Source organism: Synechococcus sp. RC10B2 (assembly GCF_047502635.1).
Genome location: NZ_JANSHO010000059.1, coordinates 6,639 through 63,571, shown reverse-complemented (window position 1 = coordinate 63,571; position 56,933 = coordinate 6,639). Strand labels below are relative to the sequence as shown.

Annotated in this window: 52 protein-coding genes and 1 CRISPR repeat array (1 of these 53 only partly in view); of the genes, 20 read left to right on the top strand and 32 right to left on the bottom strand. The window is 59.9% G+C overall.

Annotated elements, in window-relative coordinates; all coding sequences use genetic code 11:
• Positions 1-160, top strand: partial view of an Hsp20/alpha crystallin family protein gene (locus tag NW855_RS08140; protein WP_011430710.1) — the 3' portion only. It extends 314 nt beyond the left edge of the window; only the last 160 of its 474 coding nucleotides appear in the window; the start codon falls outside the window, past its left edge; it ends in the stop codon at positions 158-160.
• Between the two features lie 46 nt (positions 161-206).
• On the opposite strand, the gene NW855_RS08135 is transcribed toward NW855_RS08140, so the two are convergent.
• The 5 genes from NW855_RS08135 to NW855_RS08115 form a co-directional block, all read right to left on the bottom strand.
• The gene (locus NW855_RS08135) at positions 207-989 is read right to left on the bottom strand and encodes an S-adenosyl-l-methionine hydroxide adenosyltransferase family protein (protein WP_011430711.1); all 783 of its coding nucleotides are present in this window, start codon (positions 987-989) and stop codon (positions 207-209) included.
• Between the two features lie 64 nt (positions 990-1,053).
• Positions 1,054-1,809 (bottom strand): response regulator transcription factor, encoded by a 756-nt coding sequence (locus NW855_RS08130; protein WP_011430714.1) that lies wholly within the window; start codon positions 1,807-1,809, stop codon positions 1,054-1,056.
• A 147-nt stretch (positions 1,810-1,956) separates the two neighbouring features.
• Entirely contained in the window at positions 1,957-3,735 is a 1,779-nt protein-coding gene (locus tag NW855_RS08125) for an ABC transporter ATP-binding protein (RefSeq protein WP_011430715.1), read from the bottom strand.
• A 150-nt stretch (positions 3,736-3,885) separates the two neighbouring features.
• Positions 3,886-5,226: an FIST N-terminal domain-containing protein gene (locus tag NW855_RS08120; RefSeq protein WP_011430716.1), complete on the bottom strand. Its 1,341-nt coding sequence runs from the start codon at positions 5,224-5,226 to the stop codon at positions 3,886-3,888.
• A 93-nt stretch (positions 5,227-5,319) separates the two neighbouring features.
• A complete protein-coding gene (locus tag NW855_RS08115) occupies positions 5,320-6,963 on the bottom strand; it encodes a LysM peptidoglycan-binding domain-containing protein (protein WP_414402446.1) in 1,644 nt (547 codons plus the stop codon).
• Between the two features lie 348 nt (positions 6,964-7,311).
• Between NW855_RS08115 and cysS the strand changes: the two genes are divergently transcribed.
• On the top strand, positions 7,312-8,832 hold the full coding sequence (gene cysS, locus NW855_RS08110; RefSeq protein ID WP_011430718.1) for a cysteine--tRNA ligase: 1,521 nt from the start codon (positions 7,312-7,314) through the stop codon (positions 8,830-8,832).
• Between the two features lie 23 nt (positions 8,833-8,855).
• Here cysS and NW855_RS08105 read toward each other — a convergent pair whose 3' ends face one another.
• The 6 genes from NW855_RS08105 to NW855_RS08080 all read right to left on the bottom strand — a co-directional run bounded on the left by NW855_RS08105 (position 8,856) and on the right by NW855_RS08080 (position 15,303).
• Positions 8,856-10,385, bottom strand: coding sequence for a S10 family peptidase (locus tag NW855_RS08105; RefSeq protein ID WP_011430719.1), 1,530 nt, complete (start codon positions 10,383-10,385; stop codon positions 8,856-8,858).
• 84 nt (positions 10,386-10,469) lie between these two features.
• Complete coding sequence (locus NW855_RS08100; protein ID WP_011430720.1) at positions 10,470-11,063, bottom strand: hypothetical protein; 594 nt, start codon at positions 11,061-11,063, stop codon at positions 10,470-10,472.
• A 196-nt stretch (positions 11,064-11,259) separates the two neighbouring features.
• Positions 11,260-12,282, bottom strand: coding sequence for a thiamine-phosphate kinase (thiL, locus tag NW855_RS08095; RefSeq protein ID WP_011430721.1), 1,023 nt, complete (start codon positions 12,280-12,282; stop codon positions 11,260-11,262).
• Between the two features lie 83 nt (positions 12,283-12,365).
• Positions 12,366-13,970, bottom strand: coding sequence for a circadian clock protein KaiC (kaiC, locus tag NW855_RS08090; protein ID WP_011430722.1), 1,605 nt, complete (start codon positions 13,968-13,970; stop codon positions 12,366-12,368).
• Positions 13,971-13,995: 25 nt separating this feature from the next.
• Positions 13,996-14,298, bottom strand: coding sequence for a circadian clock protein KaiB (gene kaiB / locus NW855_RS08085; protein ID WP_011430723.1), 303 nt, complete (start codon positions 14,296-14,298; stop codon positions 13,996-13,998).
• A gap of 3 nt (positions 14,299-14,301) precedes the next feature.
• Positions 14,302-15,303: a circadian clock protein KaiA gene (locus NW855_RS08080; protein ID WP_240527350.1), complete on the bottom strand. Its 1,002-nt coding sequence runs from the start codon at positions 15,301-15,303 to the stop codon at positions 14,302-14,304.
• Positions 15,304-15,461: 158 nt separating this feature from the next.
• On the opposite strand from NW855_RS08080, the gene NW855_RS08075 reads away from it, so the two are divergent.
• The 7 genes from NW855_RS08075 (at position 15,462) to NW855_RS08045 (ending at position 21,568) form a co-directional block, all read left to right on the top strand.
• Positions 15,462-16,394, top strand: coding sequence for a nucleoside hydrolase (locus tag NW855_RS08075; RefSeq protein WP_011430725.1), 933 nt, complete (start codon positions 15,462-15,464; stop codon positions 16,392-16,394).
• Positions 16,395-16,417: 23 nt separating this feature from the next.
• Positions 16,418-16,990, top strand: coding sequence for a CDP-diacylglycerol--glycerol-3-phosphate 3-phosphatidyltransferase (pgsA, locus tag NW855_RS08070; RefSeq protein ID WP_099813062.1), 573 nt, complete (start codon positions 16,418-16,420; stop codon positions 16,988-16,990).
• A complete protein-coding gene (ruvC, locus tag NW855_RS08065; protein ID WP_414346959.1) occupies positions 16,944-17,525 on the top strand; it encodes a crossover junction endodeoxyribonuclease RuvC in 582 nt (193 codons plus the stop codon). Before pgsA ends, ruvC begins: the two co-directional genes overlap by 47 nt.
• A 66-nt stretch (positions 17,526-17,591) precedes the next feature.
• Positions 17,592-18,239 (top strand): LON peptidase substrate-binding domain-containing protein, encoded by a 648-nt coding sequence (locus NW855_RS08060; protein WP_011430728.1) that lies wholly within the window; start codon positions 17,592-17,594, stop codon positions 18,237-18,239.
• Positions 18,240-18,368: 129 nt separating this feature from the next.
• The gene (locus NW855_RS08055; protein WP_414402445.1) at positions 18,369-19,100 is read left to right on the top strand and encodes an alpha/beta hydrolase-fold protein; all 732 of its coding nucleotides are present in this window, start codon (positions 18,369-18,371) and stop codon (positions 19,098-19,100) included.
• Between the two features lie 45 nt (positions 19,101-19,145).
• Positions 19,146-20,204, top strand: a complete 1,059-nt coding sequence (locus NW855_RS08050) for an ATP-grasp domain-containing protein (protein ID WP_011430730.1) — start codon at positions 19,146-19,148, stop codon at positions 20,202-20,204.
• A gap of 176 nt (positions 20,205-20,380) precedes the next feature.
• Positions 20,381-21,568 (top strand): GNAT family N-acetyltransferase, encoded by a 1,188-nt coding sequence (locus NW855_RS08045; RefSeq protein ID WP_011430731.1) that lies wholly within the window; start codon positions 20,381-20,383, stop codon positions 21,566-21,568.
• 5 nt (positions 21,569-21,573) lie between these two features.
• Here the strand turns inward: NW855_RS08045 and NW855_RS08040 are convergent, their stop codons facing one another.
• Positions 21,574-22,248 (bottom strand): response regulator transcription factor, encoded by a 675-nt coding sequence (locus NW855_RS08040; protein WP_011430732.1) that lies wholly within the window; start codon positions 22,246-22,248, stop codon positions 21,574-21,576.
• Between the two features lie 160 nt (positions 22,249-22,408).
• Here NW855_RS08040 and NW855_RS08035 point away from each other — a divergent pair, with 160 nt between their 5' ends.
• Complete coding sequence (locus tag NW855_RS08035) at positions 22,409-23,155, top strand: rhomboid family intramembrane serine protease (protein WP_414402444.1); 747 nt, start codon at positions 22,409-22,411, stop codon at positions 23,153-23,155.
• Between the two features lie 50 nt (positions 23,156-23,205).
• The gene (locus NW855_RS08030; protein WP_099813059.1) at positions 23,206-23,847 is read left to right on the top strand and encodes a Uma2 family endonuclease; all 642 of its coding nucleotides are present in this window, start codon (positions 23,206-23,208) and stop codon (positions 23,845-23,847) included.
• 73 nt (positions 23,848-23,920) lie between these two features.
• On the opposite strand, the gene NW855_RS08025 is transcribed toward NW855_RS08030, so the two are convergent.
• A complete protein-coding gene (locus NW855_RS08025) occupies positions 23,921-25,528 on the bottom strand; it encodes an NAD(P)H-quinone oxidoreductase subunit 4 (RefSeq protein WP_414402443.1) in 1,608 nt (535 codons plus the stop codon).
• Between the two features lie 369 nt (positions 25,529-25,897).
• Between NW855_RS08025 and NW855_RS08020 the strand changes: the two genes are divergently transcribed.
• Positions 25,898-26,932, top strand: coding sequence for an adenosine deaminase (locus NW855_RS08020; RefSeq protein WP_011430736.1), 1,035 nt, complete (start codon positions 25,898-25,900; stop codon positions 26,930-26,932).
• Between the two features lie 76 nt (positions 26,933-27,008).
• On the opposite strand, the gene mnmH is transcribed toward NW855_RS08020, so the two are convergent.
• From mnmH to urtA, 6 genes are all read right to left on the bottom strand, one after another.
• Positions 27,009-28,058 (bottom strand): tRNA 2-selenouridine(34) synthase MnmH, encoded by a 1,050-nt coding sequence (gene mnmH / locus NW855_RS08015; protein WP_414508648.1) that lies wholly within the window; start codon positions 28,056-28,058, stop codon positions 27,009-27,011.
• Between the two features lie 219 nt (positions 28,059-28,277).
• A complete protein-coding gene (gene urtE / locus NW855_RS08010) occupies positions 28,278-29,042 on the bottom strand; it encodes an urea ABC transporter ATP-binding subunit UrtE (RefSeq protein ID WP_414331328.1) in 765 nt (254 codons plus the stop codon).
• 34 nt (positions 29,043-29,076) lie between these two features.
• Positions 29,077-29,844 (bottom strand): urea ABC transporter ATP-binding protein UrtD, encoded by a 768-nt coding sequence (urtD, locus tag NW855_RS08005; protein ID WP_414402912.1) that lies wholly within the window; start codon positions 29,842-29,844, stop codon positions 29,077-29,079.
• A 170-nt stretch (positions 29,845-30,014) separates the two neighbouring features.
• The gene (gene urtC, locus NW855_RS08000) at positions 30,015-31,223 is read right to left on the bottom strand and encodes an urea ABC transporter permease subunit UrtC (protein WP_414402911.1); all 1,209 of its coding nucleotides are present in this window, start codon (positions 31,221-31,223) and stop codon (positions 30,015-30,017) included.
• Between the two features lie 3 nt (positions 31,224-31,226).
• The gene (gene urtB, locus NW855_RS07995) at positions 31,227-32,384 is read right to left on the bottom strand and encodes an urea ABC transporter permease subunit UrtB (RefSeq protein WP_414402910.1); all 1,158 of its coding nucleotides are present in this window, start codon (positions 32,382-32,384) and stop codon (positions 31,227-31,229) included.
• Positions 32,385-32,488: 104 nt separating this feature from the next.
• A complete protein-coding gene (gene urtA / locus NW855_RS07990) occupies positions 32,489-33,763 on the bottom strand; it encodes an urea ABC transporter substrate-binding protein (protein WP_414402909.1) in 1,275 nt (424 codons plus the stop codon).
• Positions 33,764-34,159: 396 nt separating this feature from the next.
• On the opposite strand from urtA, the gene NW855_RS07985 reads away from it, so the two are divergent.
• The gene (locus NW855_RS07985) at positions 34,160-36,094 is read left to right on the top strand and encodes a S9 family peptidase (protein WP_414508647.1); all 1,935 of its coding nucleotides are present in this window, start codon (positions 34,160-34,162) and stop codon (positions 36,092-36,094) included.
• A 67-nt stretch (positions 36,095-36,161) separates the two neighbouring features.
• Entirely contained in the window at positions 36,162-38,288 is a 2,127-nt protein-coding gene (locus NW855_RS07980) for a transglycosylase SLT domain-containing protein (protein ID WP_099813053.1), read from the top strand.
• Between the two features lie 239 nt (positions 38,289-38,527).
• On the opposite strand, the gene NW855_RS07975 is transcribed toward NW855_RS07980, so the two are convergent.
• Positions 38,528-38,806, bottom strand: a complete 279-nt coding sequence (locus tag NW855_RS07975) for a DUF3082 domain-containing protein (protein ID WP_011430747.1) — start codon at positions 38,804-38,806, stop codon at positions 38,528-38,530.
• Positions 38,807-38,853: 47 nt separating this feature from the next.
• Here NW855_RS07975 and NW855_RS07970 point away from each other — a divergent pair, with 47 nt between their 5' ends.
• Positions 38,854-39,573, top strand: coding sequence for a J domain-containing protein (locus NW855_RS07970; protein ID WP_240527848.1), 720 nt, complete (start codon positions 38,854-38,856; stop codon positions 39,571-39,573).
• Here NW855_RS07970 and NW855_RS07965 read toward each other — a convergent pair.
• From NW855_RS07965 to NW855_RS07955, 3 genes are all read right to left on the bottom strand, one after another.
• Positions 39,570-40,427: an SDH family Clp fold serine proteinase gene (locus tag NW855_RS07965; protein WP_414508646.1), complete on the bottom strand. Its 858-nt coding sequence runs from the start codon at positions 40,425-40,427 to the stop codon at positions 39,570-39,572. The two genes, NW855_RS07970 and NW855_RS07965, sit on opposite strands and share 4 nt — an antisense overlap.
• 70 nt (positions 40,428-40,497) lie before the next feature.
• Positions 40,498-41,379 carry a hypothetical protein gene (locus NW855_RS07960; protein ID WP_099813051.1) on the bottom strand — a complete coding sequence of 294 codons (882 nt, stop codon included), beginning with the start codon at positions 41,377-41,379 and terminating at the stop codon, positions 40,498-40,500.
• A gap of 1 nt (position 41,380) precedes the next feature.
• On the bottom strand, positions 41,381-42,355 hold the full coding sequence (locus NW855_RS07955) for a fatty acid desaturase (protein ID WP_011430751.1): 975 nt from the start codon (positions 42,353-42,355) through the stop codon (positions 41,381-41,383).
• A 340-nt stretch (positions 42,356-42,695) separates the two neighbouring features.
• On the opposite strand from NW855_RS07955, the gene psaK reads away from it, so the two are divergent.
• Positions 42,696-42,941: a photosystem I reaction center subunit PsaK gene (gene psaK, locus NW855_RS07950; protein WP_011430752.1), complete on the top strand. Its 246-nt coding sequence runs from the start codon at positions 42,696-42,698 to the stop codon at positions 42,939-42,941.
• Positions 42,942-43,066: 125 nt separating this feature from the next.
• A complete protein-coding gene (locus tag NW855_RS07945) occupies positions 43,067-43,204 on the top strand; it encodes a photosystem II reaction center protein K (protein WP_011430753.1) in 138 nt (45 codons plus the stop codon).
• A gap of 164 nt (positions 43,205-43,368) precedes the next feature.
• Here NW855_RS07945 and NW855_RS07940 read toward each other — a convergent pair whose 3' ends face one another.
• A complete protein-coding gene (locus tag NW855_RS07940; protein ID WP_414508645.1) occupies positions 43,369-43,908 on the bottom strand; it encodes a DUF3611 family protein in 540 nt (179 codons plus the stop codon).
• 111 nt (positions 43,909-44,019) lie between these two features.
• Positions 44,020-44,433: a DUF4168 domain-containing protein gene (locus tag NW855_RS07935; protein ID WP_011430755.1), complete on the bottom strand. Its 414-nt coding sequence runs from the start codon at positions 44,431-44,433 to the stop codon at positions 44,020-44,022.
• 339 nt (positions 44,434-44,772) lie between these two features.
• Here NW855_RS07935 and bchI point away from each other — a divergent pair, with 339 nt between their 5' ends.
• Complete coding sequence (gene bchI / locus NW855_RS07930) at positions 44,773-45,831, top strand: magnesium chelatase ATPase subunit I (protein WP_011430756.1); 1,059 nt, start codon at positions 44,773-44,775, stop codon at positions 45,829-45,831.
• Between the two features lie 38 nt (positions 45,832-45,869).
• Here the strand turns inward: bchI and NW855_RS07925 are convergent, their stop codons facing one another.
• The 7 genes from NW855_RS07925 to ylqF form a co-directional block, all read right to left on the bottom strand.
• Entirely contained in the window at positions 45,870-46,475 is a 606-nt protein-coding gene (locus NW855_RS07925; protein WP_346426093.1) for a cofactor assembly of complex C subunit B, read from the bottom strand.
• 120 nt (positions 46,476-46,595) lie between these two features.
• Entirely contained in the window at positions 46,596-47,120 is a 525-nt protein-coding gene (locus NW855_RS07920; RefSeq protein WP_011430760.1) for a thermonuclease family protein, read from the bottom strand.
• A 143-nt stretch (positions 47,121-47,263) separates the two neighbouring features.
• Entirely contained in the window at positions 47,264-48,418 is a 1,155-nt protein-coding gene (locus NW855_RS07915) for a homocysteine biosynthesis protein (RefSeq protein ID WP_011430761.1), read from the bottom strand.
• A gap of 134 nt (positions 48,419-48,552) precedes the next feature.
• Positions 48,553-49,347, bottom strand: coding sequence for a 3',5'-cyclic-AMP phosphodiesterase (gene cpdA / locus NW855_RS07910; RefSeq protein ID WP_414402561.1), 795 nt, complete (start codon positions 49,345-49,347; stop codon positions 48,553-48,555).
• 217 nt (positions 49,348-49,564) lie between these two features.
• Positions 49,565-50,149 carry a photosystem II reaction center PsbP gene (gene psbP, locus NW855_RS07905; protein ID WP_071813523.1) on the bottom strand — a complete coding sequence of 195 codons (585 nt, stop codon included), beginning with the start codon at positions 50,147-50,149 and terminating at the stop codon, positions 49,565-49,567.
• A gap of 94 nt (positions 50,150-50,243) precedes the next feature.
• Entirely contained in the window at positions 50,244-52,526 is a 2,283-nt protein-coding gene (locus tag NW855_RS07900) for a RelA/SpoT family protein (protein WP_414402560.1), read from the bottom strand.
• Positions 52,527-52,724: 198 nt separating this feature from the next.
• On the bottom strand, positions 52,725-53,594 hold the full coding sequence (gene ylqF, locus NW855_RS07895; RefSeq protein WP_414402559.1) for a ribosome biogenesis GTPase YlqF: 870 nt from the start codon (positions 53,592-53,594) through the stop codon (positions 52,725-52,727).
• A 179-nt stretch (positions 53,595-53,773) separates the two neighbouring features.
• Here ylqF and NW855_RS07890 point away from each other — a divergent pair, with 179 nt between their 5' ends.
• A complete protein-coding gene (locus tag NW855_RS07890; protein WP_099883780.1) occupies positions 53,774-54,259 on the top strand; it encodes a 2Fe-2S iron-sulfur cluster-binding protein in 486 nt (161 codons plus the stop codon).
• Between the two features lie 6 nt (positions 54,260-54,265).
• Positions 54,266-55,687: an FGGY-family carbohydrate kinase gene (locus tag NW855_RS07885; RefSeq protein ID WP_414402558.1), complete on the top strand. Its 1,422-nt coding sequence runs from the start codon at positions 54,266-54,268 to the stop codon at positions 55,685-55,687.
• A 13-nt stretch (positions 55,688-55,700) separates the two neighbouring features.
• Positions 55,701-56,914: direct repeats of the CRISPR family, unit length 36 nt; unit sequence GTTTCCAATTTCTAGGGATCCCCCCGAAGGGGGAAC.
• Between the last annotated feature and the right edge of the window lie 19 nt (positions 56,915-56,933).

Below are 56,933 nucleotides of genomic sequence, written 5' to 3'. Positions count from 1 at the left end.
AAGCATTCAGCCGGAAAAAGTCTCGGCCATCTACCGGGATGGCATTCTCACCCTCACCCTGCCCAAGGCCGATGCCGTGCGGGCGGTCAAAGTTCAGATAGGAACCTCAACTTCCGCAGCTGAGCCGGAAACTTTAACGGTGGAAAGCCAGCCTGCCTAGTCTCCCTTCTCCCCAAGCGAGAGGGGGCAGGGGGGAGGGAGTTCGGCTAGCTATCCCACTGCACGCGCACCTCGTCCCCTACTTTGAAATCCAAGGTGCGGCTGGCGTTGCCCCGGTTTTGCGCGATCTCCACCCAGCCGGAGCTGCCCACCAGGGCAAGCAGCTCGCCCTCGCTTCCCTCGGCAAAGGTGGCGGCGGAGCGGATGGTGATCCCCTTGATCCAGGCCCTCCAGTTGCGGCCCTCTACCCAGTTGCCAGGGAGAGTGGTGATGCCGTTGCCGAAGCGGTCGATGGACTGGATCACGCCGCGGCCGCCGTCGGGTTCTGCCTGAGGTGGCGGCCAGTCCCAGCGAACCAGCTCGGCCACATCCAAGGGATCCCCCAACTCTGCCAAGGGGATCCCGTTGGCCAGGTGGGCGGCCACGGGGGCAAAAATATCCCGCCCGTGAAAGGTACGGCTGGGGGAGGGGGTGCGCCAATAGCGGGGTCGGTTGAGTTCCACAGCAGCTAGAGGTGGGGATTGCTCCAGAACGCCGCTGAAGAGGCCATTGTCAGGGCCGACCAAATAGCCTCCTTGGGTTTGGATGGCCACCGCCCTTCGGCTGCTCCCCACCCCTGGATCTACCACCGCTAGGTGAATGGTTTCAGAAGGTAAATGGGGATAGGCCGTCATCAAGGCAAAACGGGCCGCTGCCACGTCCTGAGGCGGGATTTCGTGGCTAAGGTCGATAAACTGAACCTGGGGCGCGATCCCCCAAATCACCCCCTTCAGAATGCCCACGTAGGGATCCTGAAGACCAAAATCAGTGAGTAGGCTAATGACCTTCATTGGCGAGCTAAGCAGCGCTTGCCAGCCCTCTGGGAACTTTTAGCTCTCCTACGGCAGGTGGTTTTTACGGGGAAGAGGAGTCTTTTGCCAGTTCCGGCTGCAGCGGCTGGGGATCGGCAATGTTGGGCAGCTCCAGACAGTAGCCCGCCCCGTAGACAGTTTTGATGTACTGGGGGTGGCGCGGATCCGGCTCCAGCTTGGTGCGCAGATGGCGGATGTGGACGCGAATGGTCTCGATGTCGTCGTCGGGCTCGTAGCCCCACACTTCCTGCAGGATTTCGCTGGGGGAGACTGTCTGGCCGTGCCGCTGCATCAGGCAGTGGAGCAGGTCAAACTCCAGGTGGGTGAGCTTAATGGTTTTGCCAAACCACACCGCCTCGAAGCGCTCTGGCACCAGGGTGAGGGGGCCATAGGTGAGGATCTCGCCGTGTTTGGCCGTCTGGGGAATGCGATCGGCACGTCGCAGCAGGGCCCGCACCCGCACCAGCAGCTCCTGCACCTCAAAGGGTTTGGTCAGGTAGTCGTCGGCGCCAGCGTTGAAGCCTTCAATCTTGTCTTGGGTTTGGCCGAGGGCGGTGAGCATCAGGATCGGGATCTCGCTGGTGCGCTCCTCCCGCCGCAAGCGCTGGCAAACCGTCAGGCCGTCCACCTGGGGCAGCATCAGGTCGAGAATGATGAGATCCGGAAGAACCTGCAGAGCCAGTGCTTGTCCGCGTACCCCATCGGTGGCCTTCACGACCTCATAGCCCGCCAACTCCAGATTGATACGCAGAATATCCAGAATTGAAGGGTCGTCCTCAATGATGAGTATGCGAGCCATAGCCGGTTGCAGCCCAAACTGCGGATAAAACGTTTTGTTAAATCAGCTAACAAGAGTCCAAAGCTTTACGACTCAAAGTTTACTTAATTCTAGCCTCATTGCAAATCTGGCCGGGAGGCGGGTGGGCGCCGCTCCAGGGGAGACCCTTCATCCGGCTTGGCGGGCACGCTTTTTCGGATCCCCTTTGGGAATGGCGGCGATGAGGCGGCGGGTATAGTCCTGCTGCGGGTTCCGGTAGATCTGAGCGGCAGGGCCAATTTCTTCGATGCGGCCTCGGTTCATGACCAGAATGCGGTCGCTCATGAACTTGACCACGCTCAGGTCGTGGGAGATGAACAGATAGGTCAGTCCCAGCTCCTCCTGCAGATCCTTGAGCAAGTTCAGCACCTGGGCCTGTACGGAGACATCCAGGGAAGACACTGCCTCGTCGCAGACGAGCAGGCGCGGCTCCGAAGCCAGGGCGCGGGCAATGCAAATCCGCTGCCGCTGCCCGCCGGAAAACTGGTGGGGCAGACGATCCAGCGCCTCGGGATCCAACCCGACTCGTTCAAACAGGCGTTGGGCTCGTGCTCGCCGCTCGGCGGCGTTTCTCCCCATCCCGTGCAGCACCATCGGCTCCATGACGCTGGCTCCCACACTCATGCGCGGATCCAAAGAGGCTGCCGGATCCTGAAAGATAAGCTGGATCTCGCGGCGCAAGCGGCGCAGGCGCCGAGGCGGCAGGCGGAGCCAGTCTTCTCCGTCGTAGATTACCTGGCCGGAACTGGCGCGGATTAGACGCAACAGGGTTCGCCCCAGGGTGGTTTTGCCGCAGCCGGACTCGCCCACCACCCCCAGGGTTTCGCCTGGATACAGGTCGAAGCTGATCCCGTCCACAGCTCGGATCTCGCCCACCTGGCGGCCCAATGGCCCGCGACGGACGGCATAGTGGGTGCGCAACTCCCGCACCTGCAACAGAGGGGGCTGGCTGCATATCTGGCGCAGCCGTTCTTCCTCTTCGGCGGCTGGGATCTCCAGTTGCTGCCACCGCTCCTCGAGGGATCCCCCCTTTTCCTGGAAATCCTGGACGGTGGGCAGCCGCCGCAACCGCCGCTCCAACGGTGGGCGACAGGCCAGCAGGCCGCGGGTGTAGGGGTGCTGGGGATCCCAAAAGATCTGTTTCACCGATCCTTGTTCCACGGCTTGGCCCCGGCACATCACCACCACCTGATCCGCCAATTCCGCCACCAAATTGAGGTCGTGGGTGATGAAGAGGATCGCCATCTGTCGCTGCTGCTGCAGATCCCGGAGCAGGCGCAAGATCTCGGCTTGCACCGTTACATCCAAGGCGGTAGTCGGCTCATCAGCAATCAACAGCTTGGGGTTAGAGGCGATGGCACAGGCGATGGCCGCCCGCTGGATCTGGCCGCCGGAGAGCTGATGGGGATAGCGCTCCAGCATCTGGGGAGAAAGCTGCACTTCCTCAAACAGGCGGATGGCTTGGGCGCGGAGCTCCGCTGGGGGGAGGGAGGTGTGGGCCCTCAGGGTTTCCCGCAACTGCTGGCCACAGGTGTAGAGGGGGTTGAGGGCGGTGCTCGGCTCTTGGAAGATCATGGCGATCTGGGAGCCGCGGTAGCGCCGCCGTTGCCGGGGATCCAGCCGCAGCCAGTCCACTGTTCCCTGGGGGCCCTGAAAGAGAATGGTGCCTTCCACCCGAGCGGAGCTGGGCAGCAAGTCCATCAGCGTCAGGGCGGTTATGGTCTTGCCGGATCCGGATTCCCCCACTAAGCCCAGGACTTGTCCGGCCCCCAGTTGAAAGGACAGCCCATCCACCACCGGGGATCCCAAGCATTCTGCCTGGCTGCCGGCAGTGCGGCTGGGCAAGAAAACCCGCAACCCCTGAACAGTCAGAAGGGCAGAAGTGACAACCGGAGCGACATCGGCCATGGCTGAGGGCGGCGATCGAGGGATTGGCAGGATTATAGACCACCGCTCCAGCTTCCCTTCTTTCCCCGCTGGGGCAGCTCCAGGACTTCGGCAGCGTCGCTGAGGGAGTCTGGGTCTCAGCTACAAACTCAGCTCAGGATTGCCAAAACCTTAGCGGGCGGGCCGGAAGATCCCAAAGCAGGAGGTGTAGCCGTGCAAAAAGGTGGATCCCCCCACCGGGCCGATCTCGCCGTTGCAAAAAAAGCCCCCCAGGGGTAGCTCTCCCAGCAATTCCCGAAACCGTTGCGAGTCAAAGTTGGGGGTACCGTACAGCCCCTTGCCTCGTCCCAGGCAGGAGAACATCAGCGCCCCACAGGGATCCGGCTTGGGTTGAGAGGAGCGTTCTGCGGGGTAGCTTTGCTGTAGGTTGCGCTCGGCACAATAGCGGCTGAGGGCCCACCGCAGATCTTCCGCCGAAGTCTGGGCATCGCGCAGATGAAACTGCACCGTCTGGCCGGGGCGCACCCGATCCCCGATGGCGATCGCCCCCACCCGTGGATCGATGCCCAGGATCACGCGAATGAGAAAATCTCCCGACGTCGGCTCGGATTTGAACTCGTCCATCAGCAGGCCGATGAAGAGAGCTTGGCGGGCCAAGCGTTGATCCGATGGGCTGAGCCGTTCGGCCAAATCCTGTAAGACCGCCAAAGGAGGACGCCCCTCCAAGCTGAGGATCACATTCCCCTCCGCTTCGGTGACGCGCAAGGGATCCCCAATCGGGCGACATCCCTGAGCCACCACCGCATCTAGCACCACGTTGCCGGAGAGGGCCAGCCCCACCGTGCCTTCCCGATACAGCTCCCGCCGGGGTGTGGGGGTACGCGCATCCAGCAAAAACAGAGCATTGCCGCGAGGGCCGCGGCCGCCACTGGCCAATCCCCCCACCTTGACCGCCCCCGGATAGGCAAAATCCAGCCCTTGCAACAGCTCAGAGATTCGAGAGGAAAATCCATCCGCCAAGAGCAGAAAATGGGGCTTGCTCTGCGGCAAAACTCCAACCAAGTCTATCCAGGCCGAAGGAGGTGCATCCAAGTCGGGCAATTGGTTTCCCCGCAAATAAAAAGGGTGCAAGGCCACATCCGGCAGCACCGCCAAAGACAGCGACAGGGCCGGCCCCTCCTCAATTTCATGCCCCCCACCCACGATCCCGCCGCCGGAGCAGCCGATCAAAACGTCCACCTCCAACAGCTCCGACAACAGGGGCAGCACGCGAATGTACTCGCTGGCAAAGGCCGCCGACACAAACAGGATCCCCAAGTTGGGCCGCAGCGGCTGAGAGGGGACGTACCCGGTGAGCAGCCCCGGCAGGCTGCCGGATCCCACCGCCTGCACCTGTCGCGTCAGGGCGCTCTTCAGTTGGGCTACCTGGAGCTTAGCCTTAGCTTCCTCCACCACCTGCCGCAGAGCCGCTTCCAGAGAAGGGAGCTGGGAGAGCGCGTTCACCCACTGCATCGGCGTGTTCCTACGGTCTGGAGTTTGCTTTTTTAGGCTAGCAATTTATGCCCGGGACTGGCTGTTCTGCGCAGCCTCTTGTTTGAAACGTGTTTAGGGCAGATAGGGCCGCGGATCCACAGGCGCGCCCCCGCCGGGGCGGACTTCAAAGTGCAAGTGTGGCCCTGTGCTGCGGCCCGTATTGCCCCGGCTCATGATTACCTGGCCCTGCTGCACATACTGGCCCTTGGACACATAGATCCGGTGACCGTGGGCGTAGCGGGTAACGATCCCGTTGGGATGGCGAATATCGACGCGATTGCCGTAGCCATCCCCGGCATTGCCGGCAAAAATGACCTCCCCCTCCTGAACGGCTACAATGGGGGATCCCACCGGGCCGGGAATATCGACCCCCGCATGGAAGCGACCGCGACGGTAGCCAAAGCCGGAGGTGATTTGCCCCGCAACCGGCCAGATGAAGCCACTGCTGCGGGCCGGAGGAAGAGCTGGAGGAGGAGCTGCCGGCGCTGGCCGAGCTTGGGATTGGCTCCGGGCTCGTCGCCCGGGGGCCGGCGGGGCGGGCTGCGTGCCAGGCGCCGGAATTGTCAGGCGTTGGCCAATGCGTAGCCAGTGGGGATTGCGCAAGTTGTTAGCCTGGATGATCGACCGCTGCGTCACCCCATAGCGAGCGGCAATCCGCTCGATGGTGTCGCCAGCTCCCACCGTGTGGACCAGCGAGCCACCGGCCAAGAGGGCCTGTCGTTCTTGCTGCATCTGCTGGGCCTGGCGTTGCTGCTCGGCCTGTAATCGAGCTTGTTCCTGGGCTTCCTCTTCCTGGCGGCGGCGTTCTTCTGCCTCGCGGCGGGCGAGCATCTCGTTCTCGCGCCGGATCAGCTCGCCCACATCGCCGGGGATGAGCAGTCGTTGGCCAATGCGCAGATACTCAGGCCGATCCAGGGGAGTTGCCTCGATGATCCGCTGCTGCGGAACCCGGTAGCGGTTGGCAATGTCTTCCAGTGTATCTCCCGGCTTGACGCTGTAGATCAATCCCGGCTGGCTGGGGATCAGCAGCTTCTGCCCTGGCCGCAGCGGCGTACTGGCTTGAATGCCGTTGGAGACAGTGATGGCGGCGGCATCGAGCTGGTACATCTGGGTCAGATGCCAGAGGGTTTCCCCCGGCTGCACCTCATGCTCGAGAATGCCTCGGGGCCCTTCCCCAGTCGGAATCTGGCCCGCCTCGAAGGCTTGCCGCAGTTGGGCTTTTTTTTGCTCGTAGTTCTGCTGCAGGGCGCCGGACAGCGTGTGCACCGAGGGCGGAATCGGCTCCGCTAGCCGGGATCCCCAAGGGTGACGAGAAAGCTGGCGTTGATGCAGCGTGGCCACCCCCGCCAAGCCCAGCATGAGCAAGAGGCCGGTGGCCCACCTCGGGTAGCCCCGTCGCGCCGGAGCCAAGGTCGAGGGATCTGGATTTTCTAGCTCGGCTGGCTCATCGGAGGGGGCCGGCCCTGACTCTTCCAGGGCATCGGCGTGGGGATCGGCCTCCAGCTTCAGGAGCCACACCAGGCCCGTTAAGCTGAGAGAAAGGGCTAAGCCAGCCCACCGGAGTCTTGACGGGGCAGACAGAAGTGCCGGCTCTCCCCCCTCGGCAGCCCGCTCCTGAGCGGTCGGGATCCCTGCCGGATCCTTGGGCGGAGAAAGGGTGCTCACGGCAGCGCTATGGATGTCCAGCTCCCTCCCCTGGGCATCTGAGAACGTCAATCTTTGGGGCATCCTCACACCAACAGGCTGACACTAGAGTGAAAGAGAAGATGTCAAAATTGAGGCCAGCGGCCCCTTGCTGCAAGCTCCACCGAGGCCGGTGAAGCCCAAGCGCAGTTCGATAATGAATACGTTGGTTCGCACTCAGGTTAGAGTACCGTAGTTAATAAATCTAGACAAGTCTTTGCAGGTAACTTCAGCTAAAATGCTTGTCCCACAATGATTTCAGCCTTCGGCCTGTTGAGATTTTGTCGAGCCTTATCCGATGTAGAACAGAGTGTGCCACCGTGCCGATCTGGAAGATAAAGCCCGCTTTGCTGTAGCTGAAACTACAAACCAGGATTCTCCATGACTTTGGTTGTCTACAACACCTTGACTCGCCGTAAAGAAGTGTTTCAACCCTTCGGTGGCTCTGAGTCCATTTCTGCCGACGAGGCGGCGGGCGGGGAGAAGCCGCTGGTGCGGATGTACGTCTGCGGCGTCACGGTTTACGACCTCTGCCATCTCGGCCACGCGCGCACCTATGTGGTGTGGGATATGGTGCGTCGTTACCTGGAGTGCCGCGGCTACCGGGTGAAGTATGTGCAGAACTTTACCGACGTGGACGACAAGATCCTCAAGCGGGCCTTAGAGCGGGGCGAGTCGATGCAGGCGGTGGCGGAACGCTTCATCGCCGAGTATTTCCAAGATATGGATCGCCTCAACATCAAGCGGGCCGATCTCTACCCCAGGGCAACCCGATCGCTGCGGGCCATGTTCGAGCTGATCCAATCGCTGGAGCTCAAGGGCTTTGCCTACCGGGTACGGGATCCCCTCGCCCCTCAGGGGGAGACTCCTGCTTACGATGTCTACTATGCCGTCCGTAAGTTCCCGGATTACGGCCAGCTCTCCGGTCGCAAGCTGGAGGAGCTGGAGGCAGGGGCCAGCGGCCGGGTGGGAGAAGAGGGCGCTGGCAAACGGGATCCCTTTGACTTTGCCCTTTGGAAGGCGGCCCCCCCTTCCGAGCCGGGGTTTGAGTCCCCTTGGGGTTGGGGGCGACCGGGCTGGCACATCGAGTGTTCGGCCATGGTGCGAGAGACTCTGGGGGATCACATCGACATTCACGCTGGTGGGGCAGACCTCATTTTTCCCCACCACGAGAACGAGCTGGCCCAATCCGAGCCAATTACCGGCAAGCCGCTGGCCAAGTACTGGCTGCACAACGGCTTTGTCAACGTCAACGGCCAGAAGATGTCCAAATCTTTGGGCAACTTCACCACCCTACGACAGGCCCTTGCCCTCTATCACCCCATGGCCCTGCGGCTGTTCCTGCTGCAGACCCATTACCGCAGCCCGATTGACCTCACTGAAGCAGCAATGGAGGCGGCCAGCCACGGCTGGGAGACTCTCCAAAAAGGGATCCACTGCGCCCAGCAGTTTGGCCAAGGGGGATCCCCCGATTCCGAGGCGATGAGGGCTTTCCAGACGGCCATGGACGACGACTTCGGCACCCCTGGGGCGCTGGCTCTTGCCTTTGAGCTGGCCAAGGAACTGATCCGCGAGCACAACCTCTTGACCCACCAGGGCCACACCCACCTGCAGCCGCACTTGCTGAGGCAGAAGGGCGCCGCCCTGCTGGAGATCTTGGCCACGCTGGGCTTCTGCTGGCCCCAGCCTGCCCAGGGATCCGAGAAAGCTGCCGCCAACGGGGAACTGGCCAAGCTTCCACCCCTTGAAGACGCGCGGATTGAAGAGCTGGTGGCCCAACGCACGGCGGCCCGCAAGGCGAAAAACTTTGCCGAAGCCGATCGCATTCGGGAGCAGTTAAAGGCTCTGGGGATCACCCTTATCGACCAAAAAGACGGCACCACCCGTTGGCTGCGGCAGTAGGCAGGCGGGGTTGGGATTGCCCATCACGCAGGGATCCCCGAGCTGGAAACGGCCTTTCGGTAAAACTCAGCCATTTCGGCAAACCACTCGGCCCGCGAGGGATCCCAGGTGTAGAACATGTGGCCGCCGCGGTAGTGGCGCAGGGTGAGGTTGGCCTTGAGGCGGGGATCCAGCTTCATCAAATCCACCAGGTGGTTGGAGGCAAAGTAAGGGGTGACCAGGTCGTAGAAGCCGTGGTGAATGCTCACCCGCATGTGGGGGTTGAGGGCCATGCTGCTGCGCAGCTCGTCCATGGCGCCGATGAACCCTTGCTTGAGCTCCCCCTTGGGGGCGAAGCGCCAGGACTTGAACACCTCTAGGTTCAGGAGGTGATAGGTCAGCTCCGTGTCCACCTGCAGGGTCTCCCGCAGGTGGCTGTTGATGGCGGCAGTAAACAGGCGATCTACCCCATCTAAGGTGGGATCGGATCCCTCGAAGGTAGGCCGATCCGGAAAGGGATCCACGGTGGTTACAGAGGCGTCGTAGAGCCCCAGCACCAGCCGCTGGGAGCGCAACAGCTCGCGGGCAAAGCTGGCCGGGTCGATCCGCCCCCCCTTGTGGGCCACATACTCCGGCGAGAGTCCGATCCCTGCCGCCATCTCCGCGTAGATGGCCTGCCGCTCCGCTTCTGGCATCGCCTCTCCCATGGCCAAGAGGGGCAACAGCCGCTGGCGGGCAAAGCCTTCTGCTTTGGGCAGCAGGATCTGCAAATCCTCCCCCCAGCCACACCGCCCATGATAGGCTGCTGTGGCGACATAGGAGGGGAAAAGCATTGCCCAGGTGCTGAGGTTGTAATCGGTGGTCTCCAGCAGCCCGAACTCGATGGCCGGCGAGATGAGAATAGCCCCCGACAGGCCCACGCCAAACTTGGCTTGCAGCTCCTTGGCCAGCCGCGCCACCCGAAAGCCCCCGTAGCTCTCGCCGGCAATGAAAATGGGAGAGAGCCAGCGCTTGTAGCGCGAGAGGAAGCCCTGGATAAACTCGCCCAAGGATTGCAAATCCCGCTCCACGTCCCAAAAGGGAGCCTCCTTGGGGGGCTCGTCTTCCTTTTCCTCCGCCTGGGTGGGCTTGGCCGCCGGATCGGATTTTTCCTGAGAACTTTTGGCGTCTTGAGACTCCTTGGGCAGGGCGCGGCTGAACCCCGTCCCCACCGGATCGACAAAGACCAAATCAGAAAACAGCAGCCAACTTTCGCCGTTATCCACCAGTTGCACTGGCGAGGGCGGCAAGCTGCCGTTGGGCCCAAAGCGGAGGCGTCTCGGCCCCAGGGATCCCATGTGCAAATAGGCAGAGGCCGCCCCCGGCCCGCCGTTGAAGACGAAGGTGAGAGGCCGCTGTCGGGAGTCAACCTCCTGCCTCAGATAGGCGACGTGGAAGATCTCGGCTACCGGCTTTTCCCGCCGGAAGAGGGTCTGCCAGCCGGCCACCGCCCTGTAGGGGAAGGACTTTCCCCCGGCGTTGAACGTGTGCTCCGTGGTGTGCAGGACAGGAGTGGACTTGGATTCTGCAGGCATAGAGACACGGGATCCACAACTTGCTGATCCAGTGAATCACAAGTTGCCGGATCTCCACCCCTGCCTTGGAATAGAAGCCGGGGATTACAGGGTGAGCGGCGCTTCCAAAGTCAGATTAAACGACTGGCCGGGGCGCAGCACCACCACCTGGGGAGCGGTTACATTGCCCACCACCACGCCAGCCACTGCCCCGCCTAGAACATTGCCCGCCGAGACGCCGCCGCTGATGGCTCCCAAAAGGGTGCCTGCGACTGCCCCGATGGCTGCATCCTGGGCGATGGCCTCAGCCGAATACTGGCGGGGATCCTTCTCGTCGTGGAGGATGCCGGAAGAGGCCTGCAGGCTATAGGTGCGACCGCCGAGGACGATGGAGGTGGCAACAAAGCGGGATCCGCCCGGTGCCGGTTCCATTTGCCCAAAAACGCGGCTGCCCGCCGGGATCACCAAACGCCCCTGGTTGTCGAAAATGTTTTGCGTGACGGCCACCTCCAGCGGGTAGATGGTGTCGGGGTAAAAGTATTGCGGCCCTTCGCTGCTGAGGCTGCCGACGGGAATAATCGTCCCCTGCTCAAGGCGGTAGGCACCCAATTGGAAAAGCGGCTGGGCCTCTCCTGGCAAGGGGGCCAGCAGAGGGATCCCTGCCAAACCGATCGCGGCTGCTGCTAAGATAGCTTTCATCCAGAAGTCTCCAATTCTCCGAAGTTCTGCACGTGCCCGCGGCCTTTTCGGGCCGAGGTTTGTCCTTTTGCGGTTTTCTCTACACTTCCAGGTTACCCAATCCCAGTTCCGGTTTCCTTTCCGACTCGAGTAGCTTGGTTTTCAACTTTGGGCAGTTTTGAGCGGCCTAGGTGGCCAGTGAGTTTTTCAGACAGGCTCAAAAGTGCTGGAAGGCCTGCTGGCGGCTGAGGATTTGCCCGTCCTGCAACCGCACCGTCCCCTGCGGATCCCAGCCGGTTACTTCCCCAATCCAGGCGGCTCCTGGCAACTTTTCCAACAGATGCTTGGCCACCGACACCTCGGCACTGAGAAGCAGCTCAAAGTCTTCGCCCCCATAAAGCGCCCACTCCAAAGCTTGGGCCGGGAACGCCTGGCGCAAAGCCACCGAAATCGGGATCCGCTCCGCCGCGATCCGCGCCGCTACCCCACTGCTCTGGCACACCTGCACCAGGGCGTCCGCCAAGCCATCGCTGGTGTCCATGCCGGCCAGGCGCAGAGGACCGGGGAGCGCTTCCAAAAGGGACAGAACATCCAAGCGCGGGCGCGGGTATTGGTGGGCTCTGATCAACTGCTGCCGCTGTGCTGCCGTGGCTGAGGATCCCTGTTCGGGATGGAGCAGCAGCTCCAGGCCGGCCCGCGCGTCGCCGTGGGGCCCTGTGACCACCAGCCAATCGCCCGGCTGAGCCCGTCTGCGCTCAATCGCCCGCCCCGGCTGCACCGATCCCAGGGCCGTGATCGCCACAAACCGCTGCGGCGACCGACACAGATCCCCCCCCACCAATTCTGCTCCCCAACGGGCACAGCAGGCCCGCATCCCTTCGTAGAGCTCCTCTACCCAAGCCACCGGCGTGGATCCCGGCAGGCCCAAGCCCACCACCAACGCCCGCGGACGGGATCCCATCGCTGCCAGATCCGAGAGATTGGCCGCCACCGCCCGCCAGCCCACCGCGTGGGCCGGGGTTGTCACGTCGCTAAAGTGAACCCCCTCCACCAAGACATCGGTGCTCACCACCAACTGCCCCTCAGGAGCGGGCAACACCGCCCCGTCGTCTCCCACCACCTGGGCAGGACAGTAGCGCTGCACGATCTGCAACAGCCCCGCCTCGCCGATGGCCGAGATGGGCGTGGGAGAAGAGCTGCTCTTGGGTTGAGGGAAAAAGTCGGGAAGATCGCTGAACAAAGGAGCCCCTGGCGGATGCACGCAGCCAAAAACCTATGGTTGCAAAATGTTAGGGGCAGTTGGCGCCGGTCAAGCCCAAGCCCCTACTCGTCCAAAGATTGGACATTTTGCACAATTCGAGAGAGCTCGTTCTTCTCATCCACATTGATGCGGGTCGGGGATCCGCTGATAATCCGCTCGTAGCCGCGGAAGGAATCGCGAATTTGAATCCCCGAATCCGAGATGAGGTACTCGCGGATGCCCTTGTCATGCCAGGATCCCCGCATTTTAAAGACGTTGAGCGCCCGTGCCATCTCGCCGCGAATCTCCACATACTGCAGCAGAATGATTGTGTCGGTGATGGTGGAGATGTGCGACTCGGTAATGGAATGGGATCCCATGAATTGATCGGTGGTGTTGGTGAAAAAGCCGGTGATCTCCTCCTGCTTGGCCAGGCCGGTTACGCCGATAACAAACTGTCGAAAAGCATTTTGGCTCACACCCCGCGCCAGCGCCGACAGCGAGTCGATGGCCATGCGGGAGGGCTTGAAGGCCATCATCTCGGTTTTGATCTTCTGCAGGTGGTCTTCCAGGCCGGCGGACTCGGGGTAGGCGCAGATGATCTTAAGGAGGCCTTGCCGCTCAAACTCCTCAAAGTCGATGCCCCAGGAAGAGGCATTGCGGGCAAGCTGGGCCCGCGACTCTTCGTAGGCAAACAGGATGCAGCGCTCCCCATTTAGGCAGCCTCGCTCGAGGAACTTGCTCACCAGCGAGGTCTTGCCTGTGCCGGTGGCGCCGGTAGCCAAGATAATCGAGTCTTTGAAAAAGCCACCGCCGCACATCTCGTCCAGCTTCTCGATGCCGGAAGAGACGCGCACGTTGGAAGAGCGCTGCGTCAGTTGCATCGCTCCCAGCGGGAAGATGTTGATCCCCTCGTTGGTGATGGTGAAGGGATATTCCCCCTTCATGTGGGTGGTGCCCCGCAGCTTCAGGATCTCGATGGTACGCCGCCGCTTCTCCCCCTCCAGGATGTTGCGCAGGATCACCACGTTGTCGGAGACGAACTCCTCCACCCCATAGCGGGCGATGGGGCCGTACTCCTCAGTGCGCTCGGTGGTCATGACCGTGGTGACGTTGGCCTGCTTGAGGCGGGCTGTCAGGCGAAACAGCTCCCGCCGCACCACGCCCGCCGGCTCATACTGCTGAAAGATGGCCGTTACCGAGTCGATGGCCACCCGCTTGGCTTTGTATTTGCGAATGGCATATTGGATGCGCTCGATGAGGGCCGACAAATCGAAATTGCCGCTTACCTCGTAGCCCTCCGGATCCGGCGAAGCATCCAGAATAAAGAGCTGCCCCTTGTCGATGAGGGCCTGCAGATCCCAGCCGAAGCTGGCGGCGTTGCGAATGATGTCGGCAGGGGTCTCCTCAAAAGTAACAAAGATCCCTGGCTCCTGGTACTTGACAATGCCGTTGTAGAGAAACTGCAGGGCAAACAGAGTTTTGCCGGTGCCGGAGGTACCGCTGACCAAGGTGGTGCGGCCCAGGGGCAGCCCGCCGTGGCTGATGTCTTCAAAACCCTCGATACCCGTCTGTTTTTTCGGGATCCCCCGCGGCTCGGGCCCGCCCAGGAAGTAGGTCGATGGGATCCCCTCCGCGGCGTTACCTTGCAGCTTTTCTGACTCAGAAGGTTCCAATGGTTGGTTCATGCCCCTCTCTCCCCTAAAACCTGTCCTAAGCCTCTTCGTCCAATTCTTCGTAGAGCAGATCTAGGCCGATGAGCACCTTCTCTCGGTTGGACAGATCGCCGATAATCTTCCGCACCGGCGGCGGCAGGATTTTGGCCAGGGTCGGTGTTGCCAGGATCTTATCTTCCTCTGCCAGTTGCGGATTTTTCAAGACGTCGATGACTTTCAGGCTGTACACGCCGCGGAACTCTTTTTCCAGAATGTCTTGCAAGGTGCTGAGGGCGCGCAGAGAATTGGGGGTATTGCCCGCCACGTAGAGCTTGAGGACATAGGCTTTGCGAGTGGACATAACCTAGGGATCCCTTGGGGCAGATTTGGGAATGGAGCGGCGGTACATTTCGCTCAGGTGGGCCATCACGTCGATGAGAGTGAGGCGGTAATCCAGCAGGATCTCTTCGCTGCGACCCTCCAGTTTTAGTTGTTTGGCAAAATCCTCCATTAGGTTCATGTGCAGCTCCAACAGTTGGGCGGCGCCGATGTCGGCAAAAAAGGCAAGGGCCACCAGCTCGTCGATGCGGGCATTGACGGTCTCAGGAGATTGAAAATACTCCAGGACAATAGCCTGGTAAAGGTTACGCAGCCGCCGCATGAGGGCCTGCTGCTCGTCGGGGGGCAGGTGGCGGTAGAACAGCTCCGGATCCCGATGGTAGTACACGCCGGCGTAGCCGAGGCGTTCCCGCAGCTTTTCCGCCAGCCGCCGCTGCTGCTGGTGCGTGTAGAGCAGGTAGGGCTGATCCTTGGGGTGAGGGTTTGCTGCAGGCAGGCTGCAGGTGGGGGAAATCTGGAGAAACAGGGCAATGGCTCGGTTGATCAGCAGCTCCAAGGGAGAAGCAGAAGGAGTGGCCTGGGATCCCTTTGGCGGCAACAGCTCTGACGGCGAGACGAGGCGAACCAGAGTGGCGTTGTGGTAGAAAAACCGCTCCCGCTTGAGCAGAGCTCTCGCCCCCGGAGGAACAGGGGGGGAGGACGCTTCGCCGGAGCGGCTGGCGCCGCCTTCCGGTTTGAGCTCTTCCGACACAATGGCCACCACTGTCGGCAGCAACAGTCCCTGCTTGCAAAGCTGACAGCCCAACGCCTCCAGCTTGTCCAGCCGCGTCGCTTCCACCAGCAGCACCAGGCAGTCCGGATGGTTTTCCTCCCCTCGCAGAGCCTCCAGAAAGGCTTCCGGATCCTGGAAGACCTCAGCCACAAAGCGTTCTGGCGACAACAAAGCCTCTGCCGCCAGCGGCTCTCCAGCAGGCGGCTCCCAGTCGAGCAAAAGGCTGATGTGCAGTGGGTGGGTGTCGGGCTTCAATAAGGATAGAAAACGATAAGAACCGCCTTCGATCTTAAATCTTAAATCTTCTTAAACCTGACCGGAATCTGCCTTGGCCTTCAGAGTCAGCCAAGGGAGACTCAAAGAGAGCGTGCCATTGCCGCCTACACTAGGGGTGAAAGGCCTCTGGGAGCCCTATGGTGCCCCTGATCATCGATTGCGACCCCGGCCAAGACGACGCGGTGGCCCTGCTCCTGGCGATGGCTTCGCCGGAGCTAGAGGTGCTGGGCATTACCACGGTGGCCGGCAATGTCTCTGTGGAAAAAACCAGCCGCAACGCCCGGCAGATCTGCGAGCTGGCCGGCTGCCCGCAGATGGCAGTCTATGCCGGCTGTCCCCGCCCGCTGTTGCGCCCGCTGCAGACTGCCGAAGAGGTGCACGGCAAAAGCGGGATCGACGGGGCCAACTTGCCGGAGCCCCAGATGCCGCTGGGATCCCTGCACGCCGTGCAGTACCTGATCGAGACCTTGATGGCGGCGCAGGAGCCGGTTACCCTGGCGCTGCTGGGCCCGATGACCAACTTGGCAGTAGCCCTGGTGCAGCAGCCCCGCATCGTGGAGCGCATCCGACGTCTGGTGTTCATGGGGGGATCTGCCTTTGAGGGAAACACCACCCCGGCCGCCGAGTTCAACATCTTCACCGATCCCCATGCTGCTCAGATCGTGCTCAGCGCCGGGATCCCCGAGGTGGTGATGCTGGGCCTGAACGTTACCCAGCAAGTCCTCAGTACGCCGGAGCGGATCGAGCGGATCCGCGCCCTCGGCACGCGGGTAGGCCAGACGGTGGCCGACATGCTCGCCTTCTACGGCAAGTTCGACATCCGGCGCTACGGCCTGCCGGGGGGGCCGCTGCACGATCCCTGTGTAGTCGCCTACCTGCTGCAGCCGCAGTTGTTCGAGCTCAAGCCCTGCTACGTGGAGGTGGAGACGGCTAGCCCCCTCAATCTGGGCCGGACGGTGGTGGATCGCTGGGGGCTGAGTGGCCGCCCCGCCAATGTGCAGGTAGCTTTTGGGGTGGATGCCGAGGAGTTTTACCGCCTGCTCACCGAGCGCTTAGGCCGCTATCGGTAGTCGAGGTCGTCAAGGAGGTCGAGGTGAACCCTACCAGCCCAGTCCTAGTTCCCAAGCCGGCGTGGCTCAACCTGCCCACCGCCATCACCTTGCTGCGCCTTGGAGGGATCCCTTTGATTCTGCTGGGGCTGGGCCTGGGATCCCCGCTGGGGCAAGGGCTGGCTTTCTGGGCGTTTTTGCTGGCGGCGGCAACTGATTGGCTGGACGGCCACTTGGCCCGCCGCTATGGGCTGGTGACCGATGTGGGCAAGGTTCTGGATCCCCTGGTGGACAAGCTGCTGGTGCTGGCCCCGCTGCTGAGCCTGCTGGAGCTGGGGCGGATCCCCGCTTGGGGAGTGTTTTTGTTGGTGGGGCGAGAGCTGGCCATCGCCGGCTGGCGGGCCAACCAAAGCCAAATCCGCGGCGCCAATCTCTGGGGCAAAGCCAAGACGGTCGCCCAAATCCTGGCCATCGCCCTGCTGATCCTGAACTGGCCTATCGGGATCCCCTGTTTTTGGGTGGCGGTGGCCCTCACTCTGATCTCGGGGTTGACCTATTTGTACACCGACCATGCCACGCCGGACGCCTCTGCCGGCAAGGAGAGACCCCCTGCCTGATCGCGTCAGCGGGACGGAGTCCTCTCGCGTCAGCGGGACGGAGTCCTCAGACCCCACCCCTGAGCAGCGTATCCTCGGCCTCGACCCGGGGTTGGGGACGGTGGGTTTTGGCTGCATCCTGGCAGGTGCCGGCGGACTTCGCTCCCTGGACTACGGAGTCATCAGCACCCCTGGGGAGCAATCAATCCCGGAACGGCTGCAAACCCTCTACGAGGATCTAAAGGAGCTGCTGCGCCAGTTTCAGCCCCATCAGGTGGGGTTGGAAAAGCTCTTCTTCTACAAAATGGGCAACACCATCCCCATCGCCCAGGCGCGGGGGGTGATCCTACTCGTCCTGGCCCAGTATCATCTGGTGCCGGTGGAGTTCACCCCTGCCCAGGTGAAGCAAAGCCTGACGGGCTACGGGCGCGCTGACAAACAGGCCGTGCAAGCCGCCGTGGCCCGCGAGCTCAATCTGCCCAGCCTGCCCCGCCCCGACGATGCTGCCGATGCCCTGGCCATCGCCATCACCCTTTGGCACCACCGCTTTGCTTAGGAATCGGTCGGTGTGGCTCCGTCGAGATCGCTAAACTAGACTCAGTAGCGCAAAAAGCAAAGCCTTATGCCTTCCTCTTCTGTGGACGTACGTGAGCTACCCCTGTTTCCCCTGCCAGAGGTGGTGTTGTTTCCGGGCCGCCCCCTGCCGCTGCACATTTTCGAGTACCGCTATCGCATGATGATCAACACCATCCTGGAGACGGATCGCCGTTTCGGGGTGCTGATGTTCGATCCCCAGACGGGATCCCCGGTGCGGGTGGGCTGTTGTGCCGAGGTGTTGCAGGTACAGCGGTTGCCGGATGACCGCATGGACATTTTGACCTTGGGGCAGCAGCGCTTCCGGGTGTTGAACTACGTGCGGGAAAAGCCCTTCCGGGTGGGGCTGGTGGAGTGGATTGAGGATGAGCCGACCACTGCGGATTTGCAGGGCTTGGTGCAGCAGGTTTCCACCCTACTTCAGGATGTGGTGCGCCTCTCCGGCAAGCTAATGGAGCGGGAGACGGAGCTGCCGGAGCGACTGCCCACTACCCCGATAGAGTTATCCTACTGGGTTGCCAGCCACTTTCACGGGGCTCCCCGGGAGCAGCAAGCGCTGCTGGAAATGGTCAGCACCGAAAATCGCCTGCGGCGGGAAGCCGAGATCCTCGAGTCCACCCGCAAGCACTTGGCCGCCCGCACTGCCCTCAAGGATTTGTTCTCCGAAATCTCCTAAAATTTCTTGGGATCGCTTGAAAGACGCAGGCCACGGGGGAGTTGTCAGCCGTTCTGGCGCTCGCGTTGCCACCCGTCTCAACGGCGGCTGCAAAAGCCGGCTGAGGTTCAGTGATTGTCCAGGGATCCGATGTCCTACCCTCGCCGTTATCTGCGCTTTGCCTCCCGGGTTCTGGGCCGAGAAATGGAGATGCTCCACTTTGGGCATCGCGGCTACCCGCTCATCTGCCTGCCCACCAGCAATGGGCGTTTTTTCGATCTGGAAGATCGCGGCATTATCGCCAGCCTCGGCCATCACTTGGAGCAGGGCTATTTGCAGGCCTTTTGCGTGGAAACCCTCGATTGGGAGACCTTGTTCAACCGCGAGCTGGACGTGCCCCAGCGGCGGGATCGCTGGCTGTTGTTGGAGCAACACTGGGTAGAAGAGCTGATCCCCTACGCCAAAGCAGAAGCGCAAAATAACTTTCTGGTGGTGGCAGGCTTCTCTCTGGGGGCCACCCACGCCGTCAACCTCACCTGCCGGCACCCTGGCCTGGTGCGCCGTTGTCTGGCGCTGGGGGGGCCCTACGATGTGGCGGCCCTCGGCTCCGTCACCGGCTGGGATCCCCAACAGGCGGAACAGGAGCTGTATTTCATCAACCCCTTGGCCTACCTGTCCAACATGAGCCGACAACTCTGGGATCAGCTGGGCGGGCGCAACACCGAGCTAAAACTGCTCACCGCCCACCGCGACCACTGCCTCAACGACAATCTGCGCCTGGCAGAAGTCCTCCGCCGCAACGACATCCCCCATCACCTGGAGGTATGGGAAGGGGATCACGACTGGCCCACCTGGCAAGCGCAAATCCGCGCCTTCGCCTAGGATCCCTTGCAGAGGAGTCAGAGAGCTTTTGATGAGAGAGCCTGGATGATCGAAGACTACTGGGTTGGCAGCCTGCACTTCAGCGAGCCTTTTGGGGACGACACCCTGGCCCGTCTCAACGCCCTTCCCCCCATTCAAGCCCGCAACGGCCAAGCCTACAAGATCCGGGCGGAACATGTCACCATTCACGAGGTGAACCTGGATTACCGCACCAAGTACCGCCTCATCCTAGACCGCTTCAGCTACCTTTACCCCCAGGCCATCGGCCTGTTCATGGGCTTTGCCTTCAGGGGGGTGTACATCATCAACAACCCCTTCAGCTTTTACTACTACCTGCGCAACAAAGATGCCGCCTACATGGTGGTCAAAGAGCTGGGGATCTCCATCCCCAAGACTTACATTCTGCCCCCCAAGGAGGCCCCAGCTTTGAAAGCCGAAGATTTTAAGTATCACAAGTTCTTCGATTGGCAGGGGATGGCAGAAGATCTCGGCTGGCCAATCGTGATCAAGCCGGCAGAGGGACGGGAGGCCATCGGAGTCGAAATCGCCTACAACATGGAGCAGCTTCTCTACTTTTACGACCGCTCCGGATCCCAGGTGATGATGCTCCAGGAGAAGGTTAAAAGTCCTTATCCCTGGCAGATTCGCGCTCTCTGTATTGGCCGAAAGATCATCCCAATTAAATACATCTTTCGCAAGTTCGATGCCAGCGAATATCTGTTCGATCCAGAGTTTCTCACGCCGGAGATGGGCAAAAAAGTTATCGACACCTGCCGGATCATCAATCGGGCGTTGGGCTATGAAATGAACTCGGTGGAGCTGTTTATCGACGAACAAGGGGAGCTACAGGCCATTGACTTTAACAATCCGGTGCCCGATGGCCGCCTCAAGGCTTTGGGAGAAATTTTTTACAACGATTACCAGCAGGCCCTTTGCGATTTGGTCGTAGATATTGTGCGGGAACAGCGTCCTTTCGACTTCTTGCCCCCAGACGTCAACCGCTTTGCCCAGATCGCCCGGCGAGCCGACCTCACCCGTGAGCAGAAGTTTCAGATGGCTCTCGAGCTGGCCAACCGCTACTACGAGCCCAGGGATCCCGAATAAAATAACTTAACAAAAGCACGGTCTAGCGCTGGGAAAGCTTTGGGCTGGGCAAAGAGCAGTTGCCTGGCTTTCGTCTATGGGACCCTTGAGGCGCAGGGATTCCATCCTAGGTTGAGCTTAGAGGGGGGATCCCCTCCCAGCCGCGGCAGGGCAAGTTGGTCTATCCGGACAGGCAAATGTCAACCGGTTTGAAATTGCGCTGGTGCCACGATATTCGCGGGATCCCAGCATCTGCCTGGCAAGCGCTGCAGACGGAGCGCACCTCTCCTTTTTTGGAGTACGAGTGGCTGCACAGCCTAGAAGCCTCCGGCTGTGCCAGCCGCAACACGGGGTGGTTGCCCTGTCACCTGTTGGTGGAGTCGGATGGGCAACTCATCGCCGCTGCCCCCTTGTATTTGAAAAGCCATAGCCAGGGCGAATTTGTCTTCGACCAAGAGTGGGCTGCGGTTGCCAACCAACTGGGAGAACGCTACTACCCCAAGCTGATCGGCATGGCCCCTTTTACGCCGGCCACCGGCTATCGCATTCTCGTCCATCCCGACTACTCGGAAGCAGAGGTGTGGCCGTCGATGCTGGCTGCTATCGATCGCTTCTGCCAGGACAATGATATTTCGCTGTTCAGCCTGCTCTATGTGGACTTAGACTGGCGGGCCCAACTGGAGGCCGATGGATTGACTCCCCGAATTACCCACAACTACCAGTGGCACAATCCCGGCTATCGCTCTTACGAAGACTTTTTGAGCCAGTTCAACGCCAACCAGCGGCGCAACATCAAGCGAGAGCGGGCCGCCATGGAAAAAAGCGGCATAGAACTCAAGATCTACACCGGAGAGGAGATCACGCCGCGCCTTCTCTCTCTCATGTACGACTTTTACAGCAACACCTGCGCCCAATTTTGGAACTGGAGCAAATATCTCAACCGCCGCTTTTTCGAATCTCTCTATCCCAACTACCGGCAGCGGCTGGTGCTGGTGGCCGGGGAACGAAATACAGAAATTGTGGGGATGTCTTTTTGCGTCCGCAAAGGGGATCGCCTCTTTGGGCGCTACTGGGGCTGCCGAGAAGAGGTGAAGTTCTTGCACTTTAATGTGTGCTACTACGAGCCGATTGCCCTAGCCATCCGCGAAGGGATCCGCAACTTTGATCCCGGAGCTGGAGGATCCCACAAGATTCGGCGGGGATTTCCAGCCACTCCCGTGTATAGCTACCACCGTTTCTACCGCCCCAGGCTAAAGCAGGTGCTAATCCCCTATCTGAATCGCGTCAACCCTCTCATGTTGGCTGAGCTGGAGAGGGTAAATCAAAACGAGGTTCCCTTTCGAGAAGATATTCTACCCTCTCTGTCTACTCTTACGCGAGGTTAAATGAACTACCACTGGATAAGCTTTTTCTGAACGGCTGCCATACACATGGCAACGCGAGCGTTGATCTCATCTTCAGAGCCAAAGATATCCAGTTTCTCTTTGAGCCTTTGAATACAGTTTTGTACGGTTTTTTTGCTCGTGTGAATGCGGTCGGCGATGGCCTGGTCGGTGAGGGCCTCTTTGCAGAGCAGGTTCAAGACCTCGATTTCCCGCTCCGTCAGCTTTGTTAAGCCGCGCAACTCTCGCGGCATGCGCAATTCCCCATTGAGGGCACTTTTGGCTCCTTCCAAGAAGACACTGCGCCGCTCCATTTTGTTGACGGCGGCAAATCCGCCCTGGTGCTTGCTGATTAGGCCCACCAGGGGAGTTAGCAGCAGCGGCTCGCTGGAATAAACCATCACGTTCAGGGTGGGGTAGTTCTCGAAAATATGGCGCAAGAACTCTAGGCCCGGCTCGGCAGACTGTTCGCCGCTGGTTTGGCCGTAGAGCAAGTCGGCTACTACCAAGTCCGGCTGTTCCCGCTGCAGGCGCAGGATGGCGTCCATCGGGTTGGAGACTGTGATGCACTGAGCATCGGCTGCAAGCCGTTGCAGCCATTCGCAATTGTTTTGGGCGACCTCGGGATGATCCTCGACAATCAAGAACTTGAGCGGGGCAGTTCGGCTCTCGACCTCAAACATCGATCCACTCCTCCAAATCCAGCGTCGGCTGCGGGGGGACGGCCAAAACCCCTTTGCAGTTTAGGGATCCCACCGACAAACTACCCTAGTGTAGCCCCAAGTTGGGCCTGAGAAGGCGCAGCAGGGTAGGCTAGAGGGTGATGTTAACCGGATCCCGACTGTGGTACCCCTGCAAGATCGCAACCCAACCACCCGCACTGCCTACGTTACCTATGCTTTGGTGCTTATCAACATCCTGGTTTTTGTGTATGAGCTTACCCTATCACCGCAAGAGCTGGCGGCTTTCTTCCGAGAGTGGGCAGTGGTGCCAGCGGAACTGACGGCCAGCTTTCGGGGGGAGGCCACCTCTTCGCTGCGCCCCGAATGGGTAACGCTATTTACCTCGCAATTTTTGCACGGGGGCTTTTTGCATCTTGGCGGCAACATGCTCTTTTTGTGGGTTTTCGGCAACAATATTGAGGATCGCTTGGGGCATGTGCGCTACCTCATTTTTTACCTGACTTGTGGAGCCTTGGCCGCCCTAACCCAGTGGTTTTTCGATATGGAATCCACCATTCCTTCGCTGGGGGCAAGTGGGGCCATTGCCGGGGTGTTGGGAGCTTATATCTTGCGTTTCCCGCGAGCTGAGATCCTGACTTTGGTACCCCTGGGCATTTTTATCACAACCGTCTACGTTCCCGCCTGGGTGTTTTTGGGTTTTTGGTTTGTACAGCAGGCGTTTTACGGCATCGCCAGCCTGCAGACGCCCACCAACATCGGCATGCAGGGGGGAGGGATCGCCTACTGGGCCCACGCGGGCGGCTTTGTGTTTGGGGCCATCTTGGGGCCGCTGATGGGGTTATTTTCTGGCAAAAGCCCTTATGACCGCCAAGCCGCTTGGCGACAGCCCGACAGGGACCTGTTCTGATTGAACCTCAATCCTTTTTGTGTCAGAGACCAACTTGAGAGGAGGAAATCATGGTTCGTCTGTCTGCCAAGCCCCTAACCCTGGAAGAGTTTCTGCAGCAGCCAGAAGCTCAACCCGCCAGTGAATTCATCGAGGGAGAGATCATCCAGAAGCCCATGCCACAGGGAAAGCACAGCCTACTCCAGGGGGAGCTAACTTCTTTTATCAACGCAAACCTCAAACCCAAACGCCTCGGGTGGGCATTTCCAGAGTTGCGCTGCACTTTTGCCGGCTATGCGATTGTGCCCGATATTTCTGTGATCGCCTGGGATCGGATCCCTGTGGATGAAGATGGCACCATTCAAAATCTCATTCCCTTTTGCCCAGATTGGATGATCGAGATTCTCTCTCCCGATCAAAATCAAATGAAGCTGGTCAAGAAAATTTTGATCGGCTTGGCCCACGGCTGCCAGATGGGGTGGATCGTAGCTCCCGAAGAAAGGCTCGTTTTCGCCTACCCTGCCGGACAGCAGCCAACCGTGCATGAGGATCCGCAAGAGCTGATCCCCGTTCCCGCGTTTGCCCAAGGGATCCAACTGACGGTCGAAACGTTGTTTGGTTGGATGCGGGTTCGAGCTGACGAGAGCGGCAAGCACAGCGGAGATACACAGGCGGGGCACTCGCCTAACCCCAGCCCTTCCGGTGCCCAGTGAGAAAAAAGCCGAGACCGGCTGGACCAGTGGCACGCCTTGCTGACAAGCTGCCCCAGCCTCCCTCGCCTCCATTTCAGTCGGCGCTGTAGAGAGCAGGAGCTTGGGCAACCGTCGCTCCAATAGAGGAGAGTTCTTGGCGCAGCAGCGCCACCAGGGCATTGGTGGACTGGTCGTAGAGGCTAGTGACCAGCTTGGGATAGAGCCCAATGCCGATGATGGGGATCAGCAGGCAGGCGATGATGAACACCTCCCGCGGCTCGGCATCCACCAGTTCCTCGTGTTCGGTCAGCTCTTTGTTTTCCGGGCCAAAGAAGATCTGCCGCAACATCGACAGCAGGTAGATAGGAGTCAGGATCACCCCAACCGCCGCCAGAAAGACCACCACCAGCCGGAAGGGGAGGGAGTAGGCATCGGTGGTGGCCATGCCGATGAACACCATCAGCTCCGCCACAAAGCCGCTCATCCCCGGCAGAGCCAGAGAGGCCAGCGAGCAAGCGGTGAACATGGAGAAAATCTTGGGCATCTTCAGGCCGACGCCGCCCATTTCCTCCAGCTCCAGCGTGTGGGTGCGGTCGTAGGTGGCCCCCACCAAGAAGAACAGGCTGGCCCCGATCAGCCCGTGGGAGATCATCTGCAGCATGGCGCCGCTCATGCCGATTTCGGTCAGGGATCCGATCCCGATGAGGACAAAGCCCATGTGGCTGATGGAAGAGTAGGCGATCTTGCGCTTGAGGTTGCGCTGGGCAAAGGAGGTGAGGGCGGCAAAGATGATGTTCACCACCCCCAGCACGATCAGCACCGGCGCAAAGTAAAGATGAGCATCCGGCAGCATGCCCGCATTCATGCGCATCAGGGCATAGCCCCCCATCTTGAGCAGGATCCCGGCCAGCAACATGTGCACCGGCGCCGTGGCTTCGCCGTGGGCATCGGGCAGCCAGGTGTGCAAAGGGAAGACGGGCAGCTTCACCCCGTAGGCGATGAGGAAGGCCCCATACAGCAGCAATTGGAAGCTCAGCGGATAGGCCTTGTGGGCCAGATCCGTCATGTCAAAGCTGATGGGATCCCCGTAGAAGGCCATGGCCAGGCCCGCCACCAGGATAAACAGGGAGCTGAGGGCGGTGTAGAGAATGAACTTGGTGGCCGCATACAGGCGGTTGTACCCCCCCCAAATGGAGAGGAGCAAATACACCGGGATCAGCTCCAGCTCCCACATCAGGAAGAAGAGCAACATGTCCTGCACGGCGAACACCCCGATCTGCCCGCCGTACATGGCCAACATCAGAAAATAAAACAGGCGCGGCTTGAGGGTGACCGGCCAGGCGGCCAAGATGGCAAGCGTGGTCACAAAAGCCGTGAGCAGGATCAGCGGCATGGAAAGGCCATCGGCCCCCACCGACCAGCTCAGCCCCACCTGCGGCACCCAGGTGTAGCGCTCCAGCAGTTGTAAGCTTGTCTGGCTGGGGTCATAGCCGACATAGAAGCCAGCCAGCAAAATGAGCAGGTCGGTAACCGCGATGAAGAGGGCAAACCAGCGAACCCGTTCTGCCAACTTTTGCGCGTAGACGCGGGTAGTGGGATCCCCAGCGGGCGCCGGGATCAAGGGGATGAAGAGGGCGGCCACCACCGGATAGACGATGACCGTGGTCAGCCAGGGAAACTCGTGCAAGCTGGGCAGCGCCATGAAGATAACCTCGTTACGCTAAGTTCATACCACACCCTTCCAGGGGGATTGCCGTCGGCTACAGCCAACAGCCTTTTACCAGAATCGCTCCTGAGTATCTCTGCTCAGCAAACCTCCAGAACTATCTTAAGGCTCTTTACCTAGTTTGCCGGGATCCCTGGCCGGGCTCGACCAGGACTCAAGCATTGACCTGGTCATCAAACCTGGCTATTAGAAACCTCATCACCTGGCCCCCGGCTAGCCGACCCTGCGCAATTGCGCCTGGACAGGACTGCCGCTGTTGGATAACAGTAGAAATAGTACTTAACAACCAAGCCAGGTCCGCCCTTGGCGGGCGGTGAGGGGAGCCTCTGGGGGAAGCTTTGAAGTATGGCACTGCATGCGGAGTTACACCGCCACCTAGGCGGTTCGGTCGTTCCTAGGATTTTGTGGCGCTACCTGCATCGCCAGGGATCCCCTCTGGCAGCACGCTTTCCTGACTACGCCGAGTTTGAGGAGTTCTACACCCGCCCGCGCAACACCCTTGAAGATTACTTGGAGCTGCACACGCTAGTGGAACAGGTGCAAACCCTGGAAAGCTTACCTTATTTCATCTACCGTCTGCTGCGGGGGGCCTATGTTTTTGAGGATTTGGCCTATCTAGAGATTCGCTACACCCCCTATCTGCGCACAGATCCCAGCTTGGACGAGGCGGATCGCCTCAAGCAGATGCGCCAAGTTATCGAAACGGTAGGGCAAGCCAGCCAGCAGCGGGAATATCCCATCGTCACCACCCAGATTGTGTGTTTGCACTCCCGCCTGCCCAGCCATATCAACCGCGCCATGGTGGAGGCCGCCGCCGAGTCCGAATACGTGTCTGCCATCGACCTGGCGGGGGGAGATAAGGCCTACGGCGAACGCATGGACGAGTGGATTGAGCTGTTCAAATATGCCCTGGCCCGTGGCCTCAAAACCACTGCCCATCTCTATGAGACTTTGGATGGCTGTTACCCAGAGCTGCTGCCCTATGTCTCGCGGATTGGCCACGGGATCCAGATCCCTCTCCACTACCCAGAGCTGCTGCCAGAGCTGGCGCGGCGCGGCCAATGCCTGGAGGTCTGTCCCACCACTTACCTGAAGACGGGGACGCTGCCCAGCTTGGAGCCCCTCAAAATCGTCTTCGACCGCTGCTTTGACGCGGGGGTAGATATCGCCATCTGCACCGACAACGCCGGCCTGCACAACGTGCGCCTGCCGTTTGAGTACGAAAACTTGCTCACGCACGACATTATCGATTTCGACCAGCTCAAGCGCTGTCAGGAGGCGGCTTTTCGTCACGCTTTTGCCTGGCCCTACAAGGAGCACCCCGCCTCGTTGCTGTCGGAGCTGCAGCAGTCAGCCTCGAAGTCCCTAGTTCCCCTCTGAGAGGGGCAAACAGGACTTTGCTTGACATTTCCGCCGCCAGACTTGGTCGCGCTTGCCCGGCGAGGGCTGGCGCAGGTCAAAACGACATCCCCCTGAGTCGGACAGCGGCCTCCTGTAGGCTGCTCTCGGAGAGGTCAGGCAGCTCAAGGCGAGCGCGGATACGGTTAAAGTGTTGCTGCAGGCCGTGGCGATAGGTGGGATCGTAGTGCTGCTGCAGTAGCTCCCGCACAAATTGCGGCCAGTCTTGGGCGTCGATGAGCTCAAACCAGCGCTGCAAACAGGCCTGGCCGTAGCGGGACTTCAAAGACAGCAATTTTTCCTTTAGCGCCTGGGGGTGGGCTATCCAGTGGGGATAGTGGGCGATCAACCCCTTCACCCGTTCTTCTAGAGGCAACTGCACCTCTACGCAGTCGGCTTGGGTGATGGCCTGCCAAAGAGCAGGGGGCAAATGAAGCTGGCCCACTTTGGCACTTTCCGACTCCACCCAGACCGGCTTGGCGGGATCCCACTGGAGAAAGGCCTGCACCAGTTGACTTTCAAAGCTCTTCTGAGTGGGCTGCGAGGTTCCCCACTCGGCCCCCAGCACCGATCCGCGGTGGCAGGCCAGCTTTTCCAGATCGAGGACTTGGGCTCCCCGCTGCTGCAGATGGCGCAGCAACTGGGTTTTGCCGCTCCCCGTTGGCCCGCAGAGGACGCGGTAGGTAAACTCCTGGGGCAAAGTCTGCAGTTGTCGGCGCACCCAGGCGCGGTAGGTTTTGTACCCCCCTTGCAAGACGGTTACCTGCCAGCCCACCTGGGACAACACCAGCGCCAGACTGGCCGAGCGCTGCCCGCCCCGCCAGCAGTAGATGAGGGGGTGGTAGTCCCGGCCCTTGTCGGCAAAGTGGGTCTGCAAATGGCGGGCGATGTTCTGGGCCACCAGGCTGGCCCCCCGCTTGTGGGCTGTAAAGGGATCCACCTGCTTGTAGAGCGTGCCCACCTCCGCCCGTTCTGCATCGTCGAGCACGGGCAAGTTGATGGCCCCCGGCCAATGGTCTTCGGCAAACTCTGCCGGCGAGCGCACATCGATAATTTCGCTGTAGGTGTGCAGCCAGGGCTCTGCAGTGAAGTGAATCGGAGGAGACACAAACCTGTGGATGGAAATGGCAAGCTAGCGCAATCTTGAACAGTTTCTAGCTTAGCCAACGCTGCTGCTCAAGGAAGCCCAGGGCTAACCCTAGCCTATCCCCTCGCAGGTGGACTTCTCGCTTTTCCAGAAGTTTAGGCAAGGTCTCTGGAACATGCAGGATGCCATTTGCCGCTCTCAAAAAAGTTATAGAAGTTTTCAGGCTCTCCAGGTGCCACCTCAGATAGAAAGGTGAGCTCGGACTTTTTCTTCGTCCATTTGGTCAGTCGGCCCCTCCATGATAAGGGATCCATTTTCCATAAGATAAAAGTAATCGGCCAGACTTTGGGCAAACTCAAAATACTGCTCCACCAGCAACACCGAAACGCCCCGCTCCTTTTGAATGCGGCTGATGGCTTCTTCGATCTCGATAATGATAGAGGGCTGGATCCCTTCTGTGGGCTCATCCAGGAGCAAAAGTTTGGGCTCCGCCACCAAAGCTCTGGCGATGGCCAGTTGCTGCTGCTGCCCACCGCTCAAATCCCCACCCAGCCGTTTAAGAAAAGAACGCAGAATTGGGAATAGGTCATAGACAAACTCAGGTATGATCCGTTCTCTGTCCGGTGCCGCTTCTAGCCCCACCAGCAGGTTTTCCTCAACCGTTAGGCGGGGAAATATCTCTCGACCTTGGGGTACATAGCCAATACCGGCGCGGGCTCGCCAATTGGGAGGGTAATGGTTGATAGGACGGCCCTCAAAAGCAATTTTGCCTGTGCAGTCTTTCAGAAGTCCCATCAGGGCTTTAAGTGTGGTGGTTTTGCCCATACCATTGCGGCCCAGAAGGCAAACCGCTTGGCCGGGAAAGATCTTAAAAGAGAGATCCTTCACAATTAAACTCTGACCATAGTAAACCCTCAAGTTGGAGACCTCCAGGAGAGGCCCGGATCCATCTCGGGATAAGTTTTGTGTTGCGGTCGCGTTTTCCGTATTCATAGGCCTGCGCATGAGTCGATTAGATACAGAACTATAGCCTCTTTGCTTAGTTTTTCCCCTTGTGGGATCCGAGATAGACCTCAATCACTCGCGGGTCGTTTTTCACATCCTCAAAGGTACCTTCGCACAGCACCGAGCCTTGGTGTAAAACGGTAACCTTGCGGGCAATTTGTCGGACAAACACCATGTCATGTTCGATCACCAAAATGGTGTGGCTTTGGGCTAAGGATTGAATTAACTCTCCTGTAGCTTCTGTTTCTTTGTCCGTCATCCCGGCCACGCATTCATCCAGCAGCAGCAAATCCGGATCTTGAGCAATCACCATGCCGATCTCCAGCCATTGCTTTTCTCCGTGGGAAAGCAGCCCTGCCGGAACCCGATCCTTACGGCTGAGGCCAATGGTTTCCAAAAGAGCATCCGTTTTTTCTCGCAGATGCTTTTTGCCAAGTAGGGTGGAAAAAACCCTTTTGTCAGGGTTGAGGGATAGCTCCAAGTTTTCTCGCACGCTCAAGTTTTGATAGACCCGCGGCGTCTGAAACTTGCGCCCAACACCCAAATTCGAGATCTCATGTTCCTTGAGCTTGGTCAGATCTTTTCCTTTAAACAGCACCCGGCCTCGAGTAGGCTTAACCTTGCCCGTCAGCACATCGAGAAACGTAGTCTTGCCTGCCCCATTGGGGCCGATGACCACCCGCAGCTCCCCTTCCTCCAGAGAGAAGTTCAGCCTGTCCAAAGCCTTGAAGCCATCAAAGCTGACGGTGAGATCCTGAGTTTGTAAAATTTGTCGGGTGGCGGTGGGAGCTGCAGTAAGCATGGGGATCACATCCAAGAACGGAAAGGCCAAAGGTCAAACCGGATTCTCAACCCATCAAATAAACCCATCAAATAGGAGAGGAAACTTGGCATCGCTGGCTCACCCATGGGATCCTCTTACCTTAAACTTATATCTTGCACATAACTGACATCCTCAAGAGAAAGCCAGATTTAAGCTGGGGAAGTATCTGCCAAGCGCCTGCGCCAAAGCTGAACGGTGACCCAAAGTCGCCTGCCTTGGGTGCGCACCCAACCCACCAGTCCATCCGGCAGCACCAGCACCACCAACAGGAACAATCCCCCCTGGAAAAATAGCCAAATCTCCGGAAAATTTTCGCTCAGCAAGCTCTTGGCAAAGTTAACCAACAGAGCCCCCAGCACTGCCCCCACCAAACTGGCCCGACCGCCCACCGCCACCCAGATCACCATTTCAATGGAAAAGGGAACGGCCATCGCATTGGGAGAGATGATCCCGGTTTGCAAGGTAAACAAAGCTCCGGCAATGCCTGCCAGGGCAGCAGACACGGCAAACACCAGAACTTTAAAGCCGGTGGGATCGTAGCCGGAAAAACGAACCCGCGGCTCGTCATCTCGAATGGCTACCAGGATCCGACCGAATAGGCCGCTGGTCAGCCAACGACACAGAAGGTAAGCCAAAACCACCGCCAGAACTGTAGTGACATAGACAGCGAAGCGCATCTCGGACGAGTTGACATCCAGGCCAAACAAAGTCTGGAAGTTGGTCAGGCCGTTGGTGCCATTAATTAAGCGCTGTTGGCCGTTGAAGAAGTTAAAGAAAATGATCGTGGTGGCCTGAGTTAAAATGGAAAAATAAACCCCTCGGATGCGATTTCTCACCACCAAATACCCCAGGGCTGCCGCCACCAAAGCCGGGATCAAGACCACAGCAACAGCCGTAAACGGAAACGAATAAAAGGGATACCAAAACCAGGGCAATTCCGTTACCCCGTAGAGGCTGAAAAACTCCGGTATCTGACCTTCCGGCAATTGCAATTTCAGGTGCATCCCCAGAGCGTAGCCCCCCAAGGCAAAGAACACCCCATGCCCCAGGCTGAGCATGCCGGTATAGCCCCAGATGAGGTCGATCCCCAAAGCTACAATGCTGAGGGCCAGAAACCGCCCCAACAAGTTGAGCCGAAAGCCAGACAGCACAGTTGGGGCCACAAAGATCAAGGCCAGCACCAAAACGATGAGGATCCCGGCCTCCCACAGAAGCTTGCGAGAAGAATTGGGATCCCCACCCGCGGCGGGAGCAGCCACTTCATGATCAGCACGGGGGGAATGAACCAGTTTCATGGGCTTTGTGAGGGAGTAGAAGATGGAGAGTCTGGTCCTAGAGTTTTCGCCAAGCGAGATCATTCCCTAGGCATCCACCATACGACCTTTTTCGGGGAAAAGGCCCCGAGGTCGCACCTGCAAAAAGGCCACGATCAAAGCAAAGACCATCACCTTGGCCATGCTCGTGGTGGCAAAAAAGTTGAGGGTATCGGTCAGGATGGGCACGTTGGGAAAAATCAAAGCCAGCGTCCCTGAGCCGATGACAAAGTTGGCAATCCCGATCCCAAGCGCTGCCACAATGCTGCCCAAAAGCTTACCGACACCCCCCACGACAACCACCATAAAGGTATCCACGATGTAGTTTTGGCCGGTGTTCGGCCCCACGGATCCCAGCAGGCTGACCGCCACGCCGGCTACTCCCGCCAGACCCGAACCGATGGCAAAGGTAAGGGCATCCACCTTTTGCGTGGGGATCCCTACACAGGCGCTCATGGCCCGATTCTGGGTAACCGCCCGGATGCGCAGCCCCCAGCGGGTGCGTTGCAAGAAGAAGTACAGCCCCAGGATGCAGAAGACAGTGAGGGCGATGATAAACAGGCGGGTATTGGGCAAAAACAGGTTGCCCACCGGGATCCCACCCCCCAGCCAACGGGGAGCGGTCACATCTTTGTTCTGGGCTCCAAACCAGGGTTGAGTGACTGCTAAAGCATAGGTTTGCGCCAGCACCCGCCCCCCCACCGCTGCAATGGCCGTGGAAAGCACCAGTAGCAGCGCCAGCGTCCACCCCTTGAGACGCGGCCAATCCGCCCGCCTGGACAAAAGCCACCAGCCGCCGAAAAAGAGCACCGCGAAGGCCCCCAAGCGGAAAGCCAGCACCCAATTGACGCTGCGCACAAACTGCTGCAGGATCAGGCTCACGCCCCAAGTGGCCAGAAGGGTTTCCAGCGGTCGGCCATACAAAAAGCGAATCACCCCCCGCTCCAGGGCTAGTCCCACCAGAGCCGTGACGGCAAAGGCAGCTACCAAAGCTGGGAAGATGTACAGATCCCGCCAGGGATCCCCTAGGGGACGAAAGGCATTTTGCACGACGAAGGTGGTGTAGGCCCCCAACATCATCAGCTCCCCATGGGCCATGTTGATGACCCCCATGAGGCCGAAAACAATGGCCAAGCCCAAGGCGGCTATCAGCAAGACGGTGCCAATGCTAATGCCGTTGAACAAGCTGTCCAGGAGCAAGGTCATGGGCAGGGGATCCTCCTTCCAACTAAACTAGGGAGGCTAACCGAGCATCTAGGCGGGATCCCCGACCCTATCCAAACGGCAAGGGATCCCAGCCCTGGCCAGGACTAGCTGACTTTGTAGCGACCGCCCTTGGCCGGATCTGACCAATCGCAGGCAAAGCCCTTGGTCTCTGCCACAAACTGGTTCCAGGGCTGTGGTTCCACGGCATCCGTAGAAAAGATGACATCAAACAAACCGTCAGAGCGCACCTGGCCGATCCGCACATACTTGGTCAGGTGGTGGTTGGTGTTCATGGTTACCAAGCCTTCAGGGGCATCGAAGGTCTGGCCGTAGGCTGCCCGCCGCACGGCGTCGATTTCTACTGTTCCCGCTTTTTCCACTGCCTGCTTCCAGATGTAAACCATGATGTAGGCGGCTTCCATCGGGTCGTTGGTGACGCGGTTTTGGCCGTATTCTGCCTTGAAAGCCTCCACAAACTTCTTGTTGGCAGGCGTATCCACCGTCATAAAGTAGTTCCAGGCGGCAAAGTGCCCTTCCAAGAATTCGGGGCCGATGGCCTGTACCTCTTCTTCAGCAATGCTGACGGACATGGTAGGATAGCGATCTGGCCCCAGCCCTGCCCCTTTCAACTGTTTGAAAAAGGCCACGTTGCTGTCGCCGTTCAAGCTGTTGTAGATCACACCGCCATTGGGAAGAGCGGCCCGGATCTTGCTGATGATGGGAGTAACTTCTGTGCTGCCCAAAGGCAGATAGTCTTCACCCACCACCTTGCCCCCCAGGGCTTCCAACTGGGCCTTGATGATGGTGTTGGCCGTGCGGGGGAACACGTAGTCGGATCCCACCAGGAAGAACTCTTTGCCCTTGTTCTTGAGCAGCCATTCCACCGAAGGCTCGATCTGCTGGTTGGGGGCAGCGCCGGTGTAGAAGATGTTTTTGGAGCACTCTTGTCCTTCGTACTGCACGGGATACCAGAGCAGGTGCTGCTTGGATTCAAACACCGGCAACACGGCTTTGCGACTGGCCGAAGTCCAGCAGCCGAATACCGTTGCCACCTTGTCCACATCGATCAATTTGGTGGCTTTCTCGGCAAAGGTTGGCCAATCGGAAGCGCCATCCTCGATAATCGGCTCGATCTGCTTGCCCAAAACCCCACCGGCGGCATTGATCTCTTTGATGGCCAGCTTTTCCGCATCCACCACGCTGGTTTCCGAAATGGCCATGGTGCCGCTAAGGGAGTGCAAAATGCCAACGCGGATGGTCTCTCCCTGGGCGTAGGCGGGCACGGATCGCTTCACCCAGATCTGCGGCCCTAGGGCAGCCCCGGCTCCGGCCAGAGCGCCCATTTTCAGCACTTGACGACGATTAAATGATAGAGCCATCGGTGATCTCCGAAACGAAGTGAGTGCAAAGGGTATTAAGAAGTCCAGTTGTTGCAGCAGCCCGGCCAACAGAGGGAAGCACTTAGCTCATCACCTCGCCCATGTGTTAAATTTGCCCAACTGCAGTCGGCTGAGGCTTTCACCGAATGCCTTCCCAACGTCAACAGGGGAAAGGCTAATTCTGCAGTCGAGAAAGCGTTGTGCATCCCTGTTGCCTTAACGTGTTCCATCAAACCCATTCAGCCCGGAGAGAATTGTATCGCGGGATACCTTTTCCCAGAATCCGAGCCTGTTCTCGGCTCCCTTTCCCCACAGGCTGTAGGCAAAGGCAGGGATCCCTTGCTGCCGGCATAATAGGGGTTCTGGGGTCGAGAATTAGTTGAGAGTTAACAGCTTATGGTGCAGCAGGCCGGCTATGGATCTTGGCGATCCCCGATTACCGCTGACCTGGTGGTGACGGGATCCCTGCGCTTGGGACAGATGGTTTGGGATCAGGGGGATCTCTACTGGACGGAGGGCCGCCCGCAAGAAAAAGGGCGCAATGTGTTGATGCGGCGCTCTGCCGACGGGATCCTGGTGGAGCTGACACCGGCACCTTTCAATGTGCGGACACGAGTGCATGAGTATGGGGGTGGAGCTTATTGGGTGTCGGCAGGGGTAGTGTATTTTTGCAACTTCGCTGACCAACGGCTCTACCGCCTGCTGCCGGGTTCAGATCCCCAGCCCCTGACGGAAGCAGGCCCCTATCGCTATGCAGATGGGGTGGTGGATCGGGCGCGTGGACGCATCCTCTGTGTGCGGGAAGATCACAGCCGCCAGGGAGAGCCGGAAAACAGCCTTGTCTCGATTGACTTGGAAAGCGGATCCCAGCGCGTTTTGGCCTCTGGGCACAATTTCTATGCCAACCCTCGCCTCAGCCCCGATGGCCAGACCTTGGTATGGCTGACCTGGGATCACCCCCAGATGCCCTGGGACGGCACAGAGCTGTGGCGGTCTGAGGTGAACCCTGACGGCAGCTTGGGAGAACCTCAAAAGCTGGCCGGTGGCCCTGCCGAGTCGATCTTCCAGCCCCAGTGGTCACCGGAGGGGGATCTCTACTTTGTTTCCGATTGCAGCGGCTGGTGGAACCTCTATCGCTGGGATCCCCAGGGCCCCATTCCCCTCTGCCCTATGGAAGCGGAGTTTGGAGAGCCGCAGTGGGTGTTTGGCCTGAGCACCTACGGCTTCTGTGGCGATGGGCGCATCCTGGCCTGCTACCAACAGGGGGGTCTGTGCCATTTGGCCTACCTGGATCCCCAGTCGGGGCAACAGGAAGAGATCCCTTTGCCCTACACCGAGATCCACAATCTGCAGGTAAGTGGGGAAAAAGCCGCTTTCCTGGCCGGATCCCCGACGGAAGCCACTGCCTTGGTCTGCCTAGACTTACCCTCCAGCCAAGTGGAGGTGGTGGCCCGTTCTAGCAGCGTGGCGGTAGAGCCGGAGTACTTGTCGATCCCAGAGCCTATTGTTTTTCCCACCGGTGGCGGCAAGGAAGTGGCCTATGCTTTCTTCTATCCCCCCAAAAACCGAGACTTTGTTGCCCCTGCTGGCGAAAAGCCACCCCTGCTGGTGAAAAGCCACGGCGGGCCCACCGGGGCGACGGCAGCCGTGCTCAACCTAGGGATCCAATACTGGACCAGTCGGGGGATTGCCGTTTTGGATGTCAACTACCGCGGCAGCAGCGGCTATGGGCGGGCCTACCGGGAGGCCCTCAAGGGCCGCTGGGGCCTTGTGGACGTGGAAGATTGCATCGCTGGGGCCCAATTCTTGGCAGCCCAGGGCAAGGTGGACGGGGAGCGGCTGCTCATTCGCGGCGGCAGCGCCGGCGGCTACACCACCCTGGCGGCCCTGACGTTTCACACCGTCTTCAAGGCCGGCGCCAGCTACTACGGGGTGAGCGATCTAGAGGCCCTAGCCCAGGAGACCCACAAGTTTGAGTCCCACTACTTGGACAGCTTAATTGGCCCCTACCCGGAGCGGCGGGATCTCTACCGGGAGCGCTCTCCCATCCACCACCTGGAGGGTCTCAACTGCCCCGTTATCTTCTTTCAAGGCCTGGAGGACGCCATCGTCCCTCCCAACCAAGCAGAGAGGATGGTGGCTGCCCTGCAGGCCAAGGGGATCCCGGTGGCCTATGTCCCTTTTGCCGGTGAGCAGCACGGCTTTCGCCAGGCAGCCAACCTCAAACGGGCCCTGGAGGCAGAGCTTTATTTCTACGCCCAGATCCTAGGGTTTCCCTTGGCGGAGCTTATCGAGCCGGTTCCCATTGCCAACTGGCCTCCTCCTCGTTGAGGTTACTTGTCCTGGCTCAGCGCCTCCCCATTGGGTATCCTAGTCAAGGACGCTGGGGAAGGGAGGCATGCAGAGCAGAACAAGCCACCGGCAACTCTGGAGGCGATGGCTTGCCGCGACCTTAGCAGCAGGCGGAGTACTGGGCGGCGTCCTGTGGGGCTTTTACGCCTCCTCCTGGGCAGAACCTGTCGAGATGGCGGCGGCGCCTCCAGCACCCCTGAGCTCGACTTCTGGCGCCGCCTTTTTGCGCGCCTACAAAGCCCTGCAGGCCGGCCAAGCGCAAGCGGCCCTGGAGCACCTGCAGGGCTTGGAAGAAAAGCTGCCAGTTCTCACCGACGAGATCTGGAAGCTCAGGGCTCAGGCTTATGAAAAGCTGGGGGATCGAGAAACAGCCCGCCAGATCTGGTGGCCCAAGATCTTGCAGGAGTATCCCCACAGCCCGGTGGCCGCCTACGCCCTCTGGGGAATGGGCCAGGTGGATCAGTTGCGGCGGCAATTTCCCACCCACCCCCTGACGGCCCGCGCCCTCAAGCACCTGCTGGAGCTGGATCCTGACCGGTATGACCTGCTGCGGGATCTGGCCTTGCACCACCCGCAAACCCCTGGGTTAACGCCGCTGCTGGATCGCTGGCGGCAAGCCCAAGAGGGATCCCTCACGGCCTCCGATTGGCAGATCCTGGCCGATGCCTATTGGGAGCAGCGGGAGTACGGCAAAGCCGCCCGCGCCTACGGGCGTGCCCCCACCACCTCTCGCAATCTCTACCGCCAGGGGCGCAGCCACCAGATCTCGCGGGAGTTTCCCCAGGCCAAAGCGGCTTACCAAGCGCTGCTGGCACAGTTTCCCGATGGGCCAGAGGCTTCTCTCACCCGCCGCCGTTTGGCGGAACTGAGCGACCTGCCGACGGCGATCGACTTGCTTCGCCAGGTGGGATCCGGCTCGGATAGAGAAGCTCCAGAAGCGTTGCTCAGCCTCAGCCAACTGTATGACCGCAACGGCAGCCCGCAATCGGCCCAGGCGGTGCGGCAGACCCTTTGGGAGCGCTTCCCAGTCAGCGAAGCCGCGGCCACCGCCGCCTGGACGGTGGCTTGGCGCCAGGCGCAAACGGGCAATCTCAGCCAAGCCATTGCTCTAGCCCAGCAGATTGGCTTGGCCCAGCGGGATACGGAAATGGGGGCGCAACTGCTCTACTGGGCCGGCAAATGGCGGGAACGGCTGGGGGAGGTGGCTGCGGCGCGGCAAACCTATCAGCAGGTGCTGCGGCAGTTTCCCCACACCTACTACGCCTGGCGGGCGGCGGCGCAACTGGGCTGGCCAGTAGGAGATTTCTCCAGCGGCCGCCAAAGGGTTGAGGTGGATTTTCAGCCCGTTCGCCAACCTTTGCCCGCCGTTTCCGAGGCTACCCAGACCCTGCATCTCATTGGCGCTGGCCAACTGGCCTGGGAGCGCTGGCAGGGGGAAATGGCTCTGCTGCAACGGGATCCCGGCCAGATGAGCGTGGCCGAGCGCTTTGCCAGCGGCATTTTGCGCAACAACGCCGGCGAGCACCTGCGGGGCATCAACCAGGTGGCTGCCCTGCGCTTTAGCGCCGAGCCCGACCCGCTGCTGCCGACCCTGAGACAGCGCCAGGATTTCTGGCAGGCCATCTACCCGCTGCACTACTACGCCAGCCCAGAAAACACCTGGGAAAGGGATCCCTACGCCCAGCCCGGCCTGGCCCGCTGGTCGCGGCAATTTAACCTCAATCCCTTGATGGTGGCGGCCCTGATCCGCCAGGAATCCCGCTTTGAGCCAGAGATCGTCTCGGCCTCGGGAGCGCTGGGCCTGATGCAGGTGATGCCTGCCACCGGCCGCTGGATTGCCCAAAAAATCGGCCTAGCCCAGTACAGCCTCACCAACCCCGCCGACAATCTTCACCTGGGATCCTGGTACTTCGACTACACCCACCGCACCTACCAAGACAACACCCTCCTGGCCCTGGCCAGCTACAACGGCGGCCCCGGCAACGTGGCCAGGTGGCTGAGCCGCTTCGGCTTTGAGGATCCCGATGAATTTGTGGAGCAGATCCCCTTCGCCGAAACCCGTGGCTATGTCAAGTCTGTCTTTGGCAACTACTGGAACTACTGGCAGCTCTACACCCAAGAGGGGCGCACCTTGGTCAGCCAGCGCCTGCAACCGCACCTGTCAAATGATTGACGTTCTCCCCAGCCCCAAGGGGCGGGAATTCTTTCTTGCTCATCGCGAGCTACGCAGACGTACCGGTGAGATTGCCACCGCACGCCTCCTTCTTTCCCCCCCGTATACGGAGGGATGAAAGAGGGCGCGGGGCCTGCGCCGCCAAGGTTTTGGTCAAACTAGTGTCCAACCTGAGCGAGAGGCTGGAGGGTAGCCTCCGGCGCGATCTGTTGGCCAGCAGGCTCACAGCTCTTCTAGAGCTAGCGTCGGGAGGAGGTCAGCCTTTCCCCCAGCAACTGCACCGAGTAGGCCGCCAGCCCCAAGCCCACCATGAAAAACATGAAGGCGATCAGGGAAACGGATCCCACCAGCAGGTAGCGCACCAGAATGCTGATCCCCCGCGCCAGGGATCCGCTTTCCAGGTCGATGGGCGGCAACTTGGCCAGCATCGAGAGCAGCAATTGTAGGAACCCATAGCCCAAACTGGCAGCAAAGGCAGCCCCCAAGAGGGCGCTGAGGGGATGGGGGGAGGACGGCATGGGGCAGCACCGGAAAACTCACCCTTATTGTAGGCTCCAGGTACAATATGAGCGTTTGTCCTGAGAACGAAATGATGGGGAGCGGGTCTGAAGCAGTTTCCCACTACGAAGTGTTGGGGGTTTCGGTGCTGGCGACGGCAGCGGAGATCAAGTCTGCCTATCGCCGTTTGGTCAAGTACCACCATCCCGACAGCCTGCTGGCCAAAAAAGACGGGGCTGCTGCTGAACGCATTCGCCAGATCAACGCCGCCTACGCGGTGCTCAAGGATCCGCAAGCCCGCCGCGAGTACGACCGACAACTGCGCGCTAGCTGGGCCTCGCGCCACCCTCAGCCGACGGGCTCCCCCTCGGAGACGGTCAGCCAGGAGGCTATTGCCCGCGAAGCCTGGATTCGGCAGGTCTACACTCCTCTGAACCGAGTTTTGGGGCCTTTACTGTCTTCTCTCAAGCCGCAGTTAAATGCCTTAGCGGCAGATCCTTTTGATCCCGATTTGCTGGAGGCCTTTGGCCTGTATCTGGAGGAGTGTACGCAGAAACTGGCCCAAGCTCAGCAGATCTTTCGCCGCCTTCCCAATCCCAGCAGCCTAGGGGGGGTGGCTTCTCGCCTCTACTATGCCCTCAACCACTTGGAAGATGCCCTGGAGGAGCTGAGCTATTTCCCGCTGAACTTTGACGATCGCCACCTGCACACTGGGCAAGAGCTGTTTCGGCGGGCGGAAGGGTTGCGTCGAGAAGCCATAGACACCTACGCCCAGAGTTCGCCCTAGCGAGACCCGCCGCCGGGTGGAGAGGGGCGGGAATCGTAGGGGGTGGGAATGTACTGCACGGAAGGACGGCCCATGCTGGCCTGGGGGTACAAGTCCATCAGGGCGTAGATCTGGGGCGGCAACTCGGTGGAGATGGGCAGGCCCAGCTCCCGCGCTTCTTCAGCCGTAATCGGGTAGTCGTGGGTCACCCGCCCGCTGGTCAGGGCCTGGATGAGGGGCTCGATGCGTTCGGGGGCAATTTTGCGCTTGGGCACATCGTCCTTGAGCAGCTCCCGCACAAAGTTCTGCACCTGGTGCATCGCCTTGCGGGCCAGATCTGCCAGGATCAGAGTCTGGTCGTCGATCTCGGCAATGGGCTTTTCCGCCACCACCTGCAGAATACTGGCCGCAGCATAGCCGCCCAACTGGGGATCCACCGGCCCCAGCACCGCATTGGCATCCATGACAATTTCATCGGCGGCCAAGGCCAGCATCGTCCCCCCCGACATGGCGTAGTGGGGCACAAACACCGTCACCTTGGCCGGATGGCGGATCAGGGCGCGGGCAATTTGCTCGGTGGCCAGCACCAGGCCACCGGGGGTATGCAAAATCAAATCAATCGGGGTATTGGGTGGGGTAAGGCGAATTGCCCTCAACACCTGTTCGGAGTCCTCGATGCTGATGTAGCGGGAAACCGGGATCCCCAAAAAACTAATCGACTCCTGGCGGTGAATGAGCAGAATCACCCGGCTGCCCCGCTTTTGCTCCAACTCCCGAATGGCCATCAAGCGCCGGAACTCTTGGGCACGACGGTTCAGCAGAGGTTGCAAAGAGCTGAAGATCAGGAAAATCCAGAACAGGCTGCCCCAGTCCACTTTCGCGCCTCAAGCGGGATCCCTTTGCCTCCAGCATAGAGGATACGGAACCTCTGGTGATCTGCAGGCCTCACGCGTTGGGTTCAGACGCCGCAAAAAAGCGATCCAAGGCCCGCAGCAAATCCGGTACAGAAGTTTGGTTAATCCAGGAGCGAATGTAAGCCCGCTGCTCCGCCAAGTTTTCAAGACGGCCCAGCTTTTGCATGGCCAAAAGGCGGCTTTCTGCCTCGGCGCGGTTGATTTGTAAGTCCAGCCGCTGCTCCGGGGTGAGGGGATGCTCTGTCTGGGCCAACAGGTGATCGGCCACCATCAGGAACACCAGAGGCCCCGCCAGCTCCACCTGAGACTCGGCTTCCGGCTCAGAATCGGCCCCGGCGAGATCCTGGAGATCTTGAAAGAGATCCTGCCCCAGTTGCAGCAGCTCTTCTGCTGAGGCAGCCCGCAGCGCTGTCTCCGCAGCAGCCCGCAGCGGCTCTGGGGAAACCTTGTGGCGAGCGGCCAATTCTGCCAGGGCCTGTTCCCATTGATCCCGTTGGGCTTGCAACACAGCTTTCTCTTGCGGAGAAAAATCCAGCCGCTCCAGCAACACCTGCAAAGCCACAGCCCCCACCAACAGGGGCGGAAAGCGCAACAGGGTAGAGCCGGATCCCGCCTGCTCCAAAAAGGCTTCCAAATCGGGGCCGGATCCCCTGTCCAACAAATCCTGCAGGTAGGCCAGCACCTGCGGCGGCGAAGTCAGCCTCAGGATCCCTCGGGCCTGCGCCCGCAACTCTGCCGGGATCCCAAGGGTTTGCAATTGGGCTTCCGCCCGCGCTTGCGCTTCCGCAATCACCTCTGGCAAATCCGCCGTCGCCTGACCGGCCTGTAAGAGAACCTGGCTGGTGTCCTGCAGCAAGCTGGCCGCCTCCACAAACAGCAGCAACTGAGGGATCCGCAGCGTCGGCAAGACCATGTTAACTAAGCCTCAGATCCGCAGCGGATCCCGCAGATTCTGGATCGGCTGGCGCAGCGGAACGGGTTGGCCCGTTGGGCTTGTGCCAGTGCAGGCCAATCAGCGCGTCGTACAAAAAGCTCCAAAACTCCCCTCTCTCCCAGATCCCCAGCGTTTGCTGGCAGTTACGCGCGTCCAGCTCAGGTTTGGCCGCCCAGTAGGCCGCCTGATACTTGTACCAGGGAACCGAGGGCCAGAGATGGTGGATCAAGTGATAGTTTTGCCCCAGCAGCAGAATATTGGTCAGCCAGCCAGGGTAAACCCTGGCGTTGTACCACCGCTCTTGGGATTGAAAAGGGCGATGGGGCAGATAGTCGAAAAACAGGCCCAACAAGAAGCCCATAATAAAGGCGGGGGGCAGCCAATAGTTCATGATGTAGTCGGTGTAGCCAAAGTGAATGGCCAGCGCAAACGTTAGGATCACCACCAGCCGACTCAGCCCCCATTGCAGCAGATCCCAGCGACCTTTGCGCCAGAGCTGCCGCTTGAAGAAAAACACCTCATGGTAGAAAAAGCGCGGCGCAATTAGCCACAGCGGCCCGCCCGTAGACACATAGTGATCGGGATCGTCTTCGGGATGGTTGACGTGGGCATGGTGTTGCATGTGCACCCGCTTAAAGACCGGATAGACAAAGCCCTGTAACAGGGCAGAGCCATGGCCCAGCGCCTCGTTTAAAAAGCGGTTGCGGTGGGCCGAGCCGTGCGAGGCATCGTGGATCACTGTGCCCAGAACATACAGGGCGACAAAATTCAGCCAAAACACCAGCCAGCGGGGCCAATGCCAAAAGGCGTACCCGCCAAAGCAAGAGGCCGAAAGCGCCACCGCCGCCAAAAACATCAGCAGGGTGGGATTCCAAAATTCTGGCGGCGGCCCCAACAGCTCACGGGGTAACGCAAAAGGCTTGGGATCCGGTTGCGGAGTCGCAGCAGCAGTCATCGGCAGCCATCCTTGGGTGTGCACAGCGCAGACGGTGAGGATGGATTAAGGCAACAAAGCCAGGTCATCACCTCAAAAGCGGGGGAAGAGAACAATTTGTTAACTTTCGTTAGTATACGGCAGAGAGCTGCTCCCCTCGTTGGCCCAGGCCGGATTTTTCTTGCCAACTCCAGCCCGTCTCGACCGTTCCCGGCGAGGGGTAGATCGGCCATGAGGCCAGAAGAAGCCACAGTGTGAGGTTTTGTTGCGGCCTCTGTTGCAATTCATGTGGGGATCCCTTTGGGAGTTGCGGAATGGGGGTAATCTAGGGGGCGGTTAACCTGAGCTGAGGAGGAAAACCATGCTGCCCATTGTTGCGCCGTTGGCTATGACTGCCCAAACCAGCCCTTGGTCTCCCCTGAGCGCGGTGATTATCCTGCTCTGCACAGGGCTGGCCTACCTAAGCTTCAAGTCCTCTTCGGGTGTGGCTTCAGAAACCGGGCCTGTGTTGGGGATGACCTGGCCGGAAGTGCTGGGGGTCGCCAGCTTCGGCCATCTGCTGGGCGTGGGGGTGATCTTGGGCCTCTCCAATATGGGGGTTCTCTGAGGCATTTTCCGTTTACATTTCTTGACCTTAGCGGGAATCTCCGCCCGGCAATGTTAAACTCTCTATCAATCCTGAAAAAGAGCAGTTTCTCCAGCTCCACTTCCTTCTTGTCGAGGTTTGTTGTCATGCCTGCGATGATGCTCCTGGCGGCTTTGCCAGAAGGCTATGAGTTGTTCGATCCCCTGATCGACATTTTGCCGATTATCCCCGTTTTGTTTTTCCTGCTGGCTTTTGTTTGGCAGGCGGCGGTGGGCTTTAAGTGAAGCCCTCGGAATCTGCGATTGGCAACTACGGACTTTGGGACTGCTTTTGCTTACCCCTCTTGTTCTGGCGGGGGGGTAGTTTTAGTTGGGGCAGGTTTGGGGCAGGCCGCTGCGCCGCAGGCCTGATTCTCTGCCTTGCAAAGCTGAGACTGGCTGGCTGGGGTTCAGGGCTCGCGGTCGAGGGCGCCGGTAATCCAGAGCACCCCTGCCAAGCAGACGAAGTGGGCAAAGGTAACGTTGATATTGGCAGCCAGCAGCAGCACTCCTGCCGTCTGGGTGCTCAGCGTGCGGGTAAACAGCCGCACCAGCAGCTCTCCCACCTGCGCCTCCATAGCGATGAGGGCCAAGAAAGCGCCGGTCATGCTGACATAGGTAACCCATTGCAACTGCTTGGGCAGATCCAACTGGCTTGGGGTAGCGGCGGATACTGAGCGGCGCTCCGCCTGGAGCAGGTAGCGCCAGTTAAAGAAGAGACCGGCTGCCAGGGTTAGAAGGGTAAACAGGGTAAACCAGAAGGCGATAAAGGCCCCCGTCGAGTCGTCGCGATAGAGGGTATTCTGGCCAACCAAAAATCCCAGCCAGAGCAGCAGAGCTGTTGCCCCCAGAACCGCCTGAAACCAGAACCCGAAGCGGCGCGTCAGGCGCAAGCGAGACTTCATGCGCTCGACAGCCACCCGTACTGACGGCGACATAGGCTCGTTCATCGCTCTCCCCCCGCTCTCTACGGACGAGCACTGACCTCCGCTTCCAGCCTACCGCTATCTTCCGTCCTCCGTCACATCCAGGCCAAAGCGCTGCAGGGGATCCAAGGGGGGTTAGGGTTTGGGGCTAGGGCTCACGCTGGGATCCCCGCTTTGCAGGCGCAGGATTTCGGCTTCGATGCGATGTCGGAGGGTTTTGCCTTCTTCGGAGCGAATCCACAAGGTAATGCGGTTGTATTCGGGCACGGTCATGCCGTGGCGGGTGATGATCTCGGTGGCGGTGCGAATGAACTCCCGCCGGATTTGATCTTTGCTGGCCGGATCCGCGGTGGCCTGGGAGCGCTGCTGGGCCTGTTGTCGGTGGGGCTCCATCTCCAGGACGATGCGGGCGTACTTGGCGACCTGTTCATCGGTCAAAACCAGAGAGGTGGCCGGGGTTTGGGCTACGGCAAGGGAAATGCCCAAGACAGGGATCCAAGTACAGGCCCAGATCAGGCCCACCAGCCCTTTTTGGGCCAAGTTGGGCATGGAGAATGCTGTCCACCGTCTCCGACTTGCTTGACCTGACACCGCTGCTATCTCCCCACCCGATAACTGGTCTTCAACAGGGTTGCTGGCGCTTTTGGGATCCTCCCTACTTTGGTGTAGCTCTCGCCTTTACCCAGCTTCAACCCACTCCGGGTATAGGCTCTGATGCTATCTGTTTTTCCCGGCAAAAGGCCAGGGATCCCAGAGCCTGCTTTTTATTTGACCGAAAAGCGGCCTTGAGGTTCCTGGTGCGGCCTTTCCATCTCTTTCCTGCCCATCTCGACGGCCCAGGGGGAGTGGCCTCTGGGATAATGGGGGTAGATGCTCGTTGTTGCCTCTATGAACTTGGAACGTCGCCCGGTTTTCCCGTTTACCGCCATTGTCGGCCAGGAGGAGATGAAGTTGGCCCTGCTCCTCAACGTCATCGATCCCCGCATCGGCGGGGTGCTGATCATGGGGGATCGCGGCACGGGCAAGTCCACCACCATCCGCGCCTTGGCCGATCTGCTGCCCCAGATCGAGGTTGTCAAGGGGGATCCGTTCAACAGCCACCCGCGGCAGCGGGATCTGATGAGCGACCAGGTGTGGGAGCGCCTGCAGGCGGGGGAAACCCTGGAAACCACCTGGATCCAGGTGCCGATGGTGGATCTGCCCCTGGGAGCCACGGAAGACCGGGTCTGCGGCACTCTCGACATCGAGCGCGCCTTGTCTCAGGGGGTGAAGGCTTTTGAGCCGGGGCTCTTGGCCAAGGCCAACCGCGGCATCCTCTACGTGGACGAGGTCAACCTCCTGGACGACCACCTGGTGGATGTCTTGCTGGATGCGGCGGCCTCTGGCTGGAACACGGTGGAGCGGGAAGGGATTTCCATTCGCCACCCGGCCCGCTTTGTCCTGGTGGGATCCGGCAACCCTGAAGAGGGAGAATTGCGGCCCCAACTCTTGGATCGCTTCGGCATGTTTGTCCGCATCGAGACGGTGCGGGATCCGGCCCTGCGAGTGCAGATCGTGGAGGAGCGCAGCCAGTTCGACGCCGACCCCCAGGCTTTTCTGGCCAAATACGCCGAGGCCCAGCAGCGCCTGCGGGAGCGCATTGAAAAGGCCCAGCACCTCTTGCCGACTGTGATGGTGGATCCTGAGTTGCGCCTGAAGATCTCCGGCGTGTGTGCGGCGCTGGAGGTGGATGGGCTGCGGGGCGATATCGTCACCAACCGGGCAGCCAAGGCGTTGGCAGCTCTGGAGGGGCGCAGCGAGGTCACCGTTGCCGATATTCGCCGGGTCATCAGCTTGTGTTTGCGCCACCGCCTGCGCAAGGATCCGCTGGAAACCATCGACTCCGGCTACAAGGTCGAGAAGGCCTTTAGCGAGGTGTTTCAGGTGAGCCTGGAGAGCGCCGCTTAGCTCTCACCCCCAGCCCCTCTCCCCCTGGGAGAGGGGAGCTAGGCAAATAGGGCTTCCAGTTTGTCGGCGATGGCGGCAACCCAGGCCCGCTCCTGGCGGCTGAAGCTGCGCGGCCTGTCGCTGCCCAAAATGAGGCATCCCCTCTGGCCGATGGGCTGGCAGAGAACTGCCTGGGATCCGGGGGGCAACAGGCCGTCGAACTCGGCGCGGGCGGGGAAAAATCTCAGATCCCCCAGGTAGAGGGGCTGACGTGTCTCCAATACCTGCTGCAGGGTGCCCTGAAGCTGCAGGGAGGGCAAGTGGCCGGGGCTGGCCAGGATCCCCCGCTGCAGCAGGGTGCGCCCCTCCACCCAGATCACCACGGTGCGGGCGGCGGTGGTGCTGAGCAGGGTGTGGGAAGCCCAGGCCAGCTCCAGTTTTTCCCTCTCGGACAGATCCGGGTGCCAGTCGCAACCTGGACTTCCCTGCAGGGGGGCAGCCTGGGGAGGACGCGGCTGGATCTGCTGCCACAGCAGGCCGGTCAAGATCAAAACAGCGCTGAGGAGGATCCCCAAGGCGTCGGAGCGGGACTGGCTGGCCAGCAACTCCGGCGTAAACAGCAGGCGATTGGCCAGCACAAGGACGCTGCCCAGAAGGCCGGTCACCAAAGGCAGCCGCCTCAGCCAGCGATTGGGATCCCGGGAAGCCGGAGTGGATTTAACCCTCAAAGCAGGCAGACGTCTCTCAGAGTGCCCAGTAAACCCAGTCTAGAGCTATCCAAGGCGTCAGAGGCGGCTCCAGATGCCGAGGCGCTCTTGGCGGGCTCTTTTTTGCAGGCCACCGAAGTAGCTGTCGTATTTGATGTTGTGGCTGTAGGGAGCGATGCGGGCCAGGCCGTTGCGCACCAGCATAGCGTTCATCTGCTGGCCCTCCAGCCAGACGTAGGCCTCCACCAAGCCGGTGGCATCCACATTGCGCAGCAGCTTATCCCCTTCCAGCTTGACGGTGCGGTGCAGGATGCGCTCCCGCATCAGCTCAATTGCTTGCTGGTAAAAGGGATCCTCCTCCGGGCTAAGACCTTGGATCCCGGCCAGGCGGATGAGGCGCAATTTCTGTTCCCCTTCGACCTGCACCACCAGCGTGTCACCGTTGACCACGCTCACCACCACTGCATCCGGGTAGCGATCAAAGTAGTGGTTGTCGAAGTAGAAGGGGGTATCGGGCACGACCCGCCGCTCCCCAAAGCCGTGGCCGGGCAGGGCCAAGAGCCATCCCAACACCGCAGAGCCAACAGCAATACGCCGGAACATGTCTTTCCCCCTTGCGGATAGCGGCTCCCCTCCCCCAGGGAGCGTTTGTCGGCAACACCTAAGGCGTAATGGTAGCGGCAACTGCCTGGAAGACAACCCCTTGCCAGGGATCCGATGGCCGGTTTGGGAGATGGGGATTCCTACTATGGGTGGGGGTTCTGGGCGAGAAACTCCCGATCCAAGGATAGGGGAGCAACCGGCTGGGTGAGCGTAAACTGACCGCTTACAATCCATTGTTTGAGGATCTCAGCAACTTGCATCGAGCGGCGCAGGCTGGCCAGGGGAGCGGTGCGCACCTTGCGGCCGTTGAGGGTGATGTGGCCGGATTTGAGCTGGGCATAGCTCACCAGGCCAAAGGTGGGGCGCACCCGCCGGGGGATGGAAAAGTCGATCACCGGCGCCACCAGCTCCTCATCCCGGATGGCGATGGGCTCCAGATCGGCGGGGGAAAGGATGGGGATGGGGATCCCAACCCCCAACATCAAGCTGGGGCCGTAGTTGCGGAAGTAGCAGCCCCGCACCCATTCGGCTTGCATCTGTTTGGCGTCGCCAATGAGGGCCAAGGTGGCGGCAGGGCCGATGGGGGTTTGGTTGGGCAGCCGTTTTTGCCGCGGGAAGTGTTGGGTGCCTTCCCAGGCGATGTAGCCGATGCCGCCCCCCAGAAAGATGCGGCTGCCGATCCCCACCCGGCGCAGGAGGGGGTCGTTGAGGAGGGGGGAGAGCTCACCTGGATTGGAATAGACGGCATTGCCCAGGTGCGGCTCCAGCAGGCCCAAATAGGTGTACAGGGGCCGATCCCCGCCGTTGACGCCGACAATGAAGTTTTGGTAGGCGTTGCGGGGGTTGAACAGGTAGAACTGGTTGAGCTGATCCCGCGTCAGGGTGGTCTCGTAGTCAGCGCGGGGATAGCAGTCGGTTACCTGGCCAACAGCCCGCAGGTGCACCCGCTTGCCGGCCACCAGATCGGCGATAACGTGGCCGCCCCCGTAGGGGTGATCGGCTTGCTCGCTGGGCTGGGCTGCCCCTAGGTAAAGATCCACGGCGCCAAAGCCGGCATAGGCGGGCACCCCATTTAGCCAAGCCTGGCGAATCTTGATCGGCGGATCCGTATGGCCCAGGTTGAGGATGGCCCCCGACGACTCCATCGGCTCAAAGGTGCCCGTGGTTACCACATCCACCTGCTCAAAGGCCTCCTCAAGGCTGAGGGTGGCCAGCTTGGCCTTGGCTTCCAGGGCCGTCCACACCCGCACCTGGCCTTTGGCAATGCGCCGGTTAATTTCTTCTAGAGTTCTTTCCATCGCCTTCAAAAGATGGCAAGGGTCTGGGCAGATCTCCCTCCCAGAGGGGCCACAGCGCCAATCAATATCAATAGCTTAGAGAGCCCAAAGGCGCTCGAGGGGGGAGGGTTGCCGTCGGCTGAGAGGGGGATCTTTCAGTACCCTTTCAGAGCTAGGTTGGGCATTTGCAGGGCGGCTTCCACCCGTTGCACCTGGGTTTTGAAGCTGCCATCCTGCTCCAGCCATATCTGCCTCAGGGCCGGGGGGATCACGTCCAGGCTAAACCGAGAGCTTTTGGGGCGAAATTGCACACAGGTGGAGGGACAGGCAAAGTAATCGATCCCCTGCCGGCGGCGGTGCAGGTCTTGGTGGATGTGGCCGAAGATCACCAGGCGAATGTGGTCGAACTCGTCCAAAACCTGAAACAGCCGCTCCGGCTGCTGCAGGGCACTCTGATCCAGCCAGTCGGAATCCACCGAGAAGGGGGGGTGATGCAGGGCCAAGAGAACATGGTTCTGGGCAGCCTGGCTGCGCTGCAGCTCCTGGCGGAGCCACAGCAAGGCGCCATCCGTTAGGTAGCCGCTGTCTTTGCCCGGCACCAGAGAGTTCAACAAAATAAAGCTCCAGTTCTCTCGGCTGAAGCTTTTCTCCCGGTGTACTCGCTCGGCGCAGAGCTCTGAGTTCATGTTATGAAGGCGATCGTGGTTTCCCGCCAGCCAATAGGTGTCGATGGGAAGAGCTCGCAGATGCTCCCGCAAACGGGCATAGGCGGCGGCGCTGCCATCCTGGGCGAGATCCCCGGTGAGCAGCAGCAGATCGGGCAAGGGATCCAAGGCGGCAATGGCCTTTTGCACCTGCAGGAAAGAGGTCTCCGTGTCCACCCCCAACAGCCGCTGGTGCGGCTTGGCAAACAGATGCAGGTCGCTGATCTGAACCACGTATACGGTCATAGACCAGACTGAAGGGGGATAGAAGCCCATCTCTGCAGATTTAAAACATTACCGTTTTAGCAGCAGATGTCTCGCCTGGGATCTGAAGAGCCAAATCGATCTCAATTGGTACAACCTTTATATGGATTGGGCATTGATGCAATTTCTGCAATCAGGCCTGCCTTGGCTGAGGCTTCCTAGAGCAGCTAAGATTCTCAAAAAATCTTGGAGAAAAGTCTTAAGAGACATTCAAAGAATGGCCCACATTCCTGAAGGCAGCCTGCACCTGCGGCCAGCGGGATTCTTGGGTGGAGGCAGTCAGAGTATAGAGGCGATGGTGGCGCACGGTTACCGTCACTACCTCGTGGCGGAGCTGGGATCCGATATCGGTTTGGTACTCAAACAGGTAGTAGGGCCGGCCTTGCCGCTCAAAAGCTTCGGCGGCCAACAGCTTGGTCGAGCGACCAGAGCCTTCCGGGGCGATGATCTTCTCCGCCACCAATTGCCCCACCTCGTCCGGGCCACCTAGATCGGCAATCGTCTCTCCCTTATCAAAGGGGGCAATCATCAGGCTGACGTTCTCCGTCTCGTAGACCAAGTCGCGCAGAAGCACCGCTGGCCCTTTCCCTGGCCCCAAGTTCACTGCCACCATGCCGTTGGGATAGGCAAAGGCAAAGGCTCCGCCAGGATCCCTGTAGGCGCGCAAGTTAGAGCCTGCGGAGCAGGCACCGGTGAGCAAGCTGAGGCAAACACAGAGCAGTAACAACACCCCAGAGAGCCGCTGTCCGAATCGGGCAAGATGCCCACCTTGTGCTGCTGACATGCCGGGATCCTCCGCTCAGATTGGTTACCCATCTCAATCATCCTAATATGGGCGCCTCCTCTCGAACCAGCGAAAAAAAGACCCTAGAAGTTCTTCAGCGGGATCCGTTCTGGTAGTGGCGGGAGCGCAACACCAGCACATCCGAGAGCTGGCGCAATTGACTCTGAACTTGGTCGAGCTGTTTTTTGTCCCGCACATCAATACAGAGATCGATCAGAGCCGTACGGTTGGCAAAGGTCTGCACCCTGGCATTGCGCACATTAATGCTCTGATCCGAAAGACGGGAAAGGATGTCCCGCAGCACGCCAACGCGGTCAATGACCTCCAGGCGCAGTTCCACAGGGTAGATCTGGGTGCTCTGCCGTAATTGCTCCTCGTTCCAGCGCACCGGCACCAGCCGCTCGCCCGGAACCTGAGCCACCCGCGGACAATCGCGATGATGAATGGTGATACCCTTGAAGCGGGTAACCACGCCCAGGATGGGATCCCCTGGCAGCGGGTTGCAACATTTGGCCAACTGGTGTTTCAGACCCTCCACCCCCAGGATGGGAGATTGGGATCGGCTGGAACCTCGGCTCCCATCGGCCCGCGGCAGCAGCAGCTTGGCTTCCTCAAGGGATCCCTCCTCTGGCGGGGGAGAGACTGCCGGCTTGCTCACCTCCTGCAGCCGATGGAGCACCTGCGTGGGGGTGACCTCTCCATAGCCCAGCGCCGCCAGCAGGTCGTCCACGCTGGTGTAGTTGAGCTTCTCGGCCACCTTTTGCATCCGCTCCGACTTGAGCAGCGCATCGAACCCCGTTTTGCCCAGCTCCCGCTCCAGCAAGTCCCGGCCCCGGGCGATGTTTTGCTCGCGATTGCAGCGCTTAAACCATTGGCGAATGCGGTTGCGGGCCGAGCTGGTGGCTACAAAATTGATCCAGTCCAGGCTGGGGTGGGCGTTCTTGTGGGTGATGATTTGGACAATGTCGCCATTGCGCAGGCGGGTATTCAAGGGCACGATCTTGTTGTTCACCCGCGCCCCGGCACAGTGATCCCCAATTTCAGAGTGAATGCGATAGGCAAAGTCCACCGGGCAGGATCCCTGGGGCAGGGCCAGCAAGTCTCCTTTGGGCGTAAAGACGTAAACCTCGCTCTCAAATAGGTTCTCGCGAATGGTGTCCAGGTATTCTTTGTCGTCCTTGAGGTCGTTTTGCCACTCCAACAGTTGCCGCAGCCAGGTAAAGCGCTCTTCCTCGGGCTTTACGGGGGTGCTGCCGGCTTCTTTGTACTTCCAGTGGGCGGCAATGCCGTATTCGGCCACGCGGTGCATCTCTTCGGTGCGGATCTGCACCTCCACCGGTCGGCCCTGTAGGCCGATCACAGCCGTATGCAAAGATTGGTAGCGGTTGGCCTTGGGCAAGCCAATGTAGTCTTTGAAACGACCCGGAATGGGGCGAAAACAGTTGTGAACGACCGCCAGCACCCGGTAGCATTCGCTCACGGTTTGCACGATAACCCGCACGGCCAGGAGATCGTAGATCTCGTGAAATTCTTTGCGCTGCTGCTGCATCTTGCGGTAGATGCCGTACAGGTGCTTGGGCCGCCCGCTAATCTCAAAGTGCTCTAGCCCCCCTTGAATGAGGTGCTTCCGCAGCTCTTCAATAAACGCTTGGATCTCTGCCTCTCGCTCGCTACGCTTGGCGTTGACCAGCTCTTGAATCTGGCGATAGGCTTCGTAGTCCAGGTACTTAAAGGCCAAGTCTTCCAGTTCCCACTTGAAATGCCAGATCCCCAGCCGGTTGGCCAAGGGGGCGAAGATCTCCATAGTTTCGGCTGCAATCTGTTTTTGCTTGTGGGGGGGCAGATATTGCAGCGTGCGCATGTTGTGCAAGCGATCCGCCAACTTGACCACAATGACCCGGATATCCTTGGCCATGGCCACAAACATGCGGCGGAAGTTTTCTGCTTGCTGCTCCGTTTTGCTGGAGAAATTAAACTGAGAAAGCTTGGTTACCCCCTCCACCAGCAGGCGAACCTCAGGGCCAAATTCGGCCTCTAGGGCCTCCAGGGTAACTTCCGTATCTTCGACAACATCGTGCAGAAGGCCAGCAGCTACGGTAACGGCGTCACCCCCCAACTCCCGCAACAGGCTGGCCACGGCCACCGGATGGGCGATGTAGGGATCCCCTGATTTCCGCTTTTGGCCCTTGTGCAAACAGTAGGCAAACTCGAAGGCCCGGCGCAGCAAATCTGCCTCTTCCGCCGTGTAGGATCGCAGCCCATCGCCGAGATCTTCAGCGCCTGAAAGCAAAGCCCGCAGCCATCCCGGCACCTCAAAATCCAGGCTATTTAGGTCAAAGCCTCCCTCTAAGCTGGCGGCAACAGCAGGCTGACCCATGGGAATCTAGCAAGGAGGATGGTTTACTCCCTGGAGTTTCTTACAGCCTATCCCCAACTTTACCCGTCCGCAGGCAGGTTAAAGGCAAAAAGCGCTGCGAAAAACTTCAGGGAAAAATCTGGCGCAGTGTTAGTATTCTAGTTCCATCCTATCACTCACTCTGCCGCATCTCGTAGCAACATATACAGACAGATGAAGCTAGCCTCTTGCTAGAGGGCTAGAGCTGGGAGGAAGTTGCAAAGCTAGAGGCCCTAGCCACCCCTTGCGGTAGTCGTTGAGGATTTGCCTTGCCGCTCGCTCGGTATCGCCTTGGTAGCGCCGTTGGGCCAGCTCCTGGACTGCCACGCTGCCAGGGGGGATTGGATCGAGCCAGCCGTAGCGCTGTTGCAAAAGAGCTTGGGCCTGGGGCTGCACCTGCAGCAGTTGATCCACAAAGTAGGCCGCTACGCGCTCGGGGTCGTAGGCGGCAGCGCCAATGTCATCGCAGATGGCTAGCAGCGTGGCTGCCCGCTGATCCGGCAGCGAAGGCGGGAGGATGCCCGGCGAGTCCAGCAAATCCAACTCGCCCCCTAGCCGTACCCACTGCAGTTGCCGGGTTACCCCAGGGCGCGCGGCGCTCTCGACGGCTCGCCGTCCCAAAAGTCGATTCAACAAGGCAGACTTGCCCACATTGGGAAAGCCCACCACCACGGCCCGGACAGCCCGCGGCCGCATGCCCCGCCGTTGCCGCCGCTCGTTTACCGCTTGCCCCATCTGTAAGATGGCTTGCTTGAGGCGGGGCACCCCTTCTCCCGATTGGCCGTTGGTGGGATAGACCGGGATCCCTTGCTGCGAAAAATGCTCCTGCCACGCTTTGAGATCCCTTGCCGCAATGGAATCGGCTCGGTTAAGCGCCAAGAGGCGAGGTTTTTCCCCCAGCCACTTGTCCAGCTCAGGGTGACGGCTGGCCAGCGGGATCCGCGCGTCCACCACTTCAATTGCCACGTCCACCAGCCGCAATTGTTCCCGCAACTGGCCAATGGCCTTGGCCACATGGCCGGGATACCACTGGATGGGCGGAGAGCTCATGCCGCCAAAACCTTGGAAAAGCTCGACGGCTACGCAAACAAGGACAGGATCTACTTTAGCCTGCCCAGCCCGCTCCTTCCCAATCCCAGGGCGAGTAAAAAATAATACAGTATAGGTGTGACTAGGATCCCTTGCCAGGACAAGCTAACGTTAAGGGATGTAACAACGAAGGAGAGACAATGGTCAAGCGGGTGCGGTTGGATCCCATTGCTCAGGTGTCGGAAGTGGCCACCAACAGCAACTTGCTCTCGGTGCTGTTGCGGGAAGAGCTGAATGTCTTGAAAGAGTGCGGCGGGCGCGGCCTCTGCGCCACCTGTCATGTGTATGTAAAAGAGGGGATGGAATCGCTCTCGGCCATGACCCCCCGGGAGCAGCGCACCTTGGAGGTGATCACCACTCGTAAGACCAATTCCCGCCTAGCTTGTCAAGCGCGGGTTCTGGGGGAAGGGGTGGTGGTGGAGTTGCCGGTGGGGATGTACATCAACGCTTTTAAGGATATCGAGGTGTTGATTGGGCGGCGGGCGGAGCAGCCCCTTTTGCACCCAGTAACTGGCGCCGTTTTGGTGCAAGCGGGCAAGCTGATTACGCGCTCGGTGCTGGAGTCGGTGAAGAACCTCGATCTAGACATCCAAGAGGCTTTGGCCCGCAGCAGCCGAGATTTCTAGAGCTCTATGGGACCTGTATTTCTCGGGATCGACCTAGGCACTTCGGGAATGCGGGTGGTGGCCCTCTCGGAGGCAGGCGAGATAGTGGGCAAAAGCGAGCGCTCCTGGGATCCACCGGAAACCAACCCGGGCCGCTGGCTGCGCACCCTGAAGACGCTGCTGGCACACCTGAAGACCCAACTGGGGGATCGCTACGCCATCGTTGCCCTCAGTGCCTGTAGCACCTCTGGCACGGTTTTGCCGGTAGACGGGCGGGGCATGCCGCTGGATCAGGCCTGGCTGTATTCCGACCTGCGGGGACAGGCCCAGGCCCGGCGCTTGGGGATCCCGGCCAGTTGGGGGCTCAGCCGCTGGCTGTGGTGGGCAGAAGCCCATCCTGATCAATACCGGGACAGCTACCTGGCCCACCCGGCGGACTTTCTCCTGAGCCAACTGGGAGGCCGCCGGCGGGTAACCGATCACACCCATGCCCTAAAAAGCGGCTTCGACCTGGAAACCTACACGTGGCCGCGGGAGTGGCTGTCTCGCCATGGCCTCGACCCCAAGCGCTTTCCTGAGGTGGTGGCGCCAGGAACGGTTCTGGGAACGGTGCGGGCGGAGTGGGAGCTGGGGCCAGAGGTGCTGATTGCTGCCGGGATCACCGATGGCTGCGCCGGACAGTTGGCCGCAGGGGCTACTCGCTTGGGGCAGGTTGCCACCAGCCTGGGCACAACCCTCATCTTCAAGGCCAACAGTGCTGTTCGCGTGAGCGGGACGGAGTCCTATCCCGTGCAAACGCAAAGCCTCTACTCCCATCTGCACCCCGACCGAACCAGTTGGTGGCCAGGAGCAGCCTCCTTCTGCGGCGGCGGGGTCTTGCCCCACTTCTTCCCCGGCGGCAACTTTGCTGCCCTGGATCGGCAGGCGGAAGCCCATCTGCCCACGGGCTTGGTCAGCTATCCCCTCTGCCGACCCGGCGAGCGTTTTCCCATCCTGGATAGTGAATTTGCCGGCTTCTTGCCCCAGGCGGAAGTGGGATCCCCTCGCTTCTATGCAGCTCTCTTGGAAGGGGTGGCAATGGTGGAGCGGCTGGGGCTGGAGACCTTGGCCGCCCACGGGATCCCCATAGAGGGAACGCTGTTGACCACCGGCGGCGGCTGCAAAAGCCCTCTGTGGCTGCGCCTGCGCGCCAGCCTCCTTGCCCGCCCCTTAGCAGTGGTCAAGCACCCCGAGGCCGCCGTAGGGGCAGCTGTCCTGGCCGCCTCGGCCTATTGGTGCTGCTCGGTGCAGCAGGCTGCCGATCGGCTGGTGCAGGTGGAACGCCTCATCCAGCCCGATCCCGAGTGGGTCAAGGCCTATACCGAGATCTACTCGGAGTTCCTTAGCCGCCTTCCTAATTTCTGGAGATTCCCTGAAGGGAGAGCCACTAACCCGCTACTCACTGGGTAGCAGGTTTTCTTTTGTTTCCAATTTCTAGGGATCCCCCCGAAGGGGGAACGAGCGGAGGAAGCCCAACGTGCTGCCGAAAACTTGCGGTTTCCAATTTCTAGGGATCCCCCCGAAGGGGGAACTCACTACCTAGTCGCGATTCCATACCGCGATCGTTGGTTGTTTCCAATTTCTAGGGATCCCCCCGAAGGGGGAACTCCAGGTAGGTCACCGTTCGGCGGTGGAGCTTGTACTCGGTTGTTTCCAATTTCTAGGGATCCCCCCGAAGGGGGAACCGCGTTTCACGATGGGCCACACTATCTAAAACCTCCCCCAAGTTTCCAATTTCTAGGGATCCCCCCGAAGGGGGAACGTGTAGGATTGCCTATCCTACGGTAGGTTTGGCTTTGTTTCCAATTTCTAGGGATCCCCCCGAAGGGGGAACACCAATCGCCAAATTCGTCGTGCTCATGCGCTGGCGTTTCCAATTTCTAGGGATCCCCCCGAAGGGGGAACGACTTTACCCCGGTCGGGGATCTAACCATCCCCGAAGTTTCCAATTTCTAGGGATCCCCCCGAAGGGGGAACTGGAGTTTAAACAAAACGGAGTCCGTTTGATATACAGTTTCCAATTTCTAGGGATCCCCCCGAAGGGGGAACCACAACGGAAAGTTGTTGTGGTTTTATGATGATAAAGGTGTTTCCAATTTCTAGGGATCCCCCCGAAGGGGGAACATGGAAAACGTTGAAACTGAATGACAACATCGTTCAGTTTCCAATTTCTAGGGATCCCCCCGAAGGGGGAACGTTGAGTACGAAGGCTTTGCCGAGCAGTTCTATATGGTAGTTTCCAATTTCTAGGGATCCCCCCGAAGGGGGAACAGTGCACACTCCACGAAGTGCCCGACTGGGTGGAGTTTCCAATTTCTAGGGATCCCCCCGAAGGGGGAACCTCATTTGGGTCGAATTTGCATTTAAATTCTTCCTCGTGTTTCCAATTTCTAGGGATCCCCCCGAAGGGGGAACACTCTGGAAAGCCGGCAAAGGGGAGGTTGATCCTAACTTGTTTCCAATTTCTAGGGATCCCCCCGAAGGGGGAACAGCCCTCTTCGATGATCACCCAGCGATCTTTATAAGGGTTTCCAATTTCTAGGGATCCCCCCGAAGGGGGAACTTTTATCCCACACAAGGGAGGAGTACATTATGATTACAGTTTCCAATTTCTAGGGATCCCCCCGAAGGGGGAACTTTTATCCCACACAAGGGA

Excerpts from the sequence above, each read along its gene's own strand:
- NW855_RS07940 (WP_414508645.1), bottom strand. The coding sequence starts at position 43,908 with ATGAACGAGCCTATGTCGCCGTCAGTACGGGTGGCTGTCGAGCGCATG.
- NW855_RS08130 (WP_011430714.1), bottom strand. The coding sequence starts at position 1,809 with ATGGCTCGCATACTCATCATTGAGGACGACCCTTCAATTCTGGATATT.
- cpdA (WP_414402561.1), bottom strand. The coding sequence starts at position 49,347 with ATGACCGTATACGTGGTTCAGATCAGCGACCTGCATCTGTTTGCCAAG.
- NW855_RS08020 (WP_011430736.1), top strand. The coding sequence starts at position 25,898 with ATGGCACTGCATGCGGAGTTACACCGCCACCTAGGCGGTTCGGTCGTT.
- NW855_RS07945 (WP_011430753.1), top strand. The coding sequence starts at position 43,067 with ATGCCTGCGATGATGCTCCTGGCGGCTTTGCCAGAAGGCTATGAGTTG.
- kaiB (WP_011430723.1), bottom strand. The coding sequence starts at position 14,298 with ATGTCCACTCGCAAAGCCTATGTCCTCAAGCTCTACGTGGCGGGCAAT.
- NW855_RS08050 (WP_011430730.1), top strand. The coding sequence starts at position 19,146 with ATGATCGAAGACTACTGGGTTGGCAGCCTGCACTTCAGCGAGCCTTTT.
- urtE (WP_414331328.1), bottom strand. The coding sequence starts at position 29,042 with ATGCGCAGGCCTATGAATACGGAAAACGCGACCGCAACACAAAACTTA.
- NW855_RS08040 (WP_011430732.1), bottom strand. The coding sequence starts at position 22,248 with ATGTTTGAGGTCGAGAGCCGAACTGCCCCGCTCAAGTTCTTGATTGTC.
- NW855_RS07960 (WP_099813051.1), bottom strand. The coding sequence starts at position 41,379 with ATGGTCTTGCCGACGCTGCGGATCCCTCAGTTGCTGCTGTTTGTGGAG.
- NW855_RS08045 (WP_011430731.1), top strand. The coding sequence starts at position 20,381 with ATGTCAACCGGTTTGAAATTGCGCTGGTGCCACGATATTCGCGGGATC.
- NW855_RS08135 (WP_011430711.1), bottom strand. The coding sequence starts at position 989 with ATGAAGGTCATTAGCCTACTCACTGATTTTGGTCTTCAGGATCCCTAC.
- NW855_RS07915 (WP_011430761.1), bottom strand. The coding sequence starts at position 48,418 with ATGGAAAGAACTCTAGAAGAAATTAACCGGCGCATTGCCAAAGGCCAG.
- ruvC (WP_414346959.1), top strand. The coding sequence starts at position 16,944 with ATGCCACGCCGGACGCCTCTGCCGGCAAGGAGAGACCCCCTGCCTGAT.
- NW855_RS07935 (WP_011430755.1), bottom strand. The coding sequence starts at position 44,433 with ATGCCCAACTTGGCCCAAAAAGGGCTGGTGGGCCTGATCTGGGCCTGT.
- NW855_RS08025 (WP_414402443.1), bottom strand. The coding sequence starts at position 25,528 with ATGGCGCTGCCCAGCTTGCACGAGTTTCCCTGGCTGACCACGGTCATC.
- urtB (WP_414402910.1), bottom strand. The coding sequence starts at position 32,384 with ATGACCTTGCTCCTGGACAGCTTGTTCAACGGCATTAGCATTGGCACC.
- ylqF (WP_414402559.1), bottom strand. The coding sequence starts at position 53,594 with ATGAGCTCTCCGCCCATCCAGTGGTATCCCGGCCATGTGGCCAAGGCC.
- NW855_RS08030 (WP_099813059.1), top strand. The coding sequence starts at position 23,206 with ATGGTTCGTCTGTCTGCCAAGCCCCTAACCCTGGAAGAGTTTCTGCAG.
- NW855_RS08055 (WP_414402445.1), top strand. The coding sequence starts at position 18,369 with ATGTCCTACCCTCGCCGTTATCTGCGCTTTGCCTCCCGGGTTCTGGGC.
- bchI (WP_011430756.1), top strand. The coding sequence starts at position 44,773 with ATGAACTTGGAACGTCGCCCGGTTTTCCCGTTTACCGCCATTGTCGGC.
- NW855_RS07955 (WP_011430751.1), bottom strand. The coding sequence starts at position 42,355 with ATGACTGCTGCTGCGACTCCGCAACCGGATCCCAAGCCTTTTGCGTTA.
- urtA (WP_414402909.1), bottom strand. The coding sequence starts at position 33,763 with ATGGCTCTATCATTTAATCGTCGTCAAGTGCTGAAAATGGGCGCTCTG.
- NW855_RS08075 (WP_011430725.1), top strand. The coding sequence starts at position 15,462 with ATGGTGCCCCTGATCATCGATTGCGACCCCGGCCAAGACGACGCGGTG.
- psaK (WP_011430752.1), top strand. The coding sequence starts at position 42,696 with ATGCTGCCCATTGTTGCGCCGTTGGCTATGACTGCCCAAACCAGCCCT.
- urtC (WP_414402911.1), bottom strand. The coding sequence starts at position 31,223 with ATGATCTCGCTTGGCGAAAACTCTAGGACCAGACTCTCCATCTTCTAC.
- NW855_RS07980 (WP_099813053.1), top strand. The coding sequence starts at position 36,162 with ATGCAGAGCAGAACAAGCCACCGGCAACTCTGGAGGCGATGGCTTGCC.
- NW855_RS08105 (WP_011430719.1), bottom strand. The coding sequence starts at position 10,385 with ATGCCTGCAGAATCCAAGTCCACTCCTGTCCTGCACACCACGGAGCAC.
- urtD (WP_414402912.1), bottom strand. The coding sequence starts at position 29,844 with ATGCTTACTGCAGCTCCCACCGCCACCCGACAAATTTTACAAACTCAG.
- NW855_RS07970 (WP_240527848.1), top strand. The coding sequence starts at position 38,854 with ATGAGCGTTTGTCCTGAGAACGAAATGATGGGGAGCGGGTCTGAAGCA.
- kaiC (WP_011430722.1), bottom strand. The coding sequence starts at position 13,970 with ATGAACCAACCATTGGAACCTTCTGAGTCAGAAAAGCTGCAAGGTAAC.
- NW855_RS07985 (WP_414508647.1), top strand. The coding sequence starts at position 34,160 with ATGGTGCAGCAGGCCGGCTATGGATCTTGGCGATCCCCGATTACCGCT.
- psbP (WP_071813523.1), bottom strand. The coding sequence starts at position 50,149 with ATGTCAGCAGCACAAGGTGGGCATCTTGCCCGATTCGGACAGCGGCTC.
- NW855_RS07920 (WP_011430760.1), bottom strand. The coding sequence starts at position 47,120 with ATGTTCCGGCGTATTGCTGTTGGCTCTGCGGTGTTGGGATGGCTCTTG.
- NW855_RS07900 (WP_414402560.1), bottom strand. The coding sequence starts at position 52,526 with ATGGGTCAGCCTGCTGTTGCCGCCAGCTTAGAGGGAGGCTTTGACCTA.
- NW855_RS07975 (WP_011430747.1), bottom strand. The coding sequence starts at position 38,806 with ATGCCGTCCTCCCCCCATCCCCTCAGCGCCCTCTTGGGGGCTGCCTTT.
- cysS (WP_011430718.1), top strand. The coding sequence starts at position 7,312 with ATGACTTTGGTTGTCTACAACACCTTGACTCGCCGTAAAGAAGTGTTT.
- NW855_RS07890 (WP_099883780.1), top strand. The coding sequence starts at position 53,774 with ATGGTCAAGCGGGTGCGGTTGGATCCCATTGCTCAGGTGTCGGAAGTG.
- NW855_RS08120 (WP_011430716.1), bottom strand. The coding sequence starts at position 5,226 with ATGCAGTGGGTGAACGCGCTCTCCCAGCTCCCTTCTCTGGAAGCGGCT.
- NW855_RS08060 (WP_011430728.1), top strand. The coding sequence starts at position 17,592 with ATGCCTTCCTCTTCTGTGGACGTACGTGAGCTACCCCTGTTTCCCCTG.
- NW855_RS08125 (WP_011430715.1), bottom strand. The coding sequence starts at position 3,735 with ATGGCCGATGTCGCTCCGGTTGTCACTTCTGCCCTTCTGACTGTTCAG.
- NW855_RS08100 (WP_011430720.1), bottom strand. The coding sequence starts at position 11,063 with ATGAAAGCTATCTTAGCAGCAGCCGCGATCGGTTTGGCAGGGATCCCT.
- NW855_RS07885 (WP_414402558.1), top strand. The coding sequence starts at position 54,266 with ATGGGACCTGTATTTCTCGGGATCGACCTAGGCACTTCGGGAATGCGG.